Annotated in this window: 47 protein-coding genes, 1 tRNA gene and 1 pseudogene (2 of these 49 only partly in view); 34 read left to right on the top strand and 15 right to left on the bottom strand. The window is 74.2% G+C overall.

Features of this window, described 5'->3' with window-relative positions; translation table 11 throughout:
- Positions 1 to 754 carry the 3' portion of an MBL fold metallo-hydrolase gene (locus ACIBAI_RS23535; protein ID WP_399037111.1) on the top strand. Its footprint begins 98 nt before the window's first position, so only the last 754 of its 852 coding nucleotides appear in the window; the start codon falls outside the window, past its left edge; it ends in the stop codon at positions 752 to 754.
- A gap of 98 nt (positions 755 to 852) precedes the next feature.
- On the opposite strand, the gene ACIBAI_RS23530 is transcribed toward ACIBAI_RS23535, so the two are convergent.
- Complete coding sequence (locus ACIBAI_RS23530) at positions 853 to 1,527, bottom strand: Crp/Fnr family transcriptional regulator (RefSeq protein ID WP_029382547.1); 675 nt, start codon at positions 1,525 to 1,527, stop codon at positions 853 to 855.
- Positions 1,528 to 1,778: 251 nt separating this feature from the next.
- Between ACIBAI_RS23530 and nth the strand changes: the two genes are divergently transcribed.
- The 3 genes from nth to ACIBAI_RS23515 all read left to right on the top strand — a co-directional run bounded on the left by nth (position 1,779) and on the right by ACIBAI_RS23515 (position 4,863).
- A complete protein-coding gene (gene nth / locus ACIBAI_RS23525) occupies positions 1,779 to 2,768 on the top strand; it encodes an endonuclease III (RefSeq protein WP_399037110.1) in 990 nt (329 codons plus the stop codon).
- Positions 2,769 to 2,856: 88 nt separating this feature from the next.
- Complete coding sequence (locus ACIBAI_RS23520; protein ID WP_344606570.1) at positions 2,857 to 3,546, top strand: CoA pyrophosphatase; 690 nt, start codon at positions 2,857 to 2,859, stop codon at positions 3,544 to 3,546.
- Positions 3,547 to 3,663: 117 nt separating this feature from the next.
- A complete protein-coding gene (locus ACIBAI_RS23515; protein ID WP_399037108.1) occupies positions 3,664 to 4,863 on the top strand; it encodes a MarP family serine protease in 1,200 nt (399 codons plus the stop codon).
- 21 nt (positions 4,864 to 4,884) lie between these two features.
- Here ACIBAI_RS23515 and ACIBAI_RS23510 read toward each other — a convergent pair whose 3' ends face one another.
- From ACIBAI_RS23510 to ACIBAI_RS23485, 6 genes are all read right to left on the bottom strand, one after another.
- Positions 4,885 to 5,067: a hypothetical protein gene (locus tag ACIBAI_RS23510; RefSeq protein WP_399037107.1), complete on the bottom strand. Its 183-nt coding sequence runs from the start codon at positions 5,065 to 5,067 to the stop codon at positions 4,885 to 4,887.
- Positions 5,068 to 5,248: 181 nt separating this feature from the next.
- Complete coding sequence (locus ACIBAI_RS23505; protein WP_399037105.1) at positions 5,249 to 6,214, bottom strand: alpha/beta fold hydrolase; 966 nt, start codon at positions 6,212 to 6,214, stop codon at positions 5,249 to 5,251.
- Complete coding sequence (locus ACIBAI_RS23500) at positions 6,211 to 6,696, bottom strand: phage holin family protein (RefSeq protein ID WP_399037103.1); 486 nt, start codon at positions 6,694 to 6,696, stop codon at positions 6,211 to 6,213. The genes ACIBAI_RS23505 and ACIBAI_RS23500 overlap by 4 nt, the downstream gene beginning before the upstream one ends.
- A gap of 89 nt (positions 6,697 to 6,785) precedes the next feature.
- Positions 6,786 to 8,222, bottom strand: coding sequence for a Na+/H+ antiporter NhaA (gene nhaA / locus ACIBAI_RS23495; protein ID WP_399037101.1), 1,437 nt, complete (start codon positions 8,220 to 8,222; stop codon positions 6,786 to 6,788).
- A gap of 192 nt (positions 8,223 to 8,414) precedes the next feature.
- Positions 8,415 to 10,370 carry an acetate--CoA ligase gene (gene acs, locus ACIBAI_RS23490; RefSeq protein ID WP_399037099.1) on the bottom strand — a complete coding sequence of 652 codons (1,956 nt, stop codon included), beginning with the start codon at positions 10,368 to 10,370 and terminating at the stop codon, positions 8,415 to 8,417.
- Positions 10,371 to 10,912: 542 nt separating this feature from the next.
- The gene (locus ACIBAI_RS23485) at positions 10,913 to 13,252 is read right to left on the bottom strand and encodes a bifunctional SulP family inorganic anion transporter/carbonic anhydrase (RefSeq protein WP_399037098.1); all 2,340 of its coding nucleotides are present in this window, start codon (positions 13,250 to 13,252) and stop codon (positions 10,913 to 10,915) included.
- 391 nt (positions 13,253 to 13,643) lie between these two features.
- On the opposite strand from ACIBAI_RS23485, the gene ACIBAI_RS23480 reads away from it, so the two are divergent.
- Both ACIBAI_RS23480 and ACIBAI_RS23475 read left to right on the top strand, forming a co-directional pair.
- Complete coding sequence (locus ACIBAI_RS23480; protein WP_399037096.1) at positions 13,644 to 14,918, top strand: hypothetical protein; 1,275 nt, start codon at positions 13,644 to 13,646, stop codon at positions 14,916 to 14,918.
- A gap of 221 nt (positions 14,919 to 15,139) precedes the next feature.
- A complete protein-coding gene (locus tag ACIBAI_RS23475) occupies positions 15,140 to 16,003 on the top strand; it encodes an oxidoreductase (RefSeq protein ID WP_399037093.1) in 864 nt (287 codons plus the stop codon).
- A 407-nt stretch (positions 16,004 to 16,410) separates the two neighbouring features.
- Here ACIBAI_RS23475 and ACIBAI_RS23470 read toward each other — a convergent pair whose 3' ends face one another.
- Positions 16,411 to 17,244: an HAD-IB family hydrolase gene (locus tag ACIBAI_RS23470; protein ID WP_344606550.1), complete on the bottom strand. Its 834-nt coding sequence runs from the start codon at positions 17,242 to 17,244 to the stop codon at positions 16,411 to 16,413.
- Positions 17,245 to 17,805: 561 nt separating this feature from the next.
- On the opposite strand from ACIBAI_RS23470, the gene ssd reads away from it, so the two are divergent.
- The 7 genes and pseudogenes from ssd to ACIBAI_RS23435 form a co-directional block, all read left to right on the top strand.
- The gene (gene ssd / locus ACIBAI_RS23465) at positions 17,806 to 18,933 is read left to right on the top strand and encodes a septum site-determining protein Ssd (RefSeq protein WP_399037091.1); all 1,128 of its coding nucleotides are present in this window, start codon (positions 17,806 to 17,808) and stop codon (positions 18,931 to 18,933) included.
- Positions 18,930 to 20,138 carry a TadA family conjugal transfer-associated ATPase gene (locus ACIBAI_RS23460; RefSeq protein WP_399037089.1) on the top strand — a complete coding sequence of 403 codons (1,209 nt, stop codon included), beginning with the start codon at positions 18,930 to 18,932 and terminating at the stop codon, positions 20,136 to 20,138. Before ssd ends, ACIBAI_RS23460 begins: the two co-directional genes overlap by 4 nt.
- Positions 20,122 to 20,994, top strand: a complete 873-nt coding sequence (locus ACIBAI_RS23455; RefSeq protein WP_399037086.1) for a type II secretion system F family protein — start codon at positions 20,122 to 20,124, stop codon at positions 20,992 to 20,994. Before ACIBAI_RS23460 ends, ACIBAI_RS23455 begins: the two co-directional genes overlap by 17 nt.
- A complete protein-coding gene (locus tag ACIBAI_RS23450) occupies positions 20,991 to 21,773 on the top strand; it encodes a type II secretion system F family protein (RefSeq protein WP_399037084.1) in 783 nt (260 codons plus the stop codon). Before ACIBAI_RS23455 ends, ACIBAI_RS23450 begins: the two co-directional genes overlap by 4 nt.
- A 99-nt stretch (positions 21,774 to 21,872) precedes the next feature.
- On the top strand, positions 21,873 to 22,082 hold the full coding sequence (locus ACIBAI_RS23445) for a DUF4244 domain-containing protein (protein ID WP_399037082.1): 210 nt from the start codon (positions 21,873 to 21,875) through the stop codon (positions 22,080 to 22,082).
- Complete coding sequence (locus ACIBAI_RS23440) at positions 22,069 to 22,455, top strand: TadE family type IV pilus minor pilin (protein ID WP_399037080.1); 387 nt, start codon at positions 22,069 to 22,071, stop codon at positions 22,453 to 22,455. The genes ACIBAI_RS23445 and ACIBAI_RS23440 overlap by 14 nt, the downstream gene beginning before the upstream one ends.
- Positions 22,452 to 22,814 (top strand): annotated as a pseudogene (locus ACIBAI_RS23435) (Rv3654c family TadE-like protein); the annotation flags it as partial. The gene ACIBAI_RS23440 and the pseudogene ACIBAI_RS23435, both read left to right, overlap by 4 nt.
- A 7-nt stretch (positions 22,815 to 22,821) precedes the next feature.
- Here the strand turns inward: ACIBAI_RS23435 and ACIBAI_RS23430 are convergent.
- Positions 22,822 to 25,521, bottom strand: a complete 2,700-nt coding sequence (locus tag ACIBAI_RS23430; protein WP_399037078.1) for a DEAD/DEAH box helicase — start codon at positions 25,519 to 25,521, stop codon at positions 22,822 to 22,824.
- Between the two features lie 81 nt (positions 25,522 to 25,602).
- Here ACIBAI_RS23430 and bldG point away from each other — a divergent pair, with 81 nt between their 5' ends.
- From bldG to ACIBAI_RS23365, 13 genes are all read left to right on the top strand, one after another.
- Positions 25,603 to 25,944 carry an anti-sigma factor antagonist BldG gene (bldG, locus tag ACIBAI_RS23425; RefSeq protein ID WP_010986038.1) on the top strand — a complete coding sequence of 114 codons (342 nt, stop codon included), beginning with the start codon at positions 25,603 to 25,605 and terminating at the stop codon, positions 25,942 to 25,944.
- Between the two features lie 109 nt (positions 25,945 to 26,053).
- The gene (locus ACIBAI_RS23420; RefSeq protein WP_399037076.1) at positions 26,054 to 26,485 is read left to right on the top strand and encodes an ATP-binding protein; all 432 of its coding nucleotides are present in this window, start codon (positions 26,054 to 26,056) and stop codon (positions 26,483 to 26,485) included.
- A 320-nt stretch (positions 26,486 to 26,805) separates the two neighbouring features.
- The gene (locus tag ACIBAI_RS23415) at positions 26,806 to 29,211 is read left to right on the top strand and encodes a sodium-translocating pyrophosphatase (RefSeq protein ID WP_399037074.1); all 2,406 of its coding nucleotides are present in this window, start codon (positions 26,806 to 26,808) and stop codon (positions 29,209 to 29,211) included.
- A 205-nt stretch (positions 29,212 to 29,416) separates the two neighbouring features.
- Positions 29,417 to 30,016 carry a small secreted protein gene (locus tag ACIBAI_RS23410; protein WP_399037072.1) on the top strand — a complete coding sequence of 200 codons (600 nt, stop codon included), beginning with the start codon at positions 29,417 to 29,419 and terminating at the stop codon, positions 30,014 to 30,016.
- A gap of 36 nt (positions 30,017 to 30,052) precedes the next feature.
- Positions 30,053 to 31,576, top strand: a complete 1,524-nt coding sequence (locus ACIBAI_RS23405) for a methyltransferase (RefSeq protein WP_399037070.1) — start codon at positions 30,053 to 30,055, stop codon at positions 31,574 to 31,576.
- 525 nt (positions 31,577 to 32,101) lie between these two features.
- Positions 32,102 to 32,299 (top strand): hypothetical protein, encoded by a 198-nt coding sequence (locus ACIBAI_RS23400; RefSeq protein WP_399037068.1) that lies wholly within the window; start codon positions 32,102 to 32,104, stop codon positions 32,297 to 32,299.
- Between the two features lie 256 nt (positions 32,300 to 32,555).
- A complete protein-coding gene (topA, locus tag ACIBAI_RS23395) occupies positions 32,556 to 35,375 on the top strand; it encodes a type I DNA topoisomerase (protein ID WP_399037066.1) in 2,820 nt (939 codons plus the stop codon).
- Positions 35,376 to 35,542: 167 nt separating this feature from the next.
- Entirely contained in the window at positions 35,543 to 38,740 is a 3,198-nt protein-coding gene (tmk, locus tag ACIBAI_RS23390) for a dTMP kinase (RefSeq protein WP_399037064.1), read from the top strand.
- Positions 38,741 to 38,921: 181 nt separating this feature from the next.
- Positions 38,922 to 40,127, top strand: coding sequence for a DNA polymerase III subunit delta' (locus tag ACIBAI_RS23385; RefSeq protein ID WP_399037062.1), 1,206 nt, complete (start codon positions 38,922 to 38,924; stop codon positions 40,125 to 40,127).
- Positions 40,128 to 40,341: 214 nt separating this feature from the next.
- A complete protein-coding gene (locus ACIBAI_RS23380; RefSeq protein WP_399037060.1) occupies positions 40,342 to 41,904 on the top strand; it encodes an alpha/beta hydrolase in 1,563 nt (520 codons plus the stop codon).
- A 108-nt stretch (positions 41,905 to 42,012) separates the two neighbouring features.
- Positions 42,013 to 42,086 (top strand) — tRNA-Thr (locus tag ACIBAI_RS23375).
- A gap of 312 nt (positions 42,087 to 42,398) precedes the next feature.
- Entirely contained in the window at positions 42,399 to 43,295 is an 897-nt protein-coding gene (locus ACIBAI_RS23370) for a glycosyltransferase family 2 protein (protein WP_399037058.1), read from the top strand.
- A 436-nt stretch (positions 43,296 to 43,731) separates the two neighbouring features.
- On the top strand, positions 43,732 to 46,971 hold the full coding sequence (locus tag ACIBAI_RS23365; RefSeq protein WP_399037130.1) for an AfsR/SARP family transcriptional regulator: 3,240 nt from the start codon (positions 43,732 to 43,734) through the stop codon (positions 46,969 to 46,971).
- 168 nt (positions 46,972 to 47,139) lie between these two features.
- Here ACIBAI_RS23365 and ACIBAI_RS23360 read toward each other — a convergent pair whose 3' ends face one another.
- A complete protein-coding gene (locus ACIBAI_RS23360; protein WP_399037057.1) occupies positions 47,140 to 48,825 on the bottom strand; it encodes a bifunctional 3'-5' exonuclease/DNA polymerase in 1,686 nt (561 codons plus the stop codon).
- Between the two features lie 56 nt (positions 48,826 to 48,881).
- The gene (locus ACIBAI_RS23355) at positions 48,882 to 49,124 is read right to left on the bottom strand and encodes a Clp protease N-terminal domain-containing protein (RefSeq protein WP_399037054.1); all 243 of its coding nucleotides are present in this window, start codon (positions 49,122 to 49,124) and stop codon (positions 48,882 to 48,884) included.
- A 236-nt stretch (positions 49,125 to 49,360) separates the two neighbouring features.
- Here ACIBAI_RS23355 and ACIBAI_RS23350 point away from each other — a divergent pair, with 236 nt between their 5' ends.
- The gene (locus ACIBAI_RS23350) at positions 49,361 to 50,488 is read left to right on the top strand and encodes a DUF2786 domain-containing protein (protein WP_399037052.1); all 1,128 of its coding nucleotides are present in this window, start codon (positions 49,361 to 49,363) and stop codon (positions 50,486 to 50,488) included.
- Positions 50,489 to 50,496: 8 nt separating this feature from the next.
- On the opposite strand, the gene ACIBAI_RS23345 is transcribed toward ACIBAI_RS23350, so the two are convergent.
- From ACIBAI_RS23345 to rpmB, 3 genes are all read right to left on the bottom strand, one after another.
- The gene (locus tag ACIBAI_RS23345) at positions 50,497 to 51,033 is read right to left on the bottom strand and encodes a DUF4232 domain-containing protein (protein WP_399037049.1); all 537 of its coding nucleotides are present in this window, start codon (positions 51,031 to 51,033) and stop codon (positions 50,497 to 50,499) included.
- Positions 51,034 to 51,502: 469 nt separating this feature from the next.
- Positions 51,503 to 51,808 (bottom strand): 30S ribosomal protein S14, encoded by a 306-nt coding sequence (gene rpsN, locus ACIBAI_RS23340; protein ID WP_399037047.1) that lies wholly within the window; start codon positions 51,806 to 51,808, stop codon positions 51,503 to 51,505.
- Entirely contained in the window at positions 51,808 to 52,044 is a 237-nt protein-coding gene (gene rpmB, locus ACIBAI_RS23335; RefSeq protein ID WP_344609187.1) for a 50S ribosomal protein L28, read from the bottom strand. Before rpmB ends, rpsN begins: the two co-directional genes overlap by 1 nt.
- Before the next feature lie 62 nt (positions 52,045 to 52,106).
- On the opposite strand from rpmB, the gene rpmG reads away from it, so the two are divergent.
- From rpmG to ACIBAI_RS23310, 5 genes are all read left to right on the top strand, one after another.
- Positions 52,107 to 52,271 (top strand): 50S ribosomal protein L33, encoded by a 165-nt coding sequence (rpmG, locus tag ACIBAI_RS23330; RefSeq protein ID WP_100568502.1) that lies wholly within the window; start codon positions 52,107 to 52,109, stop codon positions 52,269 to 52,271.
- Between the two features lie 2 nt (positions 52,272 to 52,273).
- Positions 52,274 to 52,522, top strand: a complete 249-nt coding sequence (locus ACIBAI_RS23325) for a type B 50S ribosomal protein L31 (RefSeq protein WP_344609183.1) — start codon at positions 52,274 to 52,276, stop codon at positions 52,520 to 52,522.
- A 4-nt stretch (positions 52,523 to 52,526) separates the two neighbouring features.
- Entirely contained in the window at positions 52,527 to 53,678 is a 1,152-nt protein-coding gene (locus ACIBAI_RS23320) for a CobW family GTP-binding protein (RefSeq protein WP_399037044.1), read from the top strand.
- A gap of 6 nt (positions 53,679 to 53,684) precedes the next feature.
- Positions 53,685 to 53,918: a 30S ribosomal protein S18 gene (rpsR, locus tag ACIBAI_RS23315; protein ID WP_344609179.1), complete on the top strand. Its 234-nt coding sequence runs from the start codon at positions 53,685 to 53,687 to the stop codon at positions 53,916 to 53,918.
- A gap of 285 nt (positions 53,919 to 54,203) precedes the next feature.
- Positions 54,204 to 54,482: a DUF397 domain-containing protein gene (locus ACIBAI_RS23310; protein WP_399037042.1), complete on the top strand. Its 279-nt coding sequence runs from the start codon at positions 54,204 to 54,206 to the stop codon at positions 54,480 to 54,482.
- Positions 54,483 to 54,589: 107 nt separating this feature from the next.
- Here the strand turns inward: ACIBAI_RS23310 and ACIBAI_RS23305 are convergent, their stop codons facing one another.
- A complete protein-coding gene (locus ACIBAI_RS23305) occupies positions 54,590 to 55,054 on the bottom strand; it encodes an ATP-binding protein (protein WP_344609173.1) in 465 nt (154 codons plus the stop codon).
- 362 nt (positions 55,055 to 55,416) lie between these two features.
- Between ACIBAI_RS23305 and ACIBAI_RS23300 the strand changes: the two genes are divergently transcribed.
- Together ACIBAI_RS23300 and ACIBAI_RS23295 are read left to right on the top strand one after the other, a co-directional pair.
- On the top strand, positions 55,417 to 56,241 hold the full coding sequence (locus tag ACIBAI_RS23300; protein ID WP_399037128.1) for a helix-turn-helix domain-containing protein: 825 nt from the start codon (positions 55,417 to 55,419) through the stop codon (positions 56,239 to 56,241).
- 82 nt (positions 56,242 to 56,323) lie between these two features.
- Positions 56,324 to 57,001, top strand: the beginning of a protein-coding gene (locus ACIBAI_RS23295; protein WP_399037040.1) for an aldehyde dehydrogenase family protein. It continues 786 nt past the right edge of the window; only the first 678 of its 1,464 coding nucleotides appear in the window; the start codon lies at positions 56,324 to 56,326; its stop codon lies off the right edge, out of view.

Here is a 57,001-nt window from a genome sequence, read left to right as displayed (position 1 = left end):
CGCGATGACCCTGGACGGGACGAACACCTGGATCCTCTCGGAGCCCGGCTCCGGCCTGGCCGTCGTGGTCGACCCGGGACCGCTGGACGAGGGCCACCTGCGCGCGGTCGTCGACACGGCCGAGCGGGCCGGCCGGCGCATCGCCCTCACCCTGCTGACGCACGGCCACCCCGACCACGCCGAGGGCGCCGCCCGGTTCGCCGAACTGACCGGCACCCGCGTGCGCGCCCTGGATCCGGCGCTCCGGCTGGGCGACGAGGGCCTGGCCGCCGGAGACGTGATCACCGTCGGCGGCCTGGAGCTGCGGGTCGTACCGACCCCCGGGCACACCGCGGACTCCCTCTGCTTCCACCTCCCGGCCGACCGGGCCGTCCTGACCGGCGACACGGTCCTGGGCCGCGGTACGACGGTGGTGGCGCACCCCGACGGCCGCCTCGGCGACTACCTGGACTCCCTGCGGCGGCTCAGGTCGCTCACGGTCGACGACGGCGTGCACACGGTGCTCCCCGGCCACGGCCCCGTCCTGGAGGACGCCCAGGGCGCCGTCGAGTTCTACCTCGCCCACCGCGCCCACCGGCTGGCCCAGGTCGAGACGGCCGTCGAGGACGGCTACCGGACGCCGTCCGAGATCGTCGCCCACGTGTACGCCGACGTGGACCGCTCGCTGTGGCCGGCGGCGGAACTGTCGGTCCGGGCGCAGCTGGACTACCTGGAGGAGCACGGGCTCATCCCGCGACGATCCGAGGACATCTGACGGGAGCCGGGGCGGCGGCCCCGGAGCACGGCGGCGACACGCGCGAAGTCCCGCCTCCGGGGAGGCGGGACTCCGGGACGTACGGCCGGGACCCGGCGTCAGCGGGACCGCTTGGCGAGGCGCTCCACGTCCAGCAGGATCACCGCGCGGGCCTCCAGGCGCAGCCAGCCGCGCTGGGCGAAGTCCGCCAGGGCCTTGTTGACCGTCTCGCGGGACGCGCCGACCAGCTGGGCCAGCTCCTCCTGCGTCAGGTCGTGGACGACGTGGATGCCCTCCTCGGACTGCACGCCGAAGCGGCGGGAGAGGTCCAGCAGGGCGCGGGCGACCCGGCCCGGGACGTCCGAGAAGACCAGGTCGGACATGGCGTCGTTGGTCTTGCGCAGACGGCGCGCGACGGCGCGCAGCAGCGCCGCGGCCACCTCGGGACGGGCGTTCAGCCAGGGCTGGAGGTCGCCGTGGCCCAGCCCGAGCAGCTTGACCTCGGTCAGCGCGGTGGCGGTCGCCGTACGCGGGCCCGGGTCGAAGAGCGACAGCTCGCCGATCAGCTCGCCGGGACCGACGACGGCCAGCATGTTCTCGCGGCCGTCGGGGGACGTGCGGTGCAGCTTGACCTTGCCCTCCGTCACCACGTACAGGCGATCTCCGGGGTCGCCCTCGTGGAACAGCGAGTCGCCACGGGCGAGGGTCACCTCACTCATGGAGGCGCGGAGCTCCGCGGCCTGCTCGTCGTCGAGCGCCGCGAAGAGCGGGTTGCGCCGCAGAACGTCGTCCACGAGTTCTCTCCTTGTCGACCTGCTCAGGGGATCTTGCTCCCCCGTGCACCAGGGGACCGTGGTGCCCATTTTGCCGGACAGTCCAAACAGTGTGATCTATCACAAGGATGCCGCACATGTGTCCCGGGGTACGCGCCAGGGGCCCGATCGGACGCCGATCCCCGGGGCCTGCGGCGGATGTCGGTGCTGGGCCGTAGGCTGACCGGGTGTCCAAATCGCCGGTGAGAGCACAGGCCGAGGGGGCTGCGCGGATGGTTGTGCGTCGCGATTCCGCCGTGGGCGAACAAGGCCCCGGCAGCGGCAGTGAAACGGCGAAAGCGGCAAAGAGGGTTCCGGTGAAGAAGACGACGACCGGGAAGAAAACCGCCGCCGGGAGGACCGCCCCGGCCGAGGGCGCCGCCTCCGGAGAGCCCGCTCCGGCCGAAGGCGCCGCCCGTGCGCGGACCGCCGGCGGGGCGCCGCGCGGCGAGTCGCGCACGGCCCTGGTCCGCCGCGCCCGCCGGATCAACCGCGAACTCGCCGAGGTCTACCCGTACGCCCACCCCGAGCTGGACTTCGACAGCCCCTTCCAGCTGCTGGTCGCCACGGTCCTGTCCGCCCAGACCACCGACCTGCGCGTCAACCAGACCACCCCCGCCCTGTTCGCCCGGTACCCCACCCCCGAGGACCTGGCCGCCGCCGACCCCGAGGAGGTCGAGGGGATCCTGCGCCCGTGCGGCTTCTTCCGGGCCAAGACCAGGTCGGTGATCGGACTGTCGAAGGCGCTGGTGGAGGAGTTCGGCGGCGAGGTCCCGGGCCGGCTGGAGGACCTCGTCAAGCTGCCCGGCGTCGGCCGCAAGACCGCCTTCGTGGTGCTCGGCAACGCCTTCGGCCGCCCCGGCATCACCGTGGACACGCACTTCCAGCGCCTGGTGCGCCGCTGGCGGTGGACCGACGAGACCGACCCCGACAAGATCGAGGCCGCCGTCGGCGCGCTCTTCCCCAAGAGCGACTGGACGGACCTCTCGCACCACGTCATCTGGCACGGCCGCCGCATCTGCCACGCCCGCAAGCCCGCCTGCGGCGCCTGCCCGATCGCCCCGCTGTGCCCGGCCTACGGCGAGGGCGAGACGGACCCGGAGAAGGCGAAGAAGCTGCTCAAGTACGAGAAGGGCGGCTTCCCGGGGCAGCGCCTGAGGCCCCCGCAGGCGTATCTGGACGCGGGCGGCAGGCCGGCGCCGCCGCTGGGGGCCACCGGATGACGGACCGGCCGAGGCGGCCCCGTACGCCCGCCCGGGAACGATCTCGGGGCCCTCGCGCGTTGGATCCGGCGGAACGACGGGGGTGGTGATGGCGCGAGCGAGCAACACACGGGGCGCGGCGCTCCGCAAGGAGGGTCTGCCGGCCTGGCTCGACCCGGTGGTGCGCGCGGCGGAGACGGTCCGGCCGGGACAGCTGAGCCGCTTCCTGCCCCCCGAGGACGGCGCGGGGCGGCAGTCGGCCGTGCTGATCCTGTTCGGCGAGGGCGAGCGCGGGCCGGAGCTGCTGCTCATGGAGCGGGCGAGCTCCCTGCGCTCCCACGCCGGCCAGCCCTCCTTCCCCGGCGGCGCCCTCGACCCCGAGGACGGCGACCCGCAGGCCGACGGCCCGCTGCGGGCCGCCCTGCGCGAGGCCGAGGAGGAGACCGGGCTCGACCCGGCCGGCGTGCAGCTCTTCGGCGTCCTGCCCAGGCTCTACATCCCGGTCAGCGGCTTCGTCGTCACCCCGGTGCTGGCCTGGTGGCGCGAGCCCAGCCCGGTCGGGGTCGTCGACCCGAACGAGACCGCCAGGGTCTTCACCGTTCCCGTGGCGGACCTCACGGACCCCGCCAACCGGGCCACCGCCGTCCACCCCAGCGGCCACCGCGGTCCGGCGTTCCTGGTCGAGTCGGCCCTCGTGTGGGGCTTCACGGCCGGAATCATCGACCGGCTCCTCCACTACGCGGGCTGGGAGCGCCCCTGGGACAGGAACAGGCAGGTCCCGCTCGACTGGCGGTCGTGACAGGGTGGCCCGCGTACGGTGTTCTCCCCGGGACGCTGCGTCCGGCCGCCGCGCGGCGGGCCGGAGCCCCGGACCGGGCTGGTGTGGGCGGAAGACGACGAGGCGAGGCCTGAAGCGGTGAACGTGCTGGACATCCTGTTGCTGGTCGCCGCCGTCTGGTTCGCGGTCGTGGGCTACCGCCAGGGCTTCGTCGTCGGCGTCCTGTCGGTGATCGGCTTCCTGGGCGGCGGTCTCGCCGCCGTCTACGTGCTGCCGGCCGTCTGGGACGCCGTGACGGACGACGCCGAGGTCGGCACCGCCGCCGCCGTCGCCGCGGTCGTCGTCGTGATCGTCTGCGCCTCCGTCGGCCAGGCCCTGACCACCCACCTCGGCAACAAGCTGCGCCGGTACATCACCTGGTCCCCGGCCCGCGCCCTGGACGCGACGGGCGGCGCCCTCGTCAACGTCGTAGCGATGCTGCTGGTCGCCTGGCTGATCGGCTCCGCCCTCGCGGGCACCACGCTGCCGACGGTCGGCAAGGAGGTCCGCAGCTCCCGGGTGCTGCTCGGCGTCTCCCGGGCGCTGCCCGCGCAGGCCGACACCTGGTTCGCGGACTTCTCCTCCGTCCTCGCGCAGAACGGCTTCCCGCAGGTCTTCAGCCCGTTCGCCAACGAGCCGATCGCCGAGGTGCGGCCCCCGGACCCGGCCCTGGCGGGCAGCGCCGTCGCCGCGCGCTCCCAGCGCTCCATCGTCAAGGTGATGGGCACCGCGCAGAGCTGCGGCAAGGTCCTGGAGGGCACCGGCTTCGTCTTCGCCGAGCGCCGCGTCATGACCAACGCCCATGTGGTGGGCGGCGTCGACGAGCCCACCGTGCAGATAGGCGGCGAGGGCCGCGTGTACGACGCCACGGTCGTCCTCTACGACTGGCGGCGCGACATCGCCGTGCTCGACGTCCCGGACCTGGACGCGCCCGCGCTGCGGTTCGCCGCCGAGGACGCGGGCAGCGGCGACGGCGCGATCGTCGCGGGCTTCCCGGAGAACGGCGCCTACGACGTCCGCGCCGCGCGCGTGCGCGGCCGCATCACGGCCAACGGCCCGGACATCTACCACCGCGGCACCGTCCGCCGCGACGTGTACTCGCTCTACGCGACCGTGCGCCAGGGCAACTCCGGCGGCCCGCTGCTCACGCCCGACGGCGAGGTCTACGGCGTGGTCTTCGCGAAGTCCCTCGATGACGCGGAGACGGGGTACGCGCTCACCGCGGACGAGATCCGGGAGGACATCGCCCGGGGACGGACGGCGAACCAGCAGGTGGACAGCGACAGCTGCGCGCTGTAGGGCCGGCGGGGGCCTGCCGGGTCAGCCGCGGGAGTGACGCAGGCGGACCGAGACCCAGCGGGCCCGGCGGCGCAGGATGTGCGGAATCCCCACCCTCGGGTCCGAGCCCGGCAACTGCGGCGAGCCGCTTCGCTGGTGGGTGCTCACACCGCCGGCGGAGCGGCGGTCGCGTGCTGCGTCACTGTAGTCGTGCGTCCAGCCCATACCCCGACGTGTGCCCCCGCCCCAAGGTCGATAACCGCTCCCCGGGCCCCCAATTGGCCTATGCGGCGGGCAAGTGGCCGTTCGTGCGACAAGTGTTCGTGACGCGGACGCGGGTCCGGATACCGGGCGCGTTCGTCCGGTTGCCGATCGCGTTTCCCAGGGGGCGCACCGGCCCCGTCGGTCACCGATCGGGCTCGGGGTCCTTCAGCCAGTTGATGAGCTCGGAGGAGAACGCCACCGGGTCCTCCTCGTGCGGGAAGTGGCCCAGCCCGTCGAACAGCCGCCAGCGGTACGGGGCTTCGACGTACTGCCCGGAGCCGGCCGCGCTCCGCGTCCGCATCACCGGGTCGAGGGAGCCGTGGAGATGCAGGGTCGGCACCCGAACGGGCCGCTTCATACGGCGGTTGAACTGGATGCCGTCCGGGCGGGCCAGGGACCGCACCATCCAGCGGTACGGCTCGATCGAGCAGTGCGCCGTGGACGGGATGCACATCGCGCGGCGGTACACCGCCACCGCCTCCTCGTCGGGCAGCCGCGGACCCGACCACTCCCGGATGAGCCGGCCCACCAGCGCGCCGTCGCCGGCCGTCAGCTGCCGCTCCGGGATCCAGGGCCGCTGGAACCCCCAGACGTAGGACCCCGCCCGGGTCTGCCGGACGTCCGAGAGCATCGCCGAACGCCAGCGCCGGGGATGCGGCATCGAGGTCACCGCGAGGCGCCGGACGAGCTTGGGGCGCATCGCGGCCGCCGTCCACGCCAGGTAGCCGCCCAGGTCGTGGCCGACCAGCGCGGCGTCCGGCTCACCGAGGGAGCGGATGACGCCGGTGATGTCGAGGGCGAGGTTGGCGGGGTCGTAGCCGCGCGGGGTGCGGTCGCTGCCGCCGACGCCGCGCAGGTCCATGGCGACCGCCCGGAAGCCCGCGTCGGCGAGCGCGCCCAGCTGGTGCCGCCAGGCCCACCAGAACTGCGGGAAGCCGTGCAGCAGCAGCACCAGCGGGCCGTCACCGACTTCCGCGATGTGGAAGCGCGCGCCGTTGGCGGCCACGTCCCGGTGGGTCACCTCGTACCCGCCGGGGATGCCGAGCCGTACGACCGAGGCGGGGTGCGCCGAGGGGGAATGCCCCGAAGGGAGGGAGGAGCCCGTCATGAGGACGAGCGTGCCACAGCCTCGACGGTCTGCGGGGACCGGTCCTCCAGCGCCGGCCGCGGGTGCGGCCTGGCCTTCTGCAGCACGCCCGCCGTCTCCTTCACGGAGGCGGCGACCTTCTGCGGGCCCCGGCCCTTCCTGGCCTTCTTCGCGAAGACCACGCCGATCAGCGCGAGGACGGCCGCGATCAGCACGTTCGCCGCGAAGGACAGCAGGAAGCAGACCGCGAGGTTCCACCCGCTCCAGGTCCGGATGCCGTACGCGAGGGCGAAGTTCAGCATCGGCAGCGAGAACAGCAGGATCGCGGCGGCCACCGTGAACGCGCCGCCGCTCGTCGCGCCGCGCTTGACGTCCTGCTTCAGCTGCGCCTTCGCCAGCGCGATCTCGTCGTGCACCAGCGCCGACAACTCGGTCGTCGCGGAGGCGAACAGCTGTCCGATGCTGCGTTCGGCGCCGACCGGGCTGCCGTCGGGTGCGCTCATCGCGGTCTCCCTCTTCTGAGTGCGGTTCCGTGGCGGCCTGACGTGTGTCCGACTGCGTACGGTCCCGTCTTTTGTACCGTCTCGTCAGATCATGCCGGACCGTCCGTGTCCTCGCCTGCCCCGCCCGGCACTTCGGCAAGCCCGTGCCGCTGCGCGGCCTTCAGCTCGGCGAGCCTGCGGTGCTCGGCGGCCTTGCGCTCGTGGATGCCGGCCATGCGCAGGTGGTAGGCCGGGTCGTCCTCCTCGTAGATGTCGGGCACGCCGTCGTGGTCGTCGTCGCGCTCCTCGGCCTCGGACAACCTGCGGTACTTGGCGTTCCGTATCTTCAGCAGCACCGCCGCCAGCAGGGCCGCGACGAGGGAGCCGGTCAGGACGGCCGCCTTGACCTCGTCCGTCATCGCCGCGTCGCCCTCGAAGGCGAGTTCGCCGATGAGCAGGGACACGGTGAAGCCGATGCCGGCGAGGGTCGCCACCGCGAACACGTCGGCCCAGGCGAGGTCGTCACTGAGCGAGGCCCTGGTGAAACGCGCCGTCAGCCAGGTGCCGCCGAAGATGCCGAGCGTCTTGCCGACGACGAGCCCGAGGACCACGCCGAGCGTCTCCGGCTGGGTGAACACCTCGCCGAGCGCGCTGCCGGAGACCGAGACGCCCGCGCTGAACAACGCGAACAGCGGTACGGCCAGGCCCGCCGACAGGGGGCGGACGCGGTGCTCGACGCGCTCGCCCGGGGAGTGCTCCTCGCCCTCGCGGCGGTGGCAGCGCAGCATCAGGCCCATGGCGACGCCGGCGATGGTGGCGTGGACGCCGCTGTTGTACATCAGCCCCCAGACGACCAGGGCCAGCGGGAGGTACACGTACCAGCCGCGCACGCCCTTCCTGAGCAGCAGCCAGAAGACGGCGAGGCCGGCGACGGCGCCGCCGAGCGCGGCGAAGTCCAGGCGGTCGGTGAAGAACACCGCGATGATCAGGATGGCGCACAGGTCGTCGACGACGGCCAGGGTGAGCAGGAACGCGCGCAGGGCGCTGGGCAGGGAGGTGCCGATGACGGCGAGCACGGCCAGCGCGAAGGCGATGTCCGTGGCGGTGGGCACGGCCCAGCCCGCCAGGGAGCCGCCGCCGGCGGCGCTGGTGAGCGTGTAGACGAGCGCCGGTGCGGCCATACCGCACAGGGCCGCCACGACCGGCAGCACGGCGGCTCTGAAGTCCTTGAGGTCGCCGGCGACCAGTTCGCGCTTGAGTTCGATGCCGGCGACGAAGAAGAAGACGGCCAGGAGTCCGTCGGCCGCCCAGTGCGCGACGGACAGGTTCAGGCCGAGGGCGTCGGGGCCGAAATGGAAGTGACTGACGTCTTTGTAACTGTCGTGTAGCGCGGGAACGTTCGCCCAGATCAACGCGGCGATCGCGGCGGCGAGCAGCAGCACGCCGCCGACCGTCTCGGTGCGCAGCGCGTCCGCGACGAAGGTGCGCTCGGGGAGCGAGAGACGTCCGAAGACCTTGCGGGAGCTGCTGGTGCGGGGGGCGGTCATGGGGAAACCTCCGGTCGGTGGGCAGGACGGAGCACATGCCGACCAGACTTCCCGGCACACCATGGAGTGATCACTGTTTTTGGTTAGCTTACCTAAAGGTGCCCGGGGGCGCATCCACAGCGCCTCGCGGGCGCGGAAGGGGGCACCCTCGGCTCCGTGCCGGGTGCCCCCTCCGGGCGCGGTTCAGTCGGCTCAGTCCTCGCTGGGCGTCGCCGGGAGCTTGGCCTGGATGAGGTCCATCACCGCGGAGTCGGTGAGCGTGGTGACGTCGCCGAGCTGGCGGTTCTCCGCGACGTCCCGCAGCAGGCGCCGCATGATCTTGCCGGAGCGGGTCTTCGGCAGCTCGGCGACCGGCAGGATCCGCTTGGGCTTGGCGATCGGGCCGAGCGTGGCGCCGACGTGGCTGCGCAGCTCGGCGACCAGTTCCTCGGTCTCCGCCGCCGTGCCGCGCAGGATCACGAACGCCACGATCGCCTGCCCGGTGGTCTCGTCCGCCGCGCCGACGACGGCCGCCTCGGCGACCGACGGGTGGGACACCAGCGCGGACTCGACCTCGGTGGTGGAGATGTTGTGCCCGGACACGAGCATCACGTCGTCGACGCGGCCGAGCAGCCAGATGTCGCCGTCCTCGTCCTTCTTCGCCCCGTCCCCGGCGAAGTACCTGCCCTCGAAGCGCGACCAGTACGTGTCGATGAACCGCTGGTCGTCGCCCCAGATGGTGCGCAGCATCGACGGCCACGGCTCGGTGAGGACCAGGTAGCCGCCACCGCCGTTCGGGACCTCGTTGGCCTCGTCGTCGACGACGGTCGCGGAGATGCCGGGCAGCGGGCGCTGCGCGGAGCCGGGCTTGGCCTCGGTCACCCCGGGCAGCGGAGAGATCATGATCGAGCCGGTCTCGGTCTGCCACCAGGTGTCGACGACGGGCGTCCGGTCGGCGCCGATGTGCTTGCGGTACCACACCCACGCCTCCGGGTTGATCGGCTCGCCGACGGACCCGAGGACGCGCAGGGAGGACAGGTCGTACTTCGCGGGGATGTCGTCGCCCCACTTCATGAACGTGCGGATCGCGGTCGGCGCGGTGTAGAGGATCGTCACGCCGTACTTCTGCACGATCTCCCAGAAGCGGCCCTGGTGCGGGGTGTCCGGCGTGCCCTCGTACATGACCTGGGTGGCGCCGTTGGCGAGCGGGCCGTAGACGATGTACGAGTGCCCGGTGACCCAGCCGACGTCGGCGGTGCACCAGTACACGTCGGTCTCCGGCTTGAGGTCGAAGACCGCCCAGTGCGTGTACGACGTCTGCGTGAGGTAGCCGCCGGAGGTGTGCAGGATGCCCTTCGGCTTCCCCGTCGTACCGGAGGTGTAGAGGATGAACAGCGGGTGCTCCGCCTCGAACGCCTCGGGCGTGTGCTCGGCCGGCTGCCGCCCGACGAGCTCGTGCCACCACAGGTCGCGGCCCTCGGTCCAGGCGACCTCCTGGCCGGTGCGGCGCACGACGAGGACGTGCTCGACGCTGCCCGCCTTCCCGACCGCCTCGTCGACGGCCGGCTTCAGCGCGGACGGCTTGCCGCGCCGCCAGCCGCCGTCGGCGGTGATCACGACCCGGGCGTCGGCGTCCTGGATGCGGGTCGCGAGCGCGTCCGCCGAGAAGCCGCCGAAGACCACCGAGTGGGTGGCGCCGATCCGGGCGCAGGCCAGCATCGCCACGGCCGTCTCGGGGATCATCGGCATGTAGACGGCGACCCGGTCGCCCTTGCGCACGCCCAGCTCCAGCAGGGCGTTGGCGGCCTTGGAGACCTCGTCCTTGAGCTGGGCGTAGGTGATCGAGCGGGAGTCGCCGGGCTCGCCCTCGAAGTGGATGGCGACCCGGTCGCCGTGCCCGGCCTCCACGTGCCGGTCCACGCAGTTGTACGCGACGTTGAGCGTGCCGTCCTTGAACCACTTGGCGAACGGCGGGTTCGACCAGTCGAGGGTCTCCGTCGGCTCCTCGGCCCAGGTCAGCCGGCGGGCCTGCTCGGCCCAGAAGCCGAGCCTGTCAGCCTTGGCCTGTTCATACGCCTCCGCGGTGACGTTGGCGTGGGCGGCCAGGTCGGCGGGGGGTGCGAACCTGCGCTCTTCCTTGAGCAGGTTGGCCAGGCTTTCGTTGCTCACGACATCTCCCTTTCTCAGGGTTGTCCGCTGTGTCCCAGGCCACAGCTCATCAGACCGGGCGGCCCGCTGACAAGGGCCGATGGAAAATTGGTTTAGACCTCTGGTGAGGCGGTTGCGGGATGGTGCCGGGTGTTCCCGGCGGTGTTCCGGTCGCGCGGCGGAGGTCTCCCGGTGGCTTGCGGCTGGGGTGCGGCTGCTTGGGTCACCCGTACCCACGGACGCGGACCGGCCGCAGTTCAGGTGCTGTAACGCCTTTCACACCCGGGGCGCCCGGATGCCGCTCTCCCGGCGTGCCGGCCCTCGGCGTGCCGGCTCCCGTCCTGTCGGATGCCGGCATGTCGGATCTTGCCGCAGGGAGCCCCGCGGTGGACTCCCGCCGTGCCGGTCCGTGCCGGTATCCGGCTCTGCGGGTGCGTCTCCATCGTGTCGGCCTGTGCCGGTCCGTGCAGGTCGGCGGTTCGGCCCTCGCGTCGGCCGGTGCCGCGGCGCGGGGCTCCGCCCGGTGGGCGGAGCCCCGCACCGCGTCCGTCGCCGCGTCGTCCTCACGCGGGCTGGCCGACCTCCCGTACGCGGTCGAAGACCCGGTCGCCGTCGGCCTCGGTGAGCAGGTAGGCCTGGGCCTCTCCCACGTGGAAGTACATGCCGTGCAGCTCCAGCTCGCCCTCCCGCAGGGCCCGGGCCACCGAGTCGTGGGCGCGCAGGTGCTCCAGCTGCTGGACCACGTTGGTCAGGCTGAGCTGCTCGACCGCGTCGGCGGGTTCGCGGCCGGCCAGCCGGGCCCAGGGACGGTCGCCGTCGGCCATGCGCTCCAGGCTCGGCAGCCCGTGCCGCAGCCACCGCTTGAGCGGTGTCCGGGCGCCCCGGGGCTCGGAGTCGAGCAGTGCCTGCATGGCTCCGCAGCCGGAGTGCCCGCAGACCGTGATGGACCGCACCTTCAGCACGTCCACCGCGTACTCGATCGCGGCGGCCACCGAGTCGTCGCCGCTCTCCTCGCCGGGCAGCGGCACGAGGTTGCCCACGTTGCGGACCACGAACAGGTCGCCCGGACCGCTGGAGGTGATCATCGAGGTCACCAGGCGCGAGTCCGCGCAGGTGAGGAACAGCTGCGAGGGCCGCTGCCCCTCCCGGGCGAGCCGGGCCAGCTCACCGCGCACCAGTGGCGCGGTGTTGCGCTGGAACGCGCTGATGCCCCGCGCCAGTTCGTGGCCGCTCGGCGCGTCGGCGGTGTTCCCGGATCCGTCCTGGGGCGGGGTGGGCCGGGGGCGTTCGCACTGGTGGTTGCGCCAGGGGGTCCAGGGGCGGCAGCGGCAGCCGGACGAGTCGTCCGGTTCGGCGATGCGCGTGCCGGGGCGGCGGCCGGTGATCTCGACGGTGCCGCCGTGCGCGGTGTGCGTGTTCTGCCAGTCCTGCAGGGTTTCGAACGCCGCGTGGTCCATGAACGACCCGTCCAACTCGACGACGGCGTCGGCCCCGTGGGGCACGAGGTGCAGGGCCCGGCTGAGCCGCGGCACCGCGAGGAACGTCAACTGTCCCCGGACCTGGACGTGGTGGACTCCCTCCCGCTCCTCGTGGGTGATGCGGGTGCGGGTCAGGCGGTGCAGGGCGACGCCGACGGCCACGGCGATGCCCAGGGCCACGCCCTCCAGGACGCCGAACGTCACGACGCCGAGGACGGTGGCCGCGTACACCAGCACCTCGCGGTGGCGGGTCACCGTGCGGATGTGGTTCAGGGACACCATCTGGATGCCGACGGCCATCACCAGGGCGGCGAGCGAGGCGAGCGGGATGAGCTCCAGGACCGGGACCATCAGCAGCGTGGCGACCACCACGAGAACGCCGTGCAGCATCGTGGAGTTCCGGCTCACGGCACCCGCGTTCACGTTCGCGGTGCTGCGCACGGCCACACCGGCCACGGGCAGTCCGCCGAGCGCGCCGGAGGTGATGTTGGCGGCGCCCTGTCCGAGCAGTTCGCGGTCCAGGTCGGCGCGGCCGACGCGGACGGGCGGGCCCGGCCGGGCCGCCACCAGCTTGTCCACGGCGACCGCGCCGAGCAGCGACTGCACGCTGCACACCAGCGTGGTGGTGAGCACGGCGGCGACCAGGCCGAGCACCGGGCCCTCGGGCAGCGCGGCCAGGGCGTGGCTGCTCCAGCTCGGCAGGTCCACCTCGGGCAGGCGGAGCCCGGCGAGCGCGGCGGCCGCGGTGGCGCCGGCGACGGCGACGAGCGCGGCCGGCACCTTGCGCAGCAGCCGGCCGGCCCGGCCGGGCAGCCGTGGCCAGAGCAGCAGCAGGGCCAGGGTCAGCGCGCTCACCGACACCGAGGCGGGGCGCAGGTCCGCCAACTGGGCGGGCAGCGCGCGGAGGTTGTCCAGGACCGCGCTCTGCGGGGTGCCGCCGAGGACGATGTGCAACTGGGCGACGGCGATGGTGACGCCGATGCCGGCGAGCATGCCGTGCACGATGGCGGGGCTGACGGCGAGCGCGTTGCGCGCCACGCGCAGGCAGCCCAGCCCGAGTTGGGCGAGGCCGGCGAGGACGGTGATGGCGCAGGTGGTGCGCCACCCGTAGCGGTGGATGAGGTCGGCGGTGACCACCGTGAGTCCGGCGGCGGGACCGCTGACCTGGAGCGGGCAGCCGCCCAGCCGTCCGACGACGATGCCGCCCACCGCGGCGGCGACGAGGCCGGCCTGGAGGGGGGCGCCGGTGGCGAGGGCGATGCCGAGGGACAGGGGCAGCGCGATCAGGAAGACCGCGATCGAGGCCGAGACGTCGGCGCCCGCGATGCGGAAGCGGCGGGGCCGGGACGGTGGCGGGCTGTGGGATCGGCGGGCGCGGTCGGGTCCGGCCGGGTCGACGGCGCGAGTGGGGACGCAGGCTGACATTTTTCCCGTCTCCTCCGGGGCTACGCGGTCGCGGAACAGGTGGTCTCCCGCATGGGGCGGGAGGGGTCGCGGCCGTGGGTCACGGCGTGCAGCGGCGGGATGAATCAACGCTCAGTAAATGGATCGTAATGCTGAGTAAAGGAAGGGAATAGACAATCCAGGCGAATGGAGCAATTAATCACCCTGGCGAGTGAAGTAGCTCTTCGATCGGCTTGTCGTACTAACTCCTTCTCGGTCCCGTGCGACCTTGGCGGCGCTGACGGCGGGCCCGGCATCGCGCCGGATGCCGCCCTCGTCCGCGCCGGTCCGGGAGAAGCCCCGGAGCAGCCCGGGACTTGTCCCGGGAGGCAGCCCGGGACAAGTCCGAGAGAAGGAAGTAGGTGGGCGGAGCATGGCCGCCACCCGGAGGATCGCCGCGGGCGCCCTGATCGCCGCGGTCTGCGCCGCACCGCTCGCCGGCTGCGCGGCCGGCGAGGAGGAGGCACCCGGCCCGCGGAGGGCGAAGCCGGTCCCGGCGCCGGGCGGAGTGGTCCGGCTGATCGGCGACGGCTCCACCGCGTACACCGGACCGCAACCGCACCTGCCCAGGCCCGAACGTCTCGGGCCCGGCCGGAGGCCGCCGCAGTTCGTGGTGTTCTCCTGGGACGGCGCGGGCGAGGACAGCCAGCGGCTGTTCTCCCGCTTCCGCAGGGTGGCCCGGGACAACAACGCGACGATGACGTACTTCCTCAGCGGTGTGTACCTGCTGCCGGAGGAGAAACGGAACCTGTACCGGCCGCCGCGGCACGCACCGGGCAGCTCCGACATCGGCTTCAACGACCGGCGGGGCATCGCCGACACCGTGCGGCAGCTGCGCCTGGCCTGGCTGGAGGGCAACGAGATCGGCACCCACTTCAACGGCCACTTCTGCGGCAGCGACGGCGGCGTCGGCGAGTGGTCGGTGGCGGACTGGAAGGACGAGATCGCCCAGGCCAAGCGGTTCGTGCGGACCTGGAGGACCAACACCGGCCTGACGCGGACGGCCCCGCTGCCCTTCGACTACGACAAGGAGCTCGTCGGCGCCCGCACTCCCTGCCTGGAGGGCCGCGAGAACTTCCTGAAGGCCGCCCGCCGGCTGGGCTTCCGCTACGACACCAGCGGCATCGGCCGGCAGGTCTGGCCCAGGAAGGAACAGGGCCTGTGGGACCTGCCGCTGCAGCTCGTGCCGTTCCCCGGCCACTCGTACGAGCAGCTCGCCATGGACTACAACTTCATGGTCAACCAGTCGGGCACCACCCAGGGCGACCCCGCCAGGCACGACATGTGGGGCGACCAGATGCGCGACGGCCTGCTCAGGGGCTTCCGCCGGGCCTACGACGGCAACCGCGCGCCGCTGATCATCGGCAACCACTTCGAGTCCTGGAACGGCGGCACCTACATGCGCGCCGTCGAGGAGGTCGTCGAGGAGGTGTGCACCAAGCCGGAGGTCCGCTGCGTGTCCTTCCGGCAGCTCACGGACTGGCTGGACGCCCAGGACCCCGGGACGCTGCGCAAGCTGCGCACCCTGGGGGTCGGTGAGGCCCCCGGGCGGGGCTGGGCGTCCTTCCTGGCGGCCCGGCCCGCTCCGGCCCCGAAGGGCGCGCCCGGGGCGCCGGCGGCCGGGCGGGAGCCCGCGCCCCGGACGTGAGGCCCGCCGGGCGACGTGGGCGGACGCGGGCCCCGCGGGTGAGGGGAGCCCTCGCCGGGCAAGGACAGCAAGACAGGGCCGGCCTGCCGCTGCCGCCTTTCCCGGCGGAGGCGGTTCCCCTGTTCGCCAACCGCGGCGAGAAGGCGACCGTGCGTCGCGGCCGAGGTGAAGAAGGCCACTTCTTCGAGGGGCGGACCGCCGAAGTGCGTAGGGTCGTACTCATGAGTACGACAGGTGCGGCCGCCGATCCTCCCCCGAGCTCCCGGACGAGTCCGAGCAAGGGGGACCCCCTTGCGGCCCTGGGCGCACTGCCCGGCGTGGCCGAGTCCGTGGAGTCCGTGCGCAAGGCCGTGGACCGGGTCTACGGGCACCGGATCATGCGGCGCCGCAGCAACGAGATCACCTCCGAGGCGGCGCTGCGCGGCGCTCGCGGTTCGGCGGCGCTGTCCGGCGCGGACTGGGCCCTGGAGGAGGTGCGCCGGCGCACCGACTTCAGCGGTGACGGCGAGGCGCGCACGATGGGCGCGGCCCTGCGGCTGACCGCCGAGGCGGGGCAGCTGCTGTCCATCTGGCGGCAGTCCCCCCTGCGGGTGCTGGCCCGGCTGCACCTGGTGGCCGCCGCGGACGGGGCCGACCACGTCGGGCGGCCCCGCCGGGAGGGCGAGCCGGTCGACGAGCCGCTGATCGGGCTGCCGCTGCCGGCCGCGGCGGAGATGCACGGCCGGCTGGAGGGCCTGGCCGAGCTGATCATCGCGGGCGGTTCGGCTCCCGCCCTGGTCACGGCCGCCGTGGTGCACGGCGAGCTGCTGGCGCTGCGCCCCTTCGCCTCCCACAACGGCCTCGTCGCGCGCGCGGCCGAGCGCATCGTCCTGGTCGGCAGCGGTCTGGACCCGAAGTCGGTCTGCCCGGCCGAGGTCGGCCACGCCGAACTGGGCCGGGAGGCCTACCTGGCGGCGCTCGACGGCTACGTCTCCGGCACCCCGGAGGGCGTGGCGGCCTGGATCGCCCACTGCGGCAGGGCGGTCGGACTGGGCGCGCGCGAGTCGACGGCGGTGTGCGAGGCGCTGCAGCGCGGAGCCGCGTGATCCGCTCCGGACGGGGCGGCGGAACAGGGAGGAGGCCCCCGGCGGGGGCCTCGCAGGGTTGCGGCGGTACGAGTACTCGTACCGCCGCTGGCATGATCACCGGGGTACCAGGCGTCCTCGATATGTCGCCCATCAGGTCGGGAACGTTGCCCGTCACCTGGTGCGGCTGGCCCGTAATCGACGGGTCGACGTCGCGTGGGTGCCCGGTGTTCATGCTCGGTCCGTGGGGCCAAATGCGGTTTTAAGGTGATCCTTTCGGATGTCCTTGGTCTCGCGGGCCGTTGAGTCCTTTGTACTCCAGGACCGTGGCAAGCGGAAGTGCTGACCGTAGTTCTTTACTTTTAGGTGCGAAAGGGCGGTAAACGGGCGCCTAAATGTTGAAGGACGATATTTCGGCGGCCGGTGGGTCAGGCCGCCGACGCCCGGCGCCGGCTGGCGTACCAGACGAGACCCGCGGTGGCCGCGGCGGCGCCTATCGCGGCGGCCGCGACGAGTGCCGGACGGGGTGGTACGGAGAACGCGGGCAGCCGCTGCTTGAGCCGCACCGGGCGGTGGAAGTCGAGGATCGGCCACCCGCGCGCGAGCGCCTCCCGGCGCAGCGCGCGGTCCGGGTTCACGGCGTGGGGGTGGCCGACCGACTCCAGCATCGGCAGGTCGGTCACCGAGTCGCTGTAGGCGTAGCAGCGGGAGAGGTCGTACCCCTCCGAGGCGGCCAGTTCCCTGACCGCCTCGGCCTTCGTGGGGCCGTACGCGTAGTACTCCACCTCCCCGGTGAAGCAGCCGTCGTCGCCCACGACCATGCGGGTCGCCACCACCCGGTCCGCGCCGAGCAGTTCGCCGATCGGCTCCACGACCTCGGCGCCCGAGGTGGAGACGATCACGACGTCGCGGCCGGCGGTGTGGTGCTCCTCGATCAGGGAGGCGGCCTCGTCGTAGATGATCGGGTCGATCAGGTCGTGCAGCGTCTCGGCGACGAGCTCCTTGACCTGCTGGACGTTCCAGCCGCGGCACAGCGCGGACAGGTACGCGCGCATGCGCTCCATCTGGTCGTGGTCGGCGCCGCCGGCGAGGAAGACGAACTGGGCGTACGCGGTCCGCAGGACGGCCCGGCGGTTGATCAGTCCGCCTTGGTAGAACGACTTGCTGAAGGTGAGTGTGCTCGACTTCGCAATGACCGTCTTGTCCAGATCGAAGAAGGCCGCTGCACGGGGGAGGGAGTGGTTTTCCACGCCCCTGAGCATAGGGGCAGCCCATTCGGCGTAAGGTGAGGCGCGTGGGTTTGCCTGAGAAGGCTCTCGGGTACACCATGGAAGTCACGGATCGTTCGCGACCGTGCTAACCCGGTCCGACTCCTCCCCCCCCCCCGAGTCGGCCGTGGAGACGACCCCCGCTCTCCCCCCCGGCGGGGGTCGTCGCATGTCCGGGTGGGTTTTCCCGCTTCTGAGCCGCCGGGCCGCCGGGCCGGAGCGTCGGTGACCACCCGACGATCACACCCAGGATCGGTCACCGTGCGTAGCCGTCGGGCTGCTCTGCGGAAGGCGCGCGAGCGGTGGTGCGGCCGTCACCGGCAGGGGTGACGGCGATATTCACAACCACCGAGTTGTCCACGGTTATCAACCAAGATCCACACGATTTCCCGGATCGCTGCACCGTGTTTCCGACGCGTTCCGGCCGCATCGAGTTCACGGCCGGTTCCGTTTGTCGGGCGCGCAAGGCCGATTCCTGTCGGCCGCTCATATGGAGGCCGGTCGCCGGCTCTCCACACGTCCGGGGACCGCGAGGCCGCAGGGGCCGCGCGGGAGATGCAGCGAAGGGGGATCACCACCGTGACCGGAGCCGTCACACACCATCCGCCGCCCACCGCCGGAGGGCGGCGGAGCGGACCGCTGATCGTCACCGAGGACGCCGGACTCCTCGACGACCTGCTGCGCCTGTGCGCGGCGGCCGGCGCCACACCCGAGGTGCATCACGGCGTGCCCGAAGGGCGCGGCGGCTGGGAGACCGCACCGCTCGTCCTGGTCGGCGACGACGCCGCGCGGCGGGTGCGCGGGGCCGCGCGCAGACGCGGAGTGGTGCTGGTCGGACGCGACCAGGACGACCCGGGGGTGTGGCGGCGGGCCGTCGAGATCGGCGCCGACCACGTCCTGATGCTGCCCGACGGCGAACAGTGGCTCGTCGACCGCATCGCCGACGTCACCGAGGGAACGGGCCGGCCCGCACTTACCGTCGGCGTCATCGGCGGCCGGGGCGGCGCCGGCGCGTCCACGCTGGCCTGCGCGCTCGCCGTCACCTCGGCGCGCGAGGGCCTGCGCACCCTGCTGGTGGACGCCGACCCGCTGGGCGGCGGACTCGACGTGCTCCTCGGCGGCGAGACGGTCGAGGGACTGCGCTGGCCGGCGTTCGCCGCCTCCCGCGGACGGGTCGGCGGCGGGGCCCTGGAGGAGTCGCTGCCCGAGCTGCACTCGCTGCGGCTGCTCAGCTGGGACCGAGGCGACCGCGTCGCCGTTCCGCCGCAGGCCGTGCGGGCGGTGCTCGCCGCGGCCCGGCGCCGGGGCGGCGCGGTCGTCGTCGACCTGCCGCGCCGCGTCGACGACGGCGTCGCGGAGGTGCTCGCCCAGCTCGACCTCGGGCTCCTCGTGGTCCCCGCCGAACTGCGCGCCGTCGCGGCGGCCGGACGTGTGGCCTCGGCCGTCGGCATGGTCCTGCGCGACCTGCGGGTGGCGGTGCGCGGCCCGTACGCGCCCGGGCTCGACGACCGTGAGGTGGCCCGGCTGCTCGGACTGCCCCTGGCCGGCGAGGTCCCCGTCGAGGCCGCCCTGCCGCGCGCGAACGGGAGCGGGCAGCCTCCCGCCGCGACCGGCCGCGGACCACTCGCGCGCTTCTGCCGGGAGTTCTGGGAGCGGGCACTGCTGGAAGCGGGGACCGCATGAGGACGCCGGCCGGGCCCGGACGGCCGGACGGCGCCGCGCTGCTGGACGGCGTGCGGCAGTGGCTCGCCGAGAGCGGGGCGGAACCGACGCCCGCGCGTGTGGCGCAGGCCCTGCGGGAGCGGGGGCGGGTGCTCGGCGACGCGGAGGTCCTCCGCACGGCCGAGCGGTTGCGGTCCGAACTCGTCGGCAGCGGGCCCCTGGAACCCCTGCTCGCCGATCCGTCGGTGACCGACGTGCTGGTGTCCGCCCCGGACCGGGTCTGGGTGGACCGGGGCGGTGGCCTGGAGCTGACGGACGTCTCGTTCCCGGACACGGCGGCCGTGCGGCGCCTCGCGCAGCGCCTCGCCGCCGTGGCCGGACGCCGGCTCGACGACGCCCGGCCCTGGGCCGACGCCCGGCTGCCCGACGGAACCCGGCTGCACGCGGTGCTGCCCCCGGTCGCCGTCGGATGCACCTGCCTGTCCCTGCGCGTCGTACGGCCGCGCGCGTTCACGCTCGACGAACTGGTGGCCGAGGGCACGGTGCCGCCGGGCGGGGACCGCGTGCTGCGGGCCCTGGTGGAGGCGCGGCTGTCCTTCCTCGTCAGCGGGGGCACCGGCAGCGGCAAGACGACCCTGCTGAGCGCGCTGCTGGGACTGGTCGGACCGCGCGAGCGGATCGTGCTCGCCGAGGACTCGGCCGAACTGCGGCCGGACCACCCGCACGTCGTACGGCTGGAGACCAGACCCGCCAACCAGGAGGGGGCGGGGCTGGTCGCCCTGGAGCACCTGGTGCGGCAGGCGCTGCGGATGCGGCCGGACCGGCTGGTCGTCGGCGAGGTACGGGGCGCGGAGGTGGTGCACCTGCTGGCCGCGCTGAACACCGGTCACGGCGGTTGCGGGACCGTGCACGCCAACGCCGCCGCGGACGTGCCGGCCCGGCTGGAGGCGCTCGGCACGGCCGCCGGGCTCGACCGGGCCGCCCTGCACAGCCAGGTGGCGGCCGCCCTGTCGGTGGTCCTGCACCTGGTGCGCGACCGGACCGGGCGGCGGCGGATCGCCGAGGTGCACGTGCTGGAGCGGGATGCGACAGGACTGGTGCGGACGGTGCCGGCGCTGCGGTGGCGCGCGGAGGCGTTCGCGTACGAGCGGGGGTGGGAGCGGCTGCGCGGGCTGCTCGGCACCGAGTGTTTCGAAGGGAGGCCGGGGGATGAACGGGATTGGTGAGCTGTCGATGGGTGCGGCCGTGGCGTGCCTGGGCGCCGCGGTGTGCCTGACGGGCGGGTGGCGCTCCGGGGAGCGGCGGGCGCGGTTGCTGCTCGCGGGCGGCGCGGTGGCGGGCGCCGGGTCTCCCGCATGGCAGCGGGCGACCGGCGGGATGCGGCGGATCCGCGGGCGGCTGCGGGCCGAGTGGTGGGCGCTGGTGGCCGGGCTGGTGCTGTCGGTGCTGGGAGCCTCGGCGCTGCCGGCCGTCGCGGGGGCGGTGGGAGTGCCGGTGCTGCGGCGGGTGCGGCTGGCCGGCCGTGCGCGGCGGGCGCGGGACCGGCGGGCGGACGCGGTGATCGCGCTGTGCGGGGCGCTCGCCGGGGAGGTGCGCGCGGGCCGCCAGCCGGGTGAGGCCCTGCTGCGGGCCGCGCGTGACTCCGGCGGGCTCGGCGACGCGCAGGCGGCCGTACTGGCGGCGGCCCGGTTCGGCGGGGACGTGCCGGGCGCGCTCACGGCGGCGGCCCGGCAGCCGGGCGCCGACGGGCTGCTGGGCCTCGCGGCGTGCTGGCGGGTGGCCGTGGACCAGGGCGCGGGCCTCGCGGCCGGACTCGACCGGCTGGACGGGGCGCTGCGCGCCGAGCGGGACCAGCGCGCGGACCTGCGCGCCCAGCTGGCCGGCGCCCGCTCCACCGCGGTGATGCTCGCCGCCCTGCCGGCCCTGGGGCTCCTGATCGGCACCGGCCTCGGCGCCGATCCGCTGCACGTCCTCCTGCACACCGGACCGGGGCTGGGCTGTCTGCTGGCCGGGGGCCTGCTGGAGGTCCTGGGGATGTGGTGGGTGGCCCGGATCGTGCGCGGGGCGGAGGCGGCGGCATGAGCGGGGACGCCGTCCACCGGCTGGGAGCGGCCGTGGGGACGCTGCTGGTGCTGGCGCACTGGCTGAGCGCCGTCCGCGGCGAGCGGAGGATGCGGCGGCGGCTGGCCGGACTGGCCGCCGCCGAGCCGGCCGGGACCGCCCCGCGCACCGGGCTGGGGAGCGCCGCGCGCAGGTGGCTGCCCCTGGCGGGGGCGGCGTGCGCCGGATGGGCCCTGGTCGGAGGCGTCGCCGGCGCCGTGCTGGGGCTGGCCGCCGCGGCCGGGCTGTGGCGGTGGCGCCTGCGGCGGACGGACGCGGGCCCCGGTGGCCCGGAGCGGATCGATCCCGTGGCGGCGGCCCGGCAGCTTCCCCTCGCCGCCGACCTGGTGGCGGCCTGTGTCGCCGCGGGCGCCGGTCCGGTGGTCGCGGCCCAGGCCGTGGGCGACGCCCTGGGCGGGCCCGTCGGGGACGCGCTGGCGCGCGGCGCGGCCGAGGTACGGCTCGGCGGCGAACCGGCCGGGGCCTGGCGGAGGCTGGCCGCGGCACCGGGTGCCGAAGCGCTGGCGCGGCTGCTGGAACGGGCCGACGTGTCCGGGCTCCCCGCGGCCGGGCCGGTCGCGCGACTGGCCGCGGAGGCCCGCGCCGGCCGGGCGCGCGCCGCGACGGCACGGGCACGCCGGGCGGCCGTCATGGTCACCGCGCCGGTGGGGCTGTGCTTCCTGCCCGCGTTCATCGCGGTCGGCGTCCTGCCCGTGGTGATCGGGCTGGCGCGCGGGGCGCTGGGAGGGGGTGGTGGATGACCAGCACCGGCAGCACTGACCGATCCGGCAGCACTGAACGGCCCGACAGGGCTGAATCATCCGAATTATTCGAAGGAACCGGTTCCTACGGGGGTTGAGATGTACAAGGCGGTACGGGTACGGCTGCGCGTCCTGGTGCGCAGGGTGCGTGCGGCGCGGAGGGACGCGGGAATGGTCACCTCCGAGTACGCGATGGGGATCGTCGCGGCGGTGGCGTTCGCGGTGGTGCTCTACAAGGTGGTGACGAGCGGGGCGGTCAGCGCCCAGTTGCAGAGCATCGTGGAGCAGGCCCTCGATGCGCGGATGTGAGCGGGGGGCGGACCGGGGGTTCGTGACGGCGGAGTCCGCCGTGGCGCTGCCCGTGCTGGTGGCGTTCGCGATGGCGCTGGTGTGGGGACTGCTGGTCGTGGCCGCGCAGATCCAGTGCGTGGACGCGGCGCGGACCGGTGCCCGGGCGGCGGCCCGCCAGGACCCGGTCGACGCGGTCGTCGAGGTGGCCCGCGCCGCGGCGCCCCGCGGCGCGGAGGTCACGGTCCGCCGGGAGGCGGGCCGGGTCCGCGTGGTGGTCGTCGCGAAGCCGGCGGCGCTGCGCGGCCTTCCCTTCGAGGTACGGGAGGAAGCCGTCGCCTCGGTGGAGGAGGCCGCGGCGTCGGCGGAGGGGACGAGGGGGGCGGGGACGTGACGGGCGGACCGGCCGGCGCCGGCCCCTCGGACCGGGGCTCGGCCACCGTGTGGAGCGTGTGCGTGATCTCCGTTCTGTGCGTGGTCTCCGGCGCCGTCCTCGCCCTGGGGCAGGCCGTCGTGGCCCGGCACCGCGCGGCCGGCGGCGCCGACCTCGCGGCGCTCGCGGCGGCGGACCACTGGGCCGACGGCACCACGGCCGCCTGCGCCCGGGCGGACCGGGTGGCCCGGGCCCAGGGCGCACGGCTCGTACGGTGCGCGCTCACCGGGGAGATCTCGGACGTGACGGCGACCTCGGGACGGGGACCGTTCGCGGCGGAGGTCAGGGCGCGGGCGGGTCCCGCGGAGGCTGCGGGGACTACGGGGACTACGGGGACTGCGGGGACTGCGGGGGCTCCTGGGAAGACGGGGCTTCCCGGGGAGGTTCCGCAGCCCCCTCCCGGGGAGTCACCGGCTCCCCGGAGGGCGCCGGCTGCTCAGGGAGCGGCGGTCCCTGAGCAGCCGGCGCCGGCGATCCCGGGGAAGACGTCGTCGGCCGCGCAGCCCCCGCCGGCCCCTCCGGGGAGGGCGCCGTCGCCCCTGGCACGGCTCCGGCCCGCCGCTCCCCGTCCGCCTTCTCCGCGGGCGCCCCCCGCAGCAGCACCGTGAGCAGGCGCACGGCCCCCCGCTTGTGCAGCGGTTCGTTTCCGTTGCCGCACTTGGGGGACTGGATGCAGGACGGGCAGCCGGCGTCGCACTCGCAGGAGGCGATGGCCTCGCGGGTGGCGGTGAGCCAGTCGCGGGCCGTGTGGAAGGCGCGCTCCGCGAAGCCCGCGCCGCCGGGATGGCCGTCGTAGACGAAGACCGTCGGGAGCAGCGTGTCGGGGTGCAGCGGGACCGACACGCCGCCGATGTCCCAGCGGTCGCAGGTCGCGAACAGGGGCAGCATGCCGATCGACGCGTGCTCGGCGGCGTGCAGGGCACCGCCGAGGATCTCCGGGCCGATCCGGGCGGCGTCCAGCTGGTCCTCGGTGACCGTCCACCACACGGCACGCGTGCGCAGCGTACGAGGAGGCAGGTCGAGCTTCGTCTCGCCGAGCACCTCACCGGTGACGACACGCCGGCGCAGGAAGGAGACCACCTGGTTGGTGACCTCGACGGAGCCGTAGCACAGGCGCCCGTCGCCCCACGGGATCTCGGTGTCGGTCTCGAGGACGGAGATCGACGTCGTGTCGCGGGCGACCGTCGAGTACGGCGGGCCGGCCTCCTCGACCAGGGCGACCGAGTCCTCCAGGTCGAGCGAGCGCACCAGGTACGTACGGCCCTGGTGGAGGTGGACCGCGCCCTCGTGGACGGTCGTGTGCGCGGCGTCGGCGTCGACCGTGCCGAGCAGCCGTCCCGTCCCGGCCTCGACGATCTGCACCGGCCGCCCGCCCGCCCCGCGGATGTCGGTCAGGTCGGCGGCCCGCTCCCGGCGCGTCCAGTGCCAGGCCTTCGTCCGGCGGCGCAGCAGCTTCGCGGCCTCCAGCTGGGGCAGGAGGTCCGCGCACGCGGGCCCGAACAGGTCGAGGTCCTCGTCGGTCAGCGGCAGTTCCGCGGCGGCCGCGCACAGATGCGGGGCCAGCACGTACGGGTTGTCGGGGTCCAGCACCGTCGACTCCACCGGCCGGTCGAACAGGGCCTCCGGGTGGTGGACGAGGAAGGTGTCCAGCGGGTCGTCGCGGGCCACCAGGACGGCCAGCGCCCCCTGCCCGGACCGTCCGGCCCGGCCCGCCTGCTGCCACAGGGACGCCCGGGTGCCCGGGTAACCGGCGATGACGACCGCGTCCAGGCCGGAGACGTCGACGCCGAGCTCCAGGGCGTTCGTGGCGGCCAGGCCCAGCAGCTCGCCGGAGTGCAGGGCGCGTTCCAGGGCGCGCCGCTCCTCGGGCAGGTAGCCGCCGCGGTACGCCGCGACCCGCCGGGCCAGCGACCGGTCGACCTCGGCGAGGCGTTCCCGGGCGATGACGGAGATCAGCTCGGCGCCGCGCCGGGACCGTACGAAGGCCACCGAGCGCACGCCCTGCACGGTGAGGTCGGTGAGCAGGTCGGCGGCCTCGGCGGTGGCCGTACGGCGGACGGGCGCGCCCCTCTCGCCCCGCATCTCGGTCAGCGGGGGCTCCCAGAGGGCGAACACCAGTTCACCGCGGGGGGAGGCGTCGTCGGCGACCTCCACCACCGGCAGACCGGTCAGCCGTCGGGCGGCCACCGCCGGCTCGGCGGCGGTGGCCGAGGCCAGCAGGAACACGGGGGAGGCGCCGTAGCGGGCGCACAGGCGCCGCAGCCGGCGCAGCACCTGGGCGACGTGCGAGCCGAAGACCCCGCGATAGGTGTGGCACTCGTCGACGACGACGTACTTCAGCGCCTTCAGGAAGGAGGCCCAGCGGGGATGCGACGGCAGGATGCCGCGGTGCAGCATGTCCGGGTTGGTCAGCACGTAGGTGGCGTACTGGCGGATCCACTCGCGTTCCTCGAACGGGGTGTCGCCGTCGTACACCGCGGTCCGCACGGCGGTGCCCAGCGGACGGGAGAGCTCCCTCACCGACCGGCACTGGTCCGCCGCGAGGGCCTTGGTGGGGGCCAGGTACAGGGCGGTGGCGCCGCGGCCGTTCGGGGCCTCGGCGCCGTCCAGCAGCGTCGACAGCACCGGGACCAGGTAGGCCAGGGACTTGCCGGAGGCCGTGCCCGTGGCCACGACCACCGACTCGCCGTCCAGGGCGTGCTCGGCCGCCCGCGCCTGGTGCGCCCACGGGTGCTCGATGCCGGCTTCCCGCACGGCCGCGACGACCTCGGCGCGAATCCGGTCGGGCCAGACGGCATGGCGGCCCGCGCGTGGGGGCAAGTGCTCCGTATGAGTGATGCGCGCAGCCCTGCTCGGCCCCGCGGCGAGCCGGTCCAGGACCGTGCCCGGCGCGAGCTGGGGGGCGGGGTCCGTCGAGGTTCGATCGGATCGGTGATTCTCGGCCATCGGCACCGAGTGTGTCACTGGCGTGACGGACAATGGGCCCAAGGCGTCGTGCACGCCTGCCGGTAAGTGATTGAATGCCATCGCGGCTGGCGAACCGTCCCGGGGGCTTCAAGCCGAGGTGCCCGAGGGGCGACCGCTCGATAGCAAGGTGCTGGAGGATCCGTGGACCTGTCCCTGTCGACCCGTACCGTCGGCGATCGTACGGTCGTCGAGGTCGGTGGCGAAATCGACGTATATACCGCGCCCAAGCTGCGCGAGCAGCTGGTCGAGCTGGTGAACGACGGGAATTTCCACCTCGTCGTCGACATGGAGGGCGTGGACTTCCTCGACTCCACCGGGCTCGGCGTGCTGGTCGGCGGCCTGAAGCGAGTGCGTGCCCACGAGGGCTCGCTGCGCCTGGTCTGCAACCAGGAGCGCATTCTCAAGATCTTCCGCATCACCGGCCTCACCAAGGTGTTCCCGATCCACACCTCGGTCGAGGAAGCGGTGGCGGCCACCGACTGAATCACCGGCCCGGGCCATGTGCCCGGGCCGCCGTGTCGCATCGCAGGGGGGTCCGGGCTCTCGGCTGCCCGGGACCTCGACAGCACGCCCGTAGCTCCGAGGGGGATGCATGGCCACCGTCGAACTCCGCTTCAGCGCGCTGCCCGAGCACGTCAGGACCGCCCGTCTGGTGGCGGCAGCGGTGGCACGCAGGGCCGGGGTGGACGAGGCCGTTCTCGACGAGGTCAGGCTGGCCGTCGGCGAGGCCTGCACCAGAGCCGTCGGGCTGCACCGGAACAGCGGTGTCACCGCGCCGGTGAAGGTGCTGCTGATCGAGGAGGAGAAGCAGTTCTCCATCGAGGTCGGCGACCAGGCTCCGCACTCGGTCCCCGCCGGCGACGCCCCAGGAGCCGCAGGCGACGACGGGGAGACCGAGGAGGACGAGATGGGCCTCGCGGTCATCAGCGGGCTCGTCGACGACGTCGAGGTCACGACCGGGGCCCATGGCGGGCAGATCCGGATGACCTGGTCGACGACACCCCCGCCGGCTCCGCTGCCCTGACCCGCCCCTCGCACAGCGACCTCCTTCTCGAAGGGCCCTACCTCGTAGGGCCCTTCGTCGTGTGCGGAACACGAGGTCCGCGCATACAGTGTTTCCAGCGACACTTTGCGTGAATCAATTCACGATCGGTCGCGCGCCGAACCGAATCACATGCCCATGCTTTCAGGGCATTGCCGTTCTCGGGTTCCGTGGCCGCCCGGAGACCATTCGCCGAGGAGTGTCCGTAGGCCAGTTCCATTTACCGCGCCCCGTTTCGATCGGGTTCCGGTACCTACAATCCGTCCACATCTTGAGCTCGGCCCAAGCGTCAAGGAGGACGAATGGCGGGGCTTTCCACCTCTCATCAGCTGGGTGATCCCTCGACTTTCGCGGCCGCGGTGCTGACGGACGGCAACCGCGTCCTGGTGGCGGTCGTCGCGGCCGTGGCGCTGGCGGCGCTGGTGGTCGCGGGCGTCCTGGTACGCCAGGTGCTCGCGGCGGGCGAGGGGACCGACAGCATGAAGAAGATCGCGGCGGCGATCCAGGAAGGCGCGAACGCCTATCTGGCCCGGCAATTGCGCACGCTCGGCGTATTCGCCGTGATCGTTTTCTTCCTGCTCCTGCTGCTGCCGGCGGACGACTGGAATCAGCGCGCCGGACGATCGGTTTTCTTCCTGATCGGCGCGGCATTCTCGGCGGCCACCGGTTATATCGGCATGTGGCTCGCCGTACGCAGCAATGTCCGTGTCGCCGCGGCGGCCCGGGAAGCGACACCGGCGAAGGGCGAGCCGGAGAAGGATCTCACCCTCGTCTCGCACAAGGCGATGAAGATCGCATTTCGCACGGGCGGTGTCGTCGGCATGTTCACGGTGGGGCTCGGCCTGCTGGGCGCCGCCTGCGTGGTGCTGGTGTACGCGGCCGACGCGCCGAAGGTGCTGGAGGGCTTCGGCCTCGGCGCGGCGCTGATCGCGATGTTCATGAGGGTCGGCGGCGGCATCTTCACCAAGGCCGCCGACGTCGGCGCCGACCTGGTCGGCAAGGTCGAGCAGGGCATCCCGGAGGACGATCCGCGCAATGCCGCGACCATCGCCGACAACGTGGGCGACAACGTCGGCGACTGCGCGGGCATGGCGGCCGACCTGTTCGAGTCGTACGCCGTGACCCTGGTCGCCGCGCTGATCCTCGGCAAAGCGGCCTTCGGCGACGCGGGGCTCGCCTTCCCGCTGCTGGTGCCCGCGATCGGCGTGATCACCGCGATGATCGGCATCTTCGCGGTGGCGCCGCGGCGGGCCGACCGCAGCGGCATGAGCGCGATCAACCGCGGCTTCTTCGTCTCGGCGGTGATCTCGCTCGTGCTGGTGGCCGTGGCCGCCTTCGTCTACCTGCCCGGAAGGTACTCCGACCTCGACGGCGTCACCGACGCCGCGATCAGCGGCAGGGACGGCGACCCGCGGATCCTCGCGCTCGCCGCGGTGGCCGTCGGCATCGTGCTCGCCGCCCTGATCCAGCAACTGACCGGCTACTTCACCGAGACCGGCCGCCGGCCGGTGCGGGACATCGGCAGGACCTCGCTGACCGGTCCCGCCACCGTCGTCCTCGCCGGCATCTCCGTCGGGCTCGAATCGGCCGTCTACACCGCCCTGCTGATAGGTCTCGGCGTGTACGGGGCCTTCCTGCTCGGCGGCGCGTCGATCATGCTGGCGCTGTTCGCGGTGGCACTGGCCGGCACCGGCCTGCTCACCACGGTCGGCGTGATCGTCGCGATGGACACCTTCGGGCCGGTCTCCGACAACGCGCAGGGCATCGCCGAGATGTCCGGCGACGTCAAGGGCGCCGGCGCGCAGGTGCTCACCGACCTCGACGCGGTCGGCAACACCACCAAGGCCATCACCAAGGGCATCGCGATCGCCACCGCCGTGCTCGCGGCGGCGGCGCTGTTCGGCTCGTACCGCGACGCGATCGTCACCGGCGCGCGGGACGTGGGCGAGCAGCTCAGCGGACCCGGTGCGCCGATGAGCCTGATCATGGACATCTCGCAGCCCAACAACCTCGTCGGCCTCGTCGCGGGCGCGGCGGTCGTCTTCCTCTTCTCGGGGCTGGCGATCAACGCGGTGTCGCGGTCGGCGGGGTCGGTGGTCTTCGAGGTGCGGCGGCAGTTCCGCGAGAGGCCCGGGATCATGGACCACAGCGAGAAGCCGGAGTACGGCAAGGTCGTCGACATCTGCACCAGGGACGCCCTGCGCGAACTCGCCACGCCCGGCCTGCTCGCCGTGCTGGCGCCCGTCTTCGTCGGGTTCACGCTCGGCGTCGGCGCGCTCGGCGCCTTCCTGGCCGGCGCGATCGGCGCGGGCACGCTGATGGCGGTGTTCCTCGCCAACTCCGGTGGCGCCTGGGACAACGCCAAGAAACTCGTCGAGGACGGCCACCACGGCGGCAAGGGCAGCGAGGCCCACGCGGCGACCGTCATCGGCGACACGGTCGGCGACCCCTTCAAGGACACCGCCGGTCCCGCGATCAACCCGCTGCTGAAGGTGATGAACCTGGTGGCGCTGCTGATCGCGCCCGCGGTGATCGGCTTCTCGTACGGCGCCGACCGGAACGTCGGGATACGGGTGCTGATCGCGGTCCTCGCGCTCGCCGTGATCGTCGGCGCGGTGTACGTCTCCAAGCGGCGCGGCATCGCCATGGGTGACGAAGACAACGCCGGCCGGGAGACCAAGTCGGCCGACCCGGCGGTGGTTTCCTAGGCCCCTTCCCCCGTCCTCGGACAAGCTCCAGTCCAAGGCGCGGGCGGGCGGCGCGTGTTGACGCGCCGTCCGCCCGCGCCGTGCCCGTGCACGCCGGCGCCGTGAGCCTTCTCTCGCTTGCCGCAAACGGTGCAATGTATGTTTTAGCCGACCTTCGGCATGCGGTTGCCGCTCGTCCGGCGTGTATGTTCCGGGGCCGAGAGCCATGGAAGGGACCAATCCGGTGAACAAGAAGCTCGCGGCCGCGCTGTCCGGCGGTGCGGTACTGGTACTGGCGCTGTCCGGGTGCAGTGAAGACGAGGGCAACGCGGAGCTGGACGCCTGGGCCAAGCAGATCTGCGACGTCGTGCCGGCGCAGAACGCGAAGATCGCGGCCGCCTACGAGTCGATCACGAAGGCGGCCAAGGACAGCCCGCCGGAGAAGCTCCAGGAGACCGACTCCCGAGCCTTCCAGGACCTGGCGGACGGCTACCGGGCGCGCGCGGCGGTCATCCAGAAGGCCGGGCCGCCCCCGGGCGTCGACGACGGCGAGCGGAAGCAGCAGGACGCCGTCAAGAAGCTCACCACCCTCTCCGCGTCGTACGCCGACCTCAAGAAGCAGGTGGACGCGCTCGACACGAAGGACCAGGCCGACTTCGCCTCCGGGCTGCAGGACGTCTCGGACCGGATGGAGGAAGTGGAGAAGCAGCGCCAGAGCGCGCTCGGCGCGCTGAAGGAGCTGGAGGCGGGCGACCCGAAGAAGGCGCTGGTCAAGCAGAAGGGCTGCCAGGCGGCGTCCGCCTCGCCGTCGTCCGCGGCGAGCTGAGCCGGCACGCCGCCGGGCGGGGGACACAATGGGGGCGTGAGTAACGCCAGCCTCTCCCCCCTGCCCTCCGCCGGCCGCCCCGACGTCGCCGCCCGGCTCCGGGACGCCCTGCTCGCGGCCTCCTTCACCGCCGACGGCCTGCTCGACCTGCTCGGCGCCCCCGCGTACGCGGCGCTGGCACGCGGCGAGACCGTGCCCGCGCTCCGGGCGACCCGCGGGGACACGCCGCTGGAGGCGCTCGTGCGGCTGTTCCTGCTGCAGCAGCCCGTGCCGCACGCGCGCGTGGCGGACGTCCTGCCCGTGGCCGCCTGCCTGGAGAGCGGGTGGCTGGTGCCGGCCGGCGAGGACGCGGTGACCGCGACCGTGGACGTGCGGCCGTACGGCGGGCCCGGCGGCGAGGACTGGTTCATCGTGTCCGACCTGGGGTGCGCGGTCGGCGGCGCCGGCGGCATCGGCAGGCGGGACGAGGGCGTCGTCCTCGGCGTGGGCGGCGCGTCCACGACGCTGGCCGGCATCACCGTCCGCACGCCCGTCTCCTCCGCCCTCGACCTCGGCACCGGCTCGGGCATCCAGGCGCTGCACGCCGCCCGGCACGCCACGCGGGTGACGGCGACCGACGTGAACCCGCGCGCGCTGCACATCACCGCGCTCACCCTCGCGCTGTCCGGCGCCCCCGCCGCGGACCTGAGGGAGGGCTCGCTCTTCGAGCCGGTCCGGGACGACGAGACGTTCGACCTGATCGTCTCCAACCCGCCGTTCGTGATCTCCCCGGGCGCCCGCCTCACCTACCGCGACGGCGGGATGGGCGGGGACGACCTGTGCCGCACGCTCGTCCAGCAGGCGGGGGAGCGGCTGAACGAGGGCGGGTTCGCGCAGTTCCTCGCCAACTGGCAGCACGTGGAAGGGGGGGAGTGGACCGAGCGGCTGCGCTCCTGGGTGCCGCGCGGCTGCGACGCCTGGATCGTGCAGCGCGAGGTGCAGGACGTCACGCAGTACGCGGAGCTGTGGCTCCGGGACGCGGGCGACCACCGCGGCGACGCGGCGGAGTACCGGGCGCGGTACGACGCGTGGCTCGACGAGTTCGAGGCGCGCAAGGTGCGGGCCGTGGGCTTCGGCTGGATCACGCTGCGCCGGACCGGAGCCGCCGAGCCCTCGGTCACGGTGGAGGAGTGGCCGCACCCGGTCGAACAACCGCTGGGGGAGACGGTCCGCGCGCACTTCGACCGCCTGGACTGGCTGCGGTCGCACGACGACGCGGCCCTGCTCGCTGCGTACTTCGAGCTGGCCGGCGAGGTCGTCCAGGAGCAGGTCGGGCTGCCCGGCGCCGAGGACCCCGAGCACGTCGTGCTGCGGCAGAACCGCGGTATGCGCCGGGCCACCAGGGTCGACACCGTCGGCGCGGGCTTCGCCGGCGTCTGCGACGGCACGATGAGCGCGGGCCGCATCCTGGACGCCATCGCCCAGCTGGTCGGCGAGGACCCGGTACTGCTGCGCGACCGCGCGCCGGCCCAGATCCGGCTGCTGGTGGAACAGGGGTTCCTCGAACCGGCCCGGTCCTGATCGGGACCGCGGGCGCTGACCGGGCACCGGGGAACAGCGGCGGGACCGGGAAACGACGGCGGAATCCGAAGCGGCGCGACAGGACCCGAAACGGCGCGGCAGGACCCGGAGCACAGCGGCGAGGTCCGGAGAGAACAGGGGCGGGGCCCGAAGCGGAGCGGAGGAATCCGAAGGACGGCGACGGGGTCCGCGGACACAGGGCGGGAAGCGCGGCGGCAAGAAGTACGTCGGCAACGCACACGGACCGGACCCGCGGCAAAGGGGGGCCGGGAGGACCGGTCCGAGCGGCGGAATCGGAGGCGCCGGGGTTTCCCGGGATCAATTGCGCGGAGCGCCCGGTCGCCGTGAAAGACGGCCGGAAATGTACGCGCGCCCGCCCCGGTCCGGACCGGCGGGCACCCCGCGGTCCGGTTCACGGCTCCGCCGGCCTCGCGTTCACCCGTGCTTCGCCTGCCCGCCGCCCGTGCGTGTCAGCCTCCTGGGGCTGGGCACCCACGGACGGGAGAAAAAGGGGCACGGGCAGCCATGGAGAAAGGACCGGCGATCTTCGCGGGAGTGGTGTTCGCCCTGTTCGGACTGGGACTGCTGGTGTGGACCGCGGTCCGCGCGGGGCAGCGCCGCCCCGTCGCCCAGGGTGTGAACCCCGTCGCATCCGCGACCGTCGCGGGCGGTGTCGCGATGATCACCCTGGCTCTCGGGGCCTGGTGCTTCACGCGCGTCTGAGAAGCGCGTTTGAACAGTGACGGAACCGCCACTCCGATAAGGAGGAGGCGGCGCTCCGGTCCGGACCGAAAGAGCTGGTGGGCACTCCGGGCGGCAGGAATAGCGCGAGTCGGGTTACCGTTCGAGTGGCCGTTGCGGGCTTTTCCCGTTTGACACGGGGGCGGGATGTACCGTCACACTCCGCAGCGTCAGCACGACCCGACCCCGGGAACCAAGGCCTGGGGGGACCCAGCGTCGACCGGAGAGAAGAGCGAAGTTGTCCCCGACCAGCGAGACCGCGAAGGGCGGCCGCCGACTCGTCATTGTCGAGTCGCCTGCCAAGGCGAAGACGATCAAGGGCTACCTCGGCCCTGGATACATCGTCGAGGCGAGCGTCGGGCACATTCGCGACCTTCCCAACGGCGCCGCGGAGGTGCCGGAGAAGTACACCGGCGAGGTCCGCCGCCTCGGTGTGGACGTCGAACACGACTTCCAGCCGGTCTATGTCATCAACGCGGACAAGAAAGCCCAGGTCAAGAAGCTCAAGGACCTGCTGAAGGACTCGGACGAGCTCTTCCTCGCCACCGACGAGGACCGCGAGGGCGAGGCCATCGCCTGGCACCTGCAGGAAGTGCTCAAGCCCAAGATCCCGGTCAAGCGCATGGTGTTCCACGAGATCACCAAGGACGCGATCCGGGCCGCCGTGGCCAACCCGCGCGAGCTGAACCAGAAGCTGGTCGACGCCCAGGAGACCCGCCGCATCCTCGACCGCCTCTACGGCTACGAGGTCTCGCCGGTGCTGTGGAAGAAGGTCATGCCGCGGCTGTCCGCCGGCCGCGTCCAGTCCGTCGCCACCCGGCTCGTGGTCGAGCGGGAACGCGAGCGCATCGCCTTCCGCTCCGCCGAGTACTGGGACCTGACGGGCACCTTCGCGACCGGCCGCGCGGGCGACCCGTCCGACCCGTCGTCGCTGGTCGCCCGCCTGCAGACGGTGGACGGCAGGCGGGTGGCGCAGGGCCGCGACTTCGACTCCCTGGGCCGGCTCAAGAGCGCCGGCGCCCTCCACCTCGACGAGGCGAACGCCCGCGCGCTGGCCGCCGCCCTGGAGAACACCCGGTTCTCCGTCCGGTCCGTCGAGTCCAAGCCGTACCGCCGCTCGCCGTACGCCCCGTTCCGCACGACGACGCTGCAGCAGGAGGCCAGCCGCAAGCTCGGCTTCGGTGCGAAGGCGACCATGCAGATCGCGCAGAAGCTGTACGAGAACGGCTACATCACGTACATGCGCACGGACTCCACGACCCTGAGCGACACGGCCGTCGCCGCCGCCCGCGCCCAGGTCACCCAGCTGTACGGCGCCGACTACCTGCCGCCGCAGCCGCGCACGTACGCCGCCAAGGTCAAGAACGCCCAGGAGGCGCACGAGGCGATCCGGCCCTCCGGCGACCGCTTCCGCACGCCGGCGGAGACGGGACTGACCGGCGACCAGTTCAAGCTGTACGAGCTGATCTGGAAGCGGACGGTCGCCTCCCAGATGAAGGACGCGACCGGCAACTCCGTCACCGTCAGGATCGGCGGCACGGCGGCCGACGGCCGGGACGTCGAGTTCAGCGCCTCCGGCAAGACGATCACCTTCCACGGCTTCCTGAAGGCCTACGTCGAGGGCGCCGACGACCCGAACGCCGAGCTGGACGACCGCGAGCGCCGCCTGCCCCAGGTCGGCGAGGGCGACCCCCTGGCCGCCGAGGAGATCACGGTCGACGGGCACGCCACCAAGCCCCCGGCCCGCTACACCGAGGCGTCCCTGGTCAAGGAGCTGGAGGAGCGGGAGATCGGCCGCCCGTCGACGTACGCGTCGATCATCGGCACGATCCTCGACCGCGGCTACGTGTTCAAGAAGGGCACCGCCCTGGTGCCGTCCTTCCTGTCCTTCGCCGTGGTCAACCTGCTGGAGAAGCACTTCGGGCGGCTCGTCGACTACGACTTCACCGCCAAGATGGAGGACGACCTCGACCGCATCGCGCGCGGCGAGGCGCAGGCCGTGCCGTGGCTGAAGCGGTTCTACTTCGGCGAGGCCAACGGCATCGGCGGCGCGGCCGAGGCCGGCAACGGCGACGGGGACCACCTCGGCGGCCTCAAGGACCTGGTGACCGACCTGGGCGCGATCGACGCGCGCGAGGTGTCGTCGTTCCCGGTCGGCAACGGCATCGTGCTGCGGGTCGGCCGCTACGGCCCGTACATCGAGCGCGGCGAGAAGGACACCGAGCAGCACCAGCGCGCCGACATCCCGGCCGACCTGGCGCCGGACGAGCTGACCGTCGAACTCGCGGAGGAACTGCTCGCCAAGCCGAGCGGCGAGCGCGTGCTGGGCCGCGACCCGGAGACGGGCCGCCAGATCGTCGCCAAGGACGGCCGCTACGGCCCGTACGTCACGGAGATCCTCCCCGAGGGCACCCCGAAGACGGGCAAGAACGCGGTCAAGCCGCGCACCGCCTCCCTCTTCAAGTCGATGTCGCTGGACACGGTGACCCTCGACGACGCGCTGAAGCTGATGTCGCTGCCGCGCGTCGTCGGCACCGACGCCGACGGCCAGGAGATCACCGCGCAGAACGGCCGCTACGGCCCGTACCTGAAGAAGGGCACGGACTCGCGGTCGCTGCAGTCCGAGGACCAGCTCTTCACGATCACGCTGGAGGAGGCGCAGGCGATCTACGCCCAGCCCAAGCAGCGTGGCCGGGCGGCCGCCAAGCCGCCGCTGAAGGAACTGGGCACCGACCCGGTCAGCGGCAGGCCGGTCGTGGTGAAGGACGGCCGCTTCGGCCCGTACGTCACCGACGGCGAGACCAACGCGACCCTGCGCTCCGGCGACAGCGTCGAGGCGATCACCCCGGAGCGCGGCTTCGAACTGCTCGCCGAGAAGCGCGCGAAGGCGCCCGCCAAGAAGACGGCGAAGAAGGCCGCCGCGAAGAAGGCCCCGGCCAAGAAGACCGCGGCGAAGACGGCGGCGGCCAAGAAGACCGCCGCCAAGACGACGACGGCCAAGAAGACCGCCGCCAAGACGGCCGCGAGGAAGGCGACCACCGCCAGGGCGGAGGACTGACCGGACGGCGAAGGACCGGACCGGACCTCGGGGAACCGGGCGTCTCCGGTTCCCGGTTCCGCACGCCCGCTGCGCGAAACGCCGCCCCGGCACCCCGCAGGTGCCGGGGCGCGCGCCCGCCCGGACGGGCGCTCCGGGCTGTCGGCGGGTGCCGATAGTCTGAATGCATGACGCGAGCCGAGCAGCCAACGGCCCCTCACACCGCCCCTGACGACGCCCTGGTCGCGGACTCCCGCGAGCGCGCCGTCCGCGCCCTGCTGCGCCGGCCCCGGCTGAGGCGGCTGTGGAGCGCGCAGCTCGTGAGCGGCACCGGCGACGTGCTCGCGCTCCTCGTGCTGGTCGCCCTCGTCCTCCAGGCGGCGATCGCGGCGGGCTCCTTCGGCGGCGGCTACCGGGGCGTGGCGTTCGCGGTGGCGACCGTCTTCGGCGTGCGCATCCTCGCCACGCTGCTCTTCGGAGCGGTCCTCCTCGGCCCGCTCACCTCGCTCACCGGACAGGACGGCCCGCTCGACCGCCGCTGGACCATGGTCGGCGCCGACGGGCTGCGGGCCGCGCTGCTCATCGTCGCCCCGCTGTGGATCGACTGGACGCCGGACGACGCCCTCGCCGTGCTCCTGGTCACGGTCTTCGTCAGCGGCGTCGCCGAGCGCTTCTGGACGGTCTGCCGACAGAGCGCGGCCCCCGCGCTGCTGCCCGCCCCGCCCCCGGAGGGCGCCACGGTACGGCCGCTGCCGGACCACCTGGACGCCCTGCGCCGCCTGTCCCTGCGCACGGGCTTCGTGGCGATCCCCCTCGCCGGGGCCGTGCTCGTCGCCGCCTCGCTGTTCAACAACCTCCTGGGGGCCGGCCTCGACTGGTTCGCCCAGCACCAGGCGGCCCTCGCGTCGTACGTCGCGGCCGGGCTGTTCGCCGCGTCCCTGTCCGTGCTGACCCTCCTCGAGGTGCCCGGCACGCGCACCCCCCGCCCGCGGTCGCCGCTGGAAGGGCTGCGCCGCCCCAGGACGGCCGCGGGCGCCGTCAAGGGCCGCACCGGCGCGATGCCGCTGCTGGTGCTCGCCTGCGCGGCCGTGGCGGGCGCGGTGGCGGCCGCGGTCGCCGTGTCGGTGCTGCACGCCAAGGACCTCGGCGGCGGCCCCGTGCTGTACGGCCTGCTGGTGCTGGCGCTGACCGGCGGAGTCGTCGCCGGCATCCGCACGGCGCCCGCCCTGCTGCCCGCCCTGTCGCGGCGCCGGCTGCTGGCGCTGGCGATCGCCTTCACCGGCGTCGCCCTGCTCGCCGCCGGCCTCGTCCCGGACGTCACCAGCGTGCTGCTGATCGTCGCGCTGGCCGGCGTCGGCGCGGGCGTGGCCGCCAACACCGGGCACGCCCTGCTCGACCAGGAGGCCGAGGAGCAGCGCCGGGCGCGTACGACCGAGCACCTGCACGCGGTCGTCCGGGTCTGCGTGGCGCTGTGCGCGGCGGTCGCCCCCGTGGTGGCGGCGGGGATCGGCCCGCACCGGCTGGAGAGCGGCAGGTTCGTCTTCGCGCACGGCGGCGCCGCGTTCACGCTGATGCTGGCCGGCGCGCTGCTGCTGCCGGTGGCCGCGCTGGTGCTCGCCAAGGCCGACGACCGCTCCGGGGTGCCGCTGCGGCAGGACCTGCGGGACGCGCTGCTCGGCGGCGACGACCCCGTGCCGGCGCCCGCGCCGTCCGGCTTCTTCATCGCGCTGGAGGGCGGCGACGGGGCCGGGAAGTCCACCCAGGCCGAGGCGCTCGCCGAGTGGATCAGGGCCAAGGGCCACGAGGTCGTCCTCACCCGCGAGCCGGGGGCGACCCCGGTCGGCAAGCGGCTGCGCTCGATCCTGCTGGACGTGTCGAGCGCCGGCCTCTCCCACCGCGCCGAGGCCCTGCTGTACGCCGCCGACCGCGCGGAGCACGTGGACACGGTGGTCCGGCCCGCGCTGGAGCGCGGCGCGGTCGTCATCTCGGACCGCTACACCGACTCCTCGGTGGCCTACCAGGGGGCGGGCCGCGACCTGTCCCCGACCGAGATCGCCCGCATCAACCGCTGGGCGACGAACGGACTCGTCCCGCACCTCACGGTCCTGCTGGACGTCTCCCCGGAGACCGCGCGCGAGCGCTTCACCGAGGCGCCGGACCGCCTGGAGTCGGAGCCCGCCGAGTTCCACGCGCGCGTCCGGGCCGGTTTCCTGACGCTGGCCGCCGCCGACCCGGGCCGCTACCTCGTGGTGGACGCGGGCCAGGAGCCCGAGGCCGTCACGACCGTCATCCGGCACCGGCTCGACCAGGTGCTGCCGCTGTCCGAGGCCGAGATCGAGGCCCGGGAGGAGGCCCGCCGCAGGGCCGAGGAGGAGGCGCGCCGCAGGGCCGAGGAAGAAGCGCGCCGCAAGGCCGAGGAGGAGCGCCTGGAGCGCGAGCGCCAGGAGCAGCTGGCGCGGCTGCGCGCCGAGGAGGAGGAGCGCAAGCGGCGCGAGCTGGAGGAGGCGCAGCGGCGCGAGGCCGAACGGCAGGCCGAGGAGGCCCGGCGCCGGGCCGAGGAAGCGCGCCGCAGGGCCGAGGAGGAACGGGCGCGGCTGCTCGCCGAGGAGAAGGCACGCGCCGAGGCGGAGGCCCGCCGCAAGGCGGAGGAGGAGCGCCGCCGCAAGCAGGCCGAGGAGGAGGCCCGGCTGCGCGCCGAGGCCGAGGCCCGGCGGCTGGAGAAGCAGCGCAAGGCCGAGGAGGCCCTGCTGCGGGCCGAGGAGGCACGCCGGCTGGCCGAGCAGGCGGCCGCCGCGGCCGCGGCGGGCCCGAAGCCGACGCCTCCCGGTGACACGCACAGCCGCCGGCCCGCCGCACCCGCCGCACCCGACGCGGCGACCGTGCCGACCCCGGTCGTGACGCCGAAGAACGCCTCCGGCGGCCCGCTGGAGGAGACGGCCGTGCTGCGACCGGTGCGGGAACGGGGCGCCGAGGAGGCCGCCGCCGGGTCCTCCGGCAGCCCCGACTCCGAGGTGACGGCCGAACTGCCGAAGCCGCCGGTCCCGCCGGTCCCGCCGGGCGCGGCGGACGAGACGGCCGTCCTGCCCTCGGCGACGCCGGGATCCGCGGACGAGACGGCCGTCCTGCCGCCGGTGCCGGGGGAGGAGCCCGCGAACCGGGTCCCGCCGGGCTTCTTCCGGGACGAGCGCCCCGCCGGCGGGCCGGACGGATCCGACGACCGCACGCGCGAGCTGCCCCAGGTCGACGCCGAGCGGGCACCGCGCCGCCGGCGCCGCTCGGACTGGGCCGAGGAGACCCCGCTGGACGACCTGCCGACCCTGGCGGACGAACTGCTGGGCCCACGGGAGGACGAGTACGGGGAGGACGGGGGCCGGGGGCGTCCGTGACGTGCGCCGTCCCGCCGCGCATCCGGGGCCGTCCGGGCCGCGGGCCCGCCTCCTCCGGGCGCCCGCCCGCGGCCCCGGCCCGATCCCCGGTCCCCGCCTCCACCGCGAGCCGGGTGCTGTCAGTGGTCACCCCCACAATGGATCCCGTACCACCAAGCAGGACGAAAGGGCGGCGTGACCCGTGACCGTATGGGACGACCTGGTCGGCCAGGAGAAGGTGTGCGCCGTGCTCGACGCGGCCGCCCGCGACGCCGACGCCCTGGTCACGGCGGCCGCGGCCGACGCCCCCCTCCCGCAGGCGTCCAGGATGACGCACGCCTGGCTCTTCACCGGCCCCCCCGGTGCCGGCCGCACGCAGACGGCCCGCGCCTTCGCCGCCGCCCTGCAGTGCGTGAGCCCCGACCGCTCCCTCGGCGGGGCACCCGGCTGCGGATTCTGCGACGGCTGTCACACCACCCTGATCGGCACGCACGCCGACGTCACCACCGTCGCCGCCGTCGGCACGCAGATCCTCGCCGACGACATGCGGGACACGGTCCGCAAGTCGTTCACCTCACCGGCGGGCGGCCGCTGGCAGGTCATCCTCGTCGAGGACGCCGAGCGCCTGAACGAGAAGTCCGCCAACGCCGTCCTCAAGGCCGTCGAGGAACCCGCCCCCCGCACGGTCTGGCTGCTGTGCGCCCCGTCCGTCGAGGACGTGCTGCCGACCATCCGGTCCCGCTGCCGCCACCTCAACCTGCGGACGCCGTCCGTCGACGCCGTCGCCGACATGCTCGTACGCCGCGAGGGCATCGAGCCCGACGTCGCCGCCGCGGTGGCCCGCGCCACCCAGGGCCACGTCGACCGGGCGCGCCGCCTGGCCACCGACCCGGCCGCCCGTGAGCGCCGCGCCGCCGTGCTGAAGCTGCCGCTGCGGGTCGAGGAGATCGGCGGCGCGCTCAAGGCCGCCCAGGAACTGGTCGACGCGGCCGCCGAGGACGCCAAGCAGCTCGCCGAGGAGACCGACACCAAGGAGACCGAGGAGCTGAAGGCCGCCCTCGGCGCGGCCCAGGGCGGCCGGCTGCCGCGCGGCACGGCCGGGGTGATGAAGGACCTGGAGGACAAGCAGAAGCGCCGCCGCACCCGCACCCAGCGCGACAGCCTCGATCTCGCCCTGACCGACCTCACCGCCCTCTACCGCGACGTCCTGGCCCTCCAGCTCGGCTCCCGCGTGGCCATCGCCAACGCGGACGCCGAGGACCTCCTGGAGCGCCTCGCCCGCGGCAGCACCCCGGAGTCCACCCTGCGCCGCATCGAGGCGATCGCCGCCTGCCGGAAGGCCCTCGACCGCAACGTGGCGCCGCTCCTCGCGGTGGAGGCGATGACGATGGCCCTCAGATCGGGCTGACCGGGCACCCGTGCCCCGGGCCGGGCCGACGCCAGCCCGGGAGGCACCCGGAGGATCTCCCGGAGAGCGGCAGGAGTCTCCCGGAGGCGCCCGGGCATCCCCAAAGGGCGCGGAAGACCCCCCGGAAGGCAACGGAGCACACAAGACGTAGCCCATACGAGGCATGCAGCGCGCACAGGGTGAGCATTTAGTCGCACAGAGTTACGCTCGTTCAATGCACACCAGGCGCACTCTCCGCACGTTCCGCACCGGAGCCCTCCTCCTGACCGCCGCGCTGCTGGCCACCGCCTGCTCCTCCGGGAGCGCCGCGAGTTCCGCCGGCTCGGCCGTGGCCGCGCTGCCCCGGGCCACGCCGGCGGCCCTGTCGCCGTACTACAAGCAGAAACTGACCTGGCGCGGCTGCGACGCCGCCGGTTTCGAGTGCGCCACGCTGAAGGCCCCGCTGGACTACGCCCACCCCGCCGCGGGCGACGTCCGCCTCGCGGTGTCCCGCAAGAAGGCCACCGGCCCGGGCAGGCGGATCGGCTCGCTGCTGGTCAACCCGGGCGGCCCCGGGGGCTCGGCGGTCGGCTACCTGCAGCAGTACGCCGGCCTCGGCTACCCGGCGGGGATCCGCGCCCGTTACGACATGGTGGCGTTCGATCCGAGGGGCGTGGCCCGCAGCGAGCCGGTGCAGTGCCTGGACGGGCCGGGGATGGACGCGTACACGCGGACGGACACCACGCCGGACGACCGGCGCGAGACCGACGAACTCGTCGCCTCCTACAGGAGGTTCGCCGAGGGCTGCGGCGCCCGCTCGCCGAAGCTGCTGCGGCACGTGTCGACCGTCGAGGCGGCCCGGGACATGGACATCCTGCGCGCCGTGCTGGGGGACAGGAAGCTGAACTACGTGGGAGCGTCGTACGGAACGTTCCTCGGGGCGACGTACGCCGGGCTGTTCCCGCAGCGGGTAGGACGGCTGGTGCTGGACGGCGCGATGGACCCCTCCCTGCCCGCCCGGCGGCTGAACCTGGAACAGACCGCGGGCTTCGACACGGCGTTCCGGTCGTTCGCGAGGAACTGCGTGCGCCGGCCCGACTGCCCGCTGGGCGGCCCGGGCACCTCGCCGGAGCGGGCCGGCCGGAACCTCAAGGCGTTCCTGGAGAGGCTGGACCGGCGCCCCGTCCCCACCGGCGACGCCGACGGCCGCAGGCTCACCGAGTCCCTGGCCACCACGGGCGTCCTCGCGGCGATGTACGACGAGGGCGCCTGGCCGCAGCTGCGCCAGGCACTGGCCGCGGCGACGAGGAGGAACGACGGCACGGGCCTGCTCGCCCTGTCCGACAGCTACTACGAGCGCGACGCCGGCGGCGGCTACAGCAACCTGATGTCCGCCAACGCCGCCGTGAACTGCCTCGACCTCCCGTCCGCCTTCGACACGCCCGACCAGCTGCGGACGGCCCTGCCCGCTTTCCGCAAGGCGTCCCCCGTCTTCGGCGAAGGTCTGGCCTGGTCCTCCCTGAGCTGCGCGTACTGGCCGGTGCAGCCCTCGGGCGAGCCCCGCCGCATCGAGGCGAAGGGCGCGGCCCCGATCGTCGTGGTCGGCACCACCCGCGACCCGGCGACCCCGTACCGCTGGGCGCGGTCCCTGGCCCGCCAGCTCTCCTCGGGCCGCCTCCTCACCTACGAGGGCGACGGCCACACCGCCTACGGCCGCGGCAGCCGCTGCATCGACTCCACGATCAACGCCTACCTCCTGCGGGGCACCCCGCCCGCGGACGGAAAGCGCTGCTCATAACCCCTCCAGCACTGGTCGGAATGCCTGCTTCCGGACCGTGGTCGGAGCATCCCCGGAAACTGTGTAGACTTACCGACGTTGCCGATCGCACCATGGTGCGGGCAGCGCGCCGCCTTAGCTCAGATGGCCAGAGCAACGCACTCGTAATGCGTAGGTCTCGGGTTCGAATCCCGAAGGCGGCTCCGTACAAGGCCAGGTCACCTAGCTCGTGACCTGGCCTTTCGGCGTTCTGCGGAGTCTTCGGGCGCCTTGCGGGCCCCGTCCGCCTCGGCTCCGGGCGCCCGCGCCCTCCGTGAGGCGGGCAGGGGCCGGTTCGGCGGACGGTCCCGGAAGCGATCGCACCGTCCCCGGGGTCCTTCGCGCGGCTCGGCCGCCGCTCCCCGGCCCGCACGCGGCCGAAGGGGTGGAACGGCGCGGCGTACTCGGGGAGTCCTCACCGTGAACGGCTAGCATCGCGGGCGCAGCCGCCGACAGTCGGGACAGGGGGTGCGGGGATGCGGGAGCCGAGGCTCGCCGTCGCCGTGGTGACCATGGGGGACCGGCCCGACGAGGTCGACGCCCTGCTGGAGTCGGTGGCCAAGCAGGACCTCCCGCCCGAACGGATCGTGATCGTCGGCAACGGCTGTCCGCTCCCCGACTTCACCGAGCGGCTGTCGCTGCCGGGGCGGGTCACCACCGTCGAGCTCGACGAGAACGTCGGCTGCCCCGGCGGGCGCAACGCGGCGATCGCCCGGCTCCGCGCGTTCGGCGACATCGACGTCGTCGTCGAACTGGACGACGACGGCCTGCTCGTCGGGACCGGCGTACTGCGCCGGGTACGGGAGCTGTACGCGGCCGACGACCGGCTCGGCATCGTCGGCTTCCGCATCGCCGACGAGCACGGCGAGACCCAGCGGCGGCACGTGCCCCGGCTCGGCGCCGCCGGCCCGCTGCGCGGCGGGTACGTCACCGGGTTCCTCGGCGGCGGGCACGCGCTGCGGATGGCGATGCTGGACGGGATCGGCGACTGGCCCGCCGAGTTCTTCTTCGCGCACGAGGAGACCGACCTGGCCTGGCGGGCCGCCGACGCCGGCTGGCGGATCCTGTACGCGCCCGAACTGCTGCTCCGGCACCCGAGGACCTCGCCCGCCCGGCACGCCATCTACCACCGGGTCAACGCCCGCAACCGGGTCTGGCTGGTCCGGCGCCGGCTGCCGCTGCCGCTCGTCCCGGTGCACCTGACGGTGTGGGTGCTGCTGACCGTCGTGCGGAACCGGTCGTCGCCCGGGGCGCTGCGCGCGTGGTTCGGGGGGTTCGCGGAAGGTGTGCGGGAGCCGGCGGGGGAGCGGCGGCCCATGCGCTGGCGGACGGTGTGGCGGCTCAGCCGGCTGGGACGGCCGCCCGTGATGTGACGCGGGCGGCGGGCGCGCAGGACCGGCGGCCGCGCACGGAGGGCGGGGGGAAAGCGGGCGAGGGTCCCGATCGGTCACCTCCGCCGACCGGGACCCTCGTGCGTCCCCGGATCCGGCCGCGGCGGCGACACTCCCCCGAGCGACGCGTCGTGCGCGCGCGCCCCCGGGCCAGATCCGATGTTGTGATCACATCAGGTCGCACCAACGGCTCGCTAACATGTGGCCAACGGCTCCCCGCGATGTCGTGGGCCGGTTGGCGTGAAGTCGCCCCAGGGCGACGGAAGATGACCGAACGGTAGCGGATTCTGGCGGAGGCCGTTGTGAAGAAGGTGGCGGAAAACCACCGCGGAGTGGGTGGGAATTCGCCAGGAACGGTGAGTGTCCGCAGGAAGGGCGCATCCGGGCGCGGTGCGCGGGAAGGAAACGGGGCGGTGTGATGCGGTGCGAACTGCGGTGCGAGCTGCGGTTCGGACTGCTGGGACCGCCGGTCCTCTACGACGTCCGGGGCGACGGGGCCGACGTCCCCGCCCCCGCGGCCGACGCCCCCGCCCCCGCGGCTTCCGCTCCCGCGGGGCCCGTCCCCGCTCCGGCCCCCGCCCGGGTCCGTCCCGTCTCCAGCCCCAAGGTGCGGGCCCTGCTGGCCGTACTGCTGCTCGAAGCCGGCCGGGCCGTCTCCGTCGAGTCGCTCAAGGAGGCGCTGTGGGGCGGCGCCCCGCCCCCGTCGGCGCAGGCCTCGCTGCACAACCACGTGGCCCGGCTGCGCCGGCTGCTCGACGACCCCGAGCGGCTGCGGTCGGTGCCGTCGGGGTACGTGCTGCGCGTCGAGCAGGGCGAGTTGGACGTCCATGTCTTCGAGACCCAGGTCGCCGCGGCGCGCGCCGCGCACGCCGGGCGCGACTGGGCAGGCGTCGTGCGCGCGTGTTCCACGGCGCTCGCGCTCTGGCGCGGCACGCCGCTGGCCGGACTGCCGTCCGAGGTCGGCGGCTACGCCTTCGTCCAGCGCCTCCAAGAAGCGCGGCTGCTGCTCCTGGAGTGGCGCTACGACGCCGAACTCGCCCTGGGCGGCACGCGACTCTCCGGTCTGGTACCGGAGTTGGCGGCACTGGCCGCGGAGCACCCGTTGCGGGAGGCGTACCACCGGCAGCTGATGCTGGCCCTGTACCGCACCGGCCGCCAGGCCGAGGCCCTCGCCGTCCACCGCGATCTGCGCGACCGCCTCGTCGAGGAACTCGGCATCGAGCCGGGCCCGGCGGTGCGCGAGGCCCACCTGGAGGTGCTGCGCGGCACCGCGGAGACCTCACCGCAGGACGGCGGCCCGCCGACCGGGACCCGGAATCCCCCGAAGCCCCACCAGGCCGGGGAGCCCTCCGCTCCCGGCGCCCTCCAGCCGCTCCGGCCGGCCCAGCTCCCGCCGCCGCCCGTGCACTTCACCGGCCGTACCGCCGTGCTCGGCGAGTTGCGCCGCGTCCTCACCCCCGGCCCGCACCCGGCCGTCGCCGTCATCAGCGGCATGGCCGGGGTCGGCAAGAGCGCGCTCGCCCTGCACATCGCCCACGAGCTGCGGGAGCGCTTCCCCGACGGGCAGCTGTACGTCAACCTGCACGGCGCCACCCCGGGCATGGCCCCGCTGACGCCCGGCCAGGCGCTCGCCGCGCTGCTGCGCGACCTCGGCGCCGACCCCCGTGCCATCCCGGAACACCCGGACGCGGCGGCCGCGCTGCTGCGCTCCCTGCTCGCACCGACGCACACGTTGATGGTCCTGGACGACGCCGCGAACGCCGCGCAGGTGCGTCCCCTGCTGCCGGCCGGTCCCGGCTGCGCGGTGATCGTCACCAGCCGGTCGCCGCTCACCGCGCTCGACGGCGCCCGCCGCTTCCCGCTCGCCCCGCTGTCCGCCGAGGACAGCGCGGCCCTGCTGCGGGCGGCCTCCGGCCGCGACGGCCCGGACGGTCCGGACCGCATCGACGCCGCCCACCCCCTCGTCGAGCTCACCGGCCGCCTCCCGCTGGCCCTGCGGGTCGTCGCCGCCCGGCTCGCCGCCCGCCGGGTCCTCACCCCGGACGTGCTGGCCGGCCAGCTGACCGCCACGGAAGGGCGCCTGCACCACCTGGAGTACGACGACCTCAGCGTCCGCCGCTCCCTGGCCGTCGCGCACGACGCGCTCGCCGCCTCCGACCGCGAGGCCGACCGGGACGCGGCCCTCGTCCTGCGCCGCATCGGCGCGCTGGACCTGCCCGCGTACGGGGCCCCGCTGCTGGCCCGCCTCACCGGCACCGACGAGCGCCGCGCCGAGGCCGCCCTCGACCGCCTCGTCGACGTGGCCCTGCTGGAGGAGACGGCGTACGGCCGGTACGCGCCGCACGACCTGGTGCGCGACTTCGCGCGGGAGCTCGGGCGAGGGGAGCGCGCGGGGGACGGTCCCGGCGGCGACGTCGCCGAGACCGCCCTGCGCTGGTACGCCGCCGTCGCCGAGCGCACCCTCACCGCCATCGTCGAACCCGGCCTCGACCGGGAGGACCGCCGCCGCCCCACCGCCGCGCAGCCGCCCGAGCACGCGGCGCACGTGACGGCCGTCGCCCCCTTCCCCTCGCCCGAGGACGCCTTCGCCTGGGGCGACGCGGAGCTGGAGAACATCGTCGCGCTGGTCGAGCGATACGCCGGGAACGCCGACGACGCCGACGACACCGGAGGCACCGGGAACGCCGACGACACCAGGAACACCGGGAACGCCGACGACCGCCGGGCCGCCTGGGCCCTGGTCCTGGTCCGGCTCGTCTTCCCGTACGTCCAGCGCAGCGGCCGGGTCGCGGAGATGGAGGTGCTGGGCCGGGCCGCCCTGGGCGTGGCGCGACGGCTCGGTGACGAGGCCGCCGAGGCGTACGCGCTGGGCGACCTCGCCGGCCTGCACTTCCTCACCGGCCGCCACGGCGACGCCCTCGCCCTCACCGACCGGGCGCTGGTGATCTGGCGGCGGCTCGGCGTGCTCTCCTGGATCCGCCGCTGCCTGAACAACCGGGGCCTGCTGCTCGAAGGGCTCGGCCGCCACGCCGAGTCCGGCGACGCGCTGCGGCAGAGCCTCGAACTCTCGCGGCAGCTGAACGACCCGTACGGCGAGGCCGTCACCTACAGCCACCTCGGCAACCTGTACGAGCACACCGACCCGCGGGCCGCGATCGAGCAGCACCGGCGGTCGCTCGCCATCGGCGACGCGATCGGGAACGTGATCGTGCAGCACTCGGCGCACTGCAACATCGGGTACGCCCACCTCACCCTCGGCGAGCCGGCCGCGGCCGCGGAGCACTTCGAGGAGAGCCTGCGCATCCTCGGCGGCCACGGCGACTGGCACGGCGAGTCCCAGACCCGGCTCGGCCTGGTCCGCGCCCTGCGCCTGCTCGGCCGCACCGAGCGGGCCGCCCGCGAGTGCGCCGAGCTGCTGCGCCGCGCCGACGCCCGCGCCGACCGCTACATGGGCGGCCTCGCCCGGCACCAGCACGGGCTGCTGCTGCGGGAGCGGGGCCACGACCGGGAGGCGTACCAGGAGTGGCGCCTGGCTCTCGCGGCGCTGGCCGGGACGGACGAGCGGACCGTGCTGGGGGAACTGCGGGAGCTGATCGCCGCGGCCGAGGCAGCGGCCGGGACCGAGGCCGAGGCCGCGGCCGAGGCCGACGTACGCTGACCAGGCCGCAGCGGTACGGCAGTTCGCCGCCGTCGCCGCCGTCCGGTGCCGGGGCGGCGTCCCGTCGTCGCCGGCCGCTCGGCGCCGGCGCGGGGTTTCGTCACCGTCGGTCGTCCGGTGCCGGTGAGGCGTTCCGTCGGTGCCGGCGCGGCGTTCCGCCGCCGTCGGTCACTTGGCGTCCGCGTAGCACTCCACCACCGCCGTCGTGAACGGGAACCGCACCGGCGTCTCGCCGAACGTCAGTCGTCCGGCGAGGTCGGCCGCCTCGCGGATCGCGGTGACGACCGCGTCGGCCTCCTCCTCGGGGCAGTGCACGATCACCTCGTCGTGCTGGAAGAAGACCAGCTCGGCCGCCATGCCGGCGCAGGCCCGCCGCAGCGCGGCGAGCAGCAGCAGCGCCCAGTCGGCGGCGCTGCCCTGGACGACGAAGTTGCGGGCGAACCGGCCCCGCGCGCGGGCGTCGGCGGTGGCGTGTCCGGGCGCCCGCGGCCGGTCCTCGGCGTCCTCCTCCGCCACGGGGATGCCGGCCTCCCCGGCCGGGTCCTCCGTCGCCCGGGCCGCCGGGGGACAGGTGCGCCCCAGCCAGGTCCGCACGAGCCGGCCCTCCTCGCCCGCGCGGGCGGCCTCGTCGACGTACGCCACCGCCTTCGGGAAGCGGCGCCGCAGCGCGGCGAGGTTCCGCAGGCCGTCGCCGGAGGTCTGGCCGTAGACCGCGCCGAGCACGGCGAGCTTGGCCTGGGCGCGGTCGCCGGAGAAGGCACGGTCGGACACCGACTGGTACAGGTCGGTCTGCCGGCCCGCCACCGCCATCAGACCGGGGTCGCGGGAGATCGCCGCCAGCACCCGCGGCTCCATCTGGTCGGCGTCGGCGACGACGAGCCGCCAGCCGGGGTCGGCGACCACGGCCCGCCGGATCACCTTGGGGATCTGCAGGGCGCCCCCGCCGTTGGTCACCCAGCGCCCGGTGACGGTCCCGCCCGCCAGGAACTCCGGCCGGAACCGCCCGTCCCGCACCCAGTCCTGCAGCCAGGACCAGCCGTGGGCGACCCAGATGCGGTACAGCCTCTTGTACTCGATCAGCGGTTTCACGGCCGGGTGGTCGACGGACTCGATCTCCCAGCGGCGGGTGGATCTGATCCTGATCCCGGCCTGCGCGAACGCCTTGACGACGTCGGCGGGCAGGTCGGGCCGCACGCGGCGCCCGAACGCGGCGGACACCTCGTCGGCCAGCTCGGCCAGCCGGCGCGGCTCGCCGCCGCCCGCGTACCGCTCGCCGAGCAGGTCGTGCAGCACCTCGCGGTGCACGTCGGCCCGCCAGGGCAGCCCCGCGTGGTTCATCTCGGCGGCCACCAGCATCCCCGCCGACTCGGCCGCCGTCAGCAGCCGCATCCGGTCCGGGTGCTCGGTCCGCTCGTGCCGCCGCTGCTGCTCGGCGTAGACCTCGGCGAGGTCGGCCAGCGGCACGTGCGCGCCCCGCGGCTCGAACAGCGGGGACTGCGCGCCCGGCTCGGCGGACCGCTGCGGCGGGTCGGGCGGTACGGGGCCGCCGCGCAGCCGGGCCAGGGCGGCGGCGGCCGAGCGGGGTTCGCCGTGGCGCCCCTCGTGGCCGAGGAGGAGGGTCTCGGCGTCCTCGACGTCGTAGCACCGCTCCACGCGCACCCCCGCGGCGAGCAGGCGCGGGTAGACCTCGGCGGTGGACCGCCACACCCACCGGGTGACGCCGGGACGGCTGCGCACGGCCTCGGCGAGGTCCGGCTCCCGCCGCACCGGGCCGGCGGGCAGCCCGTCCGGGCCGAGGGGGGCGACCTCCACGCCACCGTCCTCGGCCGGGGCGAGCGCCCACCGGTCGGCCATGCCGCGAGTGTGCCAGGCAGGTCTGACAACGGGGTCCCGGCCCCGGTCACCGGGTCTCAGTCCCGGTCCGGCTGCTCCTCCCGCTCCGCGCCCTCCCGCGCGATCAGCGACAGCGTCTCGGCGAGGTACTCCTCCGCCCTGCCCTTGTCGAGGCCGGGACAGCTGAGCACACCTGTGCCGTTCTCGTGCTCCAGCAGGGCCGGCAGCAGGTGCTCGGTGCCGGCGTGGTCGTGGCCGAGGCGCAGGGCCTCGCGGAAGGGGAGCCCCAGGACCTTCTTCGCCGCGGAGCCGTACCGCACCGGCTCCGGGGCCTCCTCGACGGCCGGCGGGGGCGCCGCGGCGGCGGCCTCGCGGACCGCGTCCCAGGGTGACGCCCTGCTCGGCGATCGCCCTCGCGGCCAGGCGCCCGGGTTCGGCGAGCAGGCCGGGGACGAGGTGCTCGGGCACTCGGCGTTGCCCGCCGCCCGGCGCTCCCGCGCTCCGGGCCGGCCCTCGGACAGCGGGACGACGCCGCCGGCCGTGACACCATCACCGGGTGAGCACGTCCAGCACCGTCGACCGAGCCTTCCGGACCGCCCTCTACGAGAACGCCCGGGGCGCCGACACCGCCCTCGACACCGCCGCCTCCCTGCTCGCGGCCGACCCGGCGGCGGACGCCGAGCTGGCCCGCCGGGGCGAGGAGTTCGTGGCGACGGCCTGGCGGCGCGGCTGGCAGCCCGCCGACGTCATGCGGATGGTGCGCCGCGAGCTGGGCGACGGGCACGTCCGCCTGGCCGCGGCGCTGATCCGCGCGCAGGCGGCGCACGACCGTCCGCGCGGGCGCCGCTGGGCCGCGCAGCTGGACGCGCTGCCCGCCGACGCGCCGCCCCGTACCGACCGCTTCTCGCACGCCACGGCGGTCCTGGAGCTGTACCGCCTGCTGCTGCGGCTGCCCGCCCTCGAACCCGTCGACGAGCCGGCGTCCGCCTCCCGCCCGGAGTCCCGCGCGCTCGCCCGCATCCGCGCGCTGCTCGCCAAGGCCGAGGCGACCGCGTACCCGCAGGAGGCGGAGGCCCTCAGCGCCAAGGCGCAGGAGCTGATGGCCCGCTACAGCGTCGACGAGGCCCTGCTGGCGGCCCGGGCGCCCGCCCCCGACGCCCCCGGCGCCTGCCGGATCGGCGTGGAGCCGCCGTACGAGCAGGCCAAGGCGGTGCTGCTGGACGCGGTGGCCGCCGCCAACCACTGCCGGGCGGTGTGGAACGAGCCCTTCGGCTTCTCCACCGTGGTCGGCTTCGAAGCCGACCTGGAGGCCGTCGAACTCCTCTACACCTCGCTGCTGGTGCAGGCCGAGGCCGCGATGACGAAGGCGGAGGCGGCGCAGCGCGCGGGCGGCCGCAAGCGGACCAAGACCTTCCGCCAGTCCTTCCTCGCGGCCTACGCCCACCGCGCCGGCACCCGCCTGCGCGCCGCCGCCGAGCACGCCGCCACCGGGACGGCGGCCGAGGCGGCGGAGGTGCTGCCGGTCCTCGCCTCCCGCGAGGCCGCGGTCGCCGACCGCCTGGAGCGGATGTTCCCCGAGACGACCACGACCCGGCTGCGCGGCGTCGACGACGCGGCGGGCTGGACGGAGGGGACCCGGGCGGCCGACGAGGCCCAGGTCAGGTCCCGCCGGCCGCTGCGCTGACCCGCGCCTCAGTCGCCGGCCTGCTGGAACGGGGTCACCGAGGCGTCCGGCGCGCCCTCGCCCTCGAGCGCGACCTCGCCGTAGGACCAGGGGAAGCCGTGCGTGGCGGAGTCGCCGGGCAGGGCGAACGTCGCCTTCTCCGCGGCCAGGCTCTGCGCGCCGCCCGCCTCGCCGCGCGCGTAGGTGACGGTGAAGGACGCGGTGGCGCCCTGGGCGAGGGTCACCTGCTGGGCCGCGGCGGCCTGGTCGTGCGGGACGTCCGCCGTGGTGGTGCCGGCGGCCAGGGTGACGGTGGGGAAGCCGTCGAGGGTGCACGAGGAGCCGTTGTTGGTGAGGACGACCGAGACGGTGCCGGTGTCCCCGGCGGCCGGCGCGGGGCTCGCCTCGACCTGCACGCCGACCTCGTCGAGCCGGCAGGCCGTGCCGGCCGGCGCGGCCTCGCCGCCGTCGTCCGTGCCGCCGCCGCTGCCCCCGTCGTCGCAGGCGGTCAGCAGGAGGGCGGCGCACAGGGCGGAGACGGCGAACGGGATGGCGGTGGCGCGCATGGCGGATTCCTCTGGGACGTGACGAACGGTGCCGGACGAGCGGGTCCCCGGGCCGTGGAGCGGCCGCGGACCGGCTGCAAGGATCATCACGTACGAGGCCGGGGAACGGTCGCCCGCCCCGCCGCCGCGGAGGTCCTCGGGGTCAGGGACCGGGGTCCTCGGCCGGCGGCCCGCCCGGCGGCCCGCCGCCCCCGGACCGGGTGCGGGTCTCCGTGCCGAGGCCGCCCTGCCGGGTGACCCCCGGCGTCGTGCCGCCGACGGAGCCGGCCGTCCCGGTCCTCCGGTCCTCGCCGCCGTCGCCGCACGCGGTCGGCGCCGGCGCGCCCGCCAGGCCGGCCGCCGCCGCGATCCGCGCCCGCGGCCGTGCCGCCCGTGCGGGGCGGCACGGGGCCCGCCGTGGCCACCGAAGGCGCCGCGAGGCTCCCGGGCCGTAGCCGGACGGCCGGGTCGGCCCCATGGCCGCGGCAGGCTACCAGGAGGACTTGCGGACCCCCGGCAGGAATCCGGCGTGCGCCTGTTCCCGCAGGCTCACCCGCGACAGCCCGAACGCCCGGAAGTAGCCGCGCGGGCGCCCGTCCACCTGGTCCCGGTTGCGCACGCGGGTGGCGCTCGCGTCCCGCGGCTGCCGGCGCAGCTCCCGCTGCGCGGCGAGCCGCTCGGCCTCCGTCGACGAGGGCCGCCGGACGATCTCCTTCAGCTCGGCCCGGCGGGCGGCGTACCGCGCGACGGTCTCCTGCCGCTTCTCGTTCTTCGCGATCTTGCTCTTCTTGGCCATCAGACCCGCACCCCCCGGGCGCGGATCCGGGCCACGGCCGCCTCGACGCCGATCGTGTCGACCGTCTTGATCCCCCTGGCGCTCAGCTTCAGCCGCACGTACCGGCCCTCGCTCGGCAGCCAGTACCGCTTGGTCTGGATGTTCGGGTCGAAGCGGCGGGAGGTCCGCCGGTGCGAGTGGGAGATCGCGTTGCCGAAGCCGGGTCGGGCGCCGGTCAGCATGCAGTGCGCGGACACGGGTGATGCACCTCTCTCGGAGCGAGTGTGTAAATGGAATTCATTTTCAGTAAGATACCAGCATGGCACGCAACGAACTCCGCCCGGTCGTCAAGCTCCGGTCCACGGCCGGGACCGGCTACACCTACGTGACCCGCAAGAACCGCCGCAACGACCCGGACCGCCTGACCCTGCGCAAGTACGACCCGGTCGCCGGCCGCCACGTCGACTTCCGAGAGGAGCGCTGACCATGCGCAAGGGCATCCACCCGGCCTACGGTCCCGTCGTCTTCCGCGACCGCGCCGCGAACCACGCCTTCCTGACCCGTTCGACCATGACGAGCGACAAGACCATCGAGTGGGAGGACGGCCACACCTACCCGGTCGTCGACGTGGAGATCTCGAACGTCAGCCACCCCTTCTACACCGGCACGGCCCGCGTCCTGGACACCGCCGGCCGCGTGGAGCGCTTCGAGCGCCGGTACGGGAAGCGGAGCTAGCGCGGTGTCCGGACTCCCCGTCGTGATCGTCGGCGGACTGCACGCCGACGCCCGCCGGGCGGCCGTCGAGCGGCTGCTCGCCGACGTGCCCGGCAGTGTCGTACTCCACCACGACCTGGCGACGGCCGCCGCGGGCACGGTCGTACGGACCGTCAGGGACGCCGGCGGCGTCGTCGCCGCCGGCGAGACCCCCCTGGTCAACGACTGCGCCTGCTGCGCCCTGCGCGAGGACCTGGTGCCGGAACTGGTCCGCCTCCGGGACGCGGGCGGCACCCGGCTGGCGGTGGTCGAGCTGTGGGACTCGGTCGAGCCCAAGGCGATGGCCGAGGTGATCACCTCCGGCGGGCTGACCGTCACCGGCGTGATCACCGCCGTCGACCCGGCGCTCGTCCTGCCCTACCTCGGCAACGGCGACGACCTCGCCGACGGCGGCCTCGCCGCCGCGGCCACCGACCAGCGCACCGTCGCCGACACCTTCGCGCGGCAGCTGGAGTACGCCCCCGTCCTCGCCGTCGCCGACTCCCCGGAGGCCGACGACGAGGACCGCGAACTGCTCAGGCAGCTGCACCCGACGGCCCGCCAGGTCCCGATCGGCCCCGGTGACCCGGTGTCCGCGCCCTCCGCCCTGGCCCGGGAGGCGCTGGCCGGCTTCGACGTGGAGGCCGCGGCGGCGGCCCAGCACCCCGCCTGCGCCCTGCTGCCCGCCGAGGCCGACGCGCACGGGGTGTCCACCCTGGTCTGGCGCCGCCGCCGCCCCTTCCACCCCGAGCGGCTCTACGCCGCCCTGGAGGACCTGACCTGCGCCGCCGCCCGCAGCCGGGGCCGGTTCTGGCTCGCCGACAAGCCCGACACGCTCCTGCACTGGGACGCGGCCGGCGGCGCCCTGTGCGTGGAGGGCGCCGGCCCCTGGCTGGCCGCCCTGCCGGACGCGGCCTGGGAGATGGTCCCGCCGGTGCGCCGTGCCGCCGCCGCGCTGGACTGGCATCCCGAGCACGGCGACCGCTGCCAGCACCTGGTCTTCACCTCTCCCGGCCTGGACCGCGACGGACTCCTGCACCTGCTGGAGTCCTGCCTGCTGACCGACGCCGAGTACGCCGCCGGGCGCGACGCCTGGCGGCACCTGCCGCACGCCTTCGACACCCTCTTGGAGGTCTGACCCCGCATGCCCCGCAAGCCCGAGCGCAAGCCCGCCAAGAACCGCCCCAACCCGCTGGACCGGGCCGGGATCACCTACATCGACTACAAGGACACCGACCTGCTGCGGAAGTTCATCTCCGACCGGGGCAAGATCCGCAGCCGCCGCGTCACCCGCGTGACGTCGCAGCAGCAGCGGCAGCTGGCCAAGGCGATCAAGAACGCGCGGGAGATGGCCCTGCTGCCCTACTCCACCCGCTGACCGGGCCGGGGGCCGCCGCCCCCGGCCCCTTCCGCCCGGACAGGGAACAGGAAGCCCCCGCCGTGCGTCTCCTCCAGTGCACGCGCGCACGTCCCGCGGCCTTCGGGGCACGGGCCGGCGGAGCCGCCGTCGCACCGCGACCGCCGCCGTCGTCCGTAACCACAGGACCACCTCGCGTGCACGTGCATCTGCTTCTGCATATGCACGTGAACAAGGCTATGATCCGGTCCAGTTGACCACTGCACCCATGGCCACGCCGGCCAGTGCATCACCGGGGAGCGACCTGTGGACCACGACGTGTACGACGTGTCCGACGCCCATGGCGCGTCCGGCGTGTACAACGGCATCGCCGCCACCGAGCTGCACGGCGTGGCGTGGCAGAAGAGCCGGCACAGCAACTCGCAGGGCTCCTGCGTGGAGTTCGCGCGCCTGCCCGGCGGGGACGTCGCCGTCCGCAACTCCCGCTTCCCCGACGGGCCCGCGCTCGTCTACACCCGCGCCGAGATCGAGGCCATGCTCCTCGGCGCCAAGGACGGCGAGTTCGACCACCTGATCGCGGGCTGATCCGCCCCGGCGCGGGCCGGAGCGGCCGCACGGCCGGCGCCTCCTGGGCCGTGACGCGCGTAGAACCGCGCCGCGCCGCCGCGCCGCGGTTCGCTCCGGGGGAGGCGTCACAGGCGGAACAGCGCCCAGACGACCTTTCCGTTCAGCGTGCCCGCCAGCGGGTGCCAGCCCCAGCCGTCGCTGAAGGAGTCCACGAGGAACAGGCCCCGCCCCGACTCCGCCGAGCAGTCGTCCGGGTCGCGGGCGACCGGGCTGTCGTGGCTGGGGTCGCGCACCGCGCACACCAGCCGGTCGGTCCAGCGCATCAGGTGCAGGCGCACGAGCGGGCCCGGCTCCGGCAGCCGGGACGCGGGCGCCGGCAGCGCGTGCCGCAGCGCGTTGGTCACCAGCTCCGAGACCACCAGGCACACGTCGTCGAAGCGGTCGCCCACCTCCCACCGCCCGAGCGTGCCGCGCGTGAACCGGCGCGCCTCGCGCACCGCTTCGTGGCGGGCGGGCAGCGCGCAGGAGGCGAGGTCGGACACGGCCGCGGGATCCAGGGGCGGAAGGCCCTGCCGTAACGGCTGGAGCATGGTCGATCCATTCGTCCCCATGCGAGGCACTCCCGGGAGTTCGCGGCCGAAGCGATGCAGCGGTGGTGCGGGACCATGGTTTCGGATGCGCACAGCGGATGCAAGAGCAGATGCACGTGCAGCTGACCGAAATGGACCTACCAGTACCGCTTCTTGGCCAATTTTTCCGTCACCTTCTCTTCCTCTTCGTGCCGTTCCCCGTCCGTTGCGCCGCTCGCGCCCCGCGCCCGCGCCGGCTCGATCCCGTTTCCGTAACCGGACGAGTACAACGCGGAGTGCTTTAGTGGCAGACTTCGGCCCCTGGAGACGTTGGGGAGGCAGCGAAGGTGAGCGCGGGAGAGCCCGGATCGGTGGTGCGGCGGATGCTGCTCGGCTCGCAACTCAGGCGACTGCGTGAGGCACGCGGGATCACGCGCGAGGCGGCGGGGTACTCCATCCGCGCCTCGGAATCGAAGATCAGCCGGATGGAACTGGGCCGGGTGAGCTTCAAGACCAGGGACGTCGAGGACCTGCTGACGCTCTACGGCATCACGGACGAGCAGGAGCGCGCCTCCCTGCTCTCCCTCGCCCGGGAGGCCAACGTCGCCGGCTGGTGGCACAGTTACTCCGACGTGCTGCCCAGCTGGTTCCCCACCTACGTGGGCCTGGAGGGCGCGGCCTCGCTGATCCGGGTGTACGAGGTGCAGTTCGTGCACGGGCTGCTGCAGACCCCCGAGTACGCCCGCGCGGTGGTCCGGCGCGGCATGAAGGGCGCGAGCGAGGCCGACGTCGAAAAGCGCGTGACGCTGCGCCTGGAGCGGCAGAAGTACCTCGTCGCCGAGAACGCGCCCGAGTTCCACATCGTCCTGGACGAGGCCGCCCTGCGCCGCCCGTACGGCGGCCGCGAGGTGATGCGCGGCCAGCTCCAGCACCTGATCGAGATGTCCGAGCGCCCCAACGTCCGGCTGCAGGTCATGCCGTTCGGCTTCGGCGGGCACTCCGGCGAGTCCGGCGCGTTCACCATTCTCAGCTTCCCCGAGTCCGACCTGTCGGACGTCGTCTACCTGGAGCAGCTCACCAGCGCCCTGTACCTGGACAAGCAGGAGGACGTAGCCCAGTACGAGCGGGCGATGAAGGAGCTCCAGCAGGACAGCCCGGGGCCGTCGGAGAGCCGGGACCTTCTCCGTGGTCTCCTCCAACTCTCTTGAAACACAAGTACGATGACGCGTGATCAGACCGTGAAGGCGATCGGACCGGGCCTGCTTCGGCCGCAACGGATTGAGGGATCACATGTCGTCGTCCTACTTCACCGACCTGGCGCAGCAGTACATCGACGGTGAGTGGCGCCCGGGCACCGGCTCCTGGGACATCATCGACTTCAACCCGTACGACGACGAGAAGCTGGCGTCGATCACCATAGCCACGGTCGACGAGGTCGACGAGGCGTACCGGGCGGCCGCCCGGGTCCAGAAGGAGTGGGCGGCGACCAATCCGTACGCCCGCCGCGCGGTCTTCGAGAGGGCCCTGCGGCTGGTCGAGGAGCGGGAGCCCGAGATCACCGAGGCGATCACCGCCGAACTGGGCGGCACCCGGCTGAAGGCCGCCTTCGAGCTCCACCTCGCCAAGGAGTTCCTGCGCGAGGCGGTCCACCTGGCGCTGCGCCCCGAGGGCCGGATCATCCCCTCCCCGACCGACGGCAAGGAGAACCGCGTCTACCGCGTGCCCGTCGGCGTCGTCGGCGTGATCAGCCCGTTCAACTTCCCCTTCCTGCTGTCGCTGAAGTCGGTCGCCCCGGCGCTCGCCCTGGGCAACGGCGTGGTGCTCAAGCCGCACCAGAACACCCCGGTCGTCGGCGGCACCCTGGTCGCGAGGATCTTCGAGGAGGCGGGCCTGCCGGGCGGTCTGCTCAACGTCGTCGTCACCGACATCGCGGAGATCGGCGACGCCTTCATCGAGCACCCGGTCCCC

The organism is Streptomyces sp. NPDC051041 (assembly GCF_044456065.1).
Taxonomy (GTDB): domain Bacteria; phylum Actinomycetota; class Actinomycetes; order Streptomycetales; family Streptomycetaceae; genus Streptomyces; species Streptomyces glaucus.
The sequence above is the reverse complement of the archived record's forward strand: the minus strand, read 5'-3'. Positions and strand labels throughout refer to the sequence as shown.

Coding starts and splice junctions, on each gene's coding strand:
- nth (WP_399037110.1), top strand. CDS start 1,779: ATGGTTGTGCGTCGCGATTCCGCCGTGGGCGAACAAGGCCCCGGCAGC.
- ACIBAI_RS23520 (WP_344606570.1), top strand. CDS start 2,857: ATGGCGCGAGCGAGCAACACACGGGGCGCGGCGCTCCGCAAGGAGGGT.
- ACIBAI_RS23510 (WP_399037107.1), bottom strand. CDS start 5,067: ATGGGCTGGACGCACGACTACAGTGACGCAGCACGCGACCGCCGCTCC.
- ACIBAI_RS23505 (WP_399037105.1), bottom strand. CDS start 6,214: ATGACGGGCTCCTCCCTCCCTTCGGGGCATTCCCCCTCGGCGCACCCC.
- ACIBAI_RS23500 (WP_399037103.1), bottom strand. CDS start 6,696: ATGAGCGCACCCGACGGCAGCCCGGTCGGCGCCGAACGCAGCATCGGA.
- nhaA (WP_399037101.1), bottom strand. CDS start 8,222: ATGACCGCCCCCCGCACCAGCAGCTCCCGCAAGGTCTTCGGACGTCTC.
- ACIBAI_RS23485 (WP_399037098.1), bottom strand. CDS start 13,252: ATGTCAGCCTGCGTCCCCACTCGCGCCGTCGACCCGGCCGGACCCGAC.
- ACIBAI_RS23480 (WP_399037096.1), top strand. CDS start 13,644: ATGGCCGCCACCCGGAGGATCGCCGCGGGCGCCCTGATCGCCGCGGTC.
- ACIBAI_RS23475 (WP_399037093.1), top strand. CDS start 15,140: ATGAGTACGACAGGTGCGGCCGCCGATCCTCCCCCGAGCTCCCGGACG.
- ACIBAI_RS23470 (WP_344606550.1), bottom strand. CDS start 17,244: ATGCTCAGGGGCGTGGAAAACCACTCCCTCCCCCGTGCAGCGGCCTTC.
- ssd (WP_399037091.1), top strand. CDS start 17,806: ATGCAGCGAAGGGGGATCACCACCGTGACCGGAGCCGTCACACACCAT.
- ACIBAI_RS23460 (WP_399037089.1), top strand. CDS start 18,930: ATGAGGACGCCGGCCGGGCCCGGACGGCCGGACGGCGCCGCGCTGCTG.
- ACIBAI_RS23455 (WP_399037086.1), top strand. CDS start 20,122: ATGAACGGGATTGGTGAGCTGTCGATGGGTGCGGCCGTGGCGTGCCTG.
- ACIBAI_RS23450 (WP_399037084.1), top strand. CDS start 20,991: ATGAGCGGGGACGCCGTCCACCGGCTGGGAGCGGCCGTGGGGACGCTG.
- ACIBAI_RS23445 (WP_399037082.1), top strand. CDS start 21,873: ATGTACAAGGCGGTACGGGTACGGCTGCGCGTCCTGGTGCGCAGGGTG.
- ACIBAI_RS23440 (WP_399037080.1), top strand. CDS start 22,069: ATGCGCGGATGTGAGCGGGGGGCGGACCGGGGGTTCGTGACGGCGGAG.
- ACIBAI_RS23430 (WP_399037078.1), bottom strand. CDS start 25,521: ATGGCATTCAATCACTTACCGGCAGGCGTGCACGACGCCTTGGGCCCA.
- ACIBAI_RS23420 (WP_399037076.1), top strand. CDS start 26,054: ATGGCCACCGTCGAACTCCGCTTCAGCGCGCTGCCCGAGCACGTCAGG.
- ACIBAI_RS23415 (WP_399037074.1), top strand. CDS start 26,806: ATGGCGGGGCTTTCCACCTCTCATCAGCTGGGTGATCCCTCGACTTTC.
- ACIBAI_RS23410 (WP_399037072.1), top strand. CDS start 29,417: ATGGAAGGGACCAATCCGGTGAACAAGAAGCTCGCGGCCGCGCTGTCC.
- ACIBAI_RS23400 (WP_399037068.1), top strand. CDS start 32,102: ATGGAGAAAGGACCGGCGATCTTCGCGGGAGTGGTGTTCGCCCTGTTC.
- tmk (WP_399037064.1), top strand. CDS start 35,543: ATGACGCGAGCCGAGCAGCCAACGGCCCCTCACACCGCCCCTGACGAC.
- ACIBAI_RS23380 (WP_399037060.1), top strand. CDS start 40,342: ATGCACACCAGGCGCACTCTCCGCACGTTCCGCACCGGAGCCCTCCTC.
- ACIBAI_RS23370 (WP_399037058.1), top strand. CDS start 42,399: ATGCGGGAGCCGAGGCTCGCCGTCGCCGTGGTGACCATGGGGGACCGG.
- ACIBAI_RS23365 (WP_399037130.1), top strand. CDS start 43,732: ATGCGGTGCGAACTGCGGTGCGAGCTGCGGTTCGGACTGCTGGGACCG.
- ACIBAI_RS23360 (WP_399037057.1), bottom strand. CDS start 48,825: ATGGCCGACCGGTGGGCGCTCGCCCCGGCCGAGGACGGTGGCGTGGAG.
- ACIBAI_RS23345 (WP_399037049.1), bottom strand. CDS start 51,033: ATGCGCGCCACCGCCATCCCGTTCGCCGTCTCCGCCCTGTGCGCCGCC.
- rpsN (WP_399037047.1), bottom strand. CDS start 51,808: ATGGCCAAGAAGAGCAAGATCGCGAAGAACGAGAAGCGGCAGGAGACC.
- rpmG (WP_100568502.1), top strand. CDS start 52,107: ATGGCACGCAACGAACTCCGCCCGGTCGTCAAGCTCCGGTCCACGGCC.
- ACIBAI_RS23325 (WP_344609183.1), top strand. CDS start 52,274: ATGCGCAAGGGCATCCACCCGGCCTACGGTCCCGTCGTCTTCCGCGAC.
- rpsR (WP_344609179.1), top strand. CDS start 53,685: ATGCCCCGCAAGCCCGAGCGCAAGCCCGCCAAGAACCGCCCCAACCCG.
- ACIBAI_RS23305 (WP_344609173.1), bottom strand. CDS start 55,054: ATGCTCCAGCCGTTACGGCAGGGCCTTCCGCCCCTGGATCCCGCGGCC.
- ACIBAI_RS23300 (WP_399037128.1), top strand. CDS start 55,417: ATGCTGCTCGGCTCGCAACTCAGGCGACTGCGTGAGGCACGCGGGATC.